The sequence below is a fragment of the Neomoorella sulfitireducens genome, from assembly GCF_024733845.1.
Taxonomy (GTDB): Bacteria; Bacillota; DSM-521; order Neomoorellales; family Neomoorellaceae; genus Neomoorella; species Neomoorella sulfitireducens.
In genome coordinates this window covers 1-52649 of the sequence record NZ_JANRHG010000017.1, presented here as the reverse complement: position 1 = coordinate 52649, position 52649 = coordinate 1, and the positions used below count along the sequence as shown (strand labels likewise).

Sequence of the window (52649 nt, the reverse complement as noted above, 5' to 3'; positions counted from 1 at the left end):
GTATAAAATCCCTTTATACGATACAAATTATACGATACAAAAGTACGAGCTTTTTCAGGGGAGAACTATAATTTGTTTACCCGGCATCTCAAGAAGTGATGTAAGAAACCCCTTAAATTAAAGCTATTCGCAGTCGAAAACATGGTAGAAAAAGGTGGTGTTGGAGCGTAGCCACTTTTTCTTGCAATACGGCTACCGTAGCCCGGGTCATCTCCACGACCTTTCCCATAAAAGTAAATACGATTAATTTAATAATAAGCATTTGATGTTGGTTGGCTAATACCTGCCAATTAGAATGGATTTAGGGGGTTCGCTTCCCTTTAAGGGCAGTTACGAAAGTCTACTTTTACAGCCCACAATGTTCTCGATAATTCTCTTTATAAGTAGATTTATAAGGATGCTGAAGCCAGTATTTAAAGGGCTTATAATTAACTTTAACTTCTCCTTTATCTAATTTAATTGTAACAAATTTATTCCATTCGGGTGGGTCAAAATCAGGATAATCCATTCTTTTAAAATCTAAAAACTTACTGCTTGCTTTTCTTGCTAATGATGCATGCATAATGATTTCCCCTACAGTAAGACGCACTTCACATTCTAAGGCACGCGCTAACTCATGCGGGTTTAAAGCATAAAGATTCGGTAGTTCACTTTCTCTAAATGAACTAAGCCACAATAAACCTAATTGAAGTATTTCCTCCGATTTATACTCACCACAATAGTCTTGCATAATTCTACACAATCCTAACTGTAATTCTTTCCAACCTATCCCGTCTTTTCTCCTTACTGGCGAATAAACGCGAGCCTTTTCCCTTTCCACTTGTTCTCTATCTATCATTGCCTCCCCTGCTGTTAAAGCGTATTCAGTTGCTTTTCTTCCTACATATCTTCCGGTGGCAGCTGCCGTTGCGTATCCTTCAATTCCAGCCACCTGGTTCCCTGCTGCAAATAAACCTTCGAGACTTGTCTTAAGATCCCAATCAGTTACTAGTCCTCCCGCATTTTTAAATGCAGTTTCTCGCGATTGTGGACCGGCAATCCCGGTAGCCTTTACATCCCACCAGGGCTCAAATAACCCTGCAAAATCAGGATGCAAAACATTCGCCTGAAGCATATCTTTATCAGGATCAAACCCGGCATCAGTATATGTTTTATATATAGGAATCTTGGTTTTACCTTCATTACCTACCATTAGCCCAAATATAGCTTTACGTTCGTGTTCCGGCATACTAGGCAAATCGGCATAAAAAGGTAGTTTGTATTCCCCGTTTTTTATACGTGCAGACAAATCCGGGATAAGATGTGGTCCACGAATTTCATAAGGAGCATCACCGCCGTAACAGGGAAGAAAGAACTTCTGACCAGGCGCCGGTCGATAACGCTCAGATACTGTTTTTAAAATCCTGCCATCTCTATCTACCCAGGGAATTTCTTTACCATTTGCATCAACTATCGTACATGCATACCAGGTATTATGTGCATTACCAGTACCATATGCCGGATAACGATAGCCACCTGATGACGGCATACTTTTCTCCATCATCATTAACTCTGCTCCAGCCTTCCATGCTATAGCACATCCATCACCTGCACAATTTGGATCATCATGTGCGGCATTAGATCCTATAAGCTCAGTTGAAAAGTTCCATAGCCTAAGAGGTTTAGCTGTACAAAGGATTGTTGCTTTCGCTTTAAAAATATAGAACTCTCCAGTATGAACATTTACTCCAGTAGCTCCTACAACTCTTCCTCCTTGCTTTCCTCCTTCTGTGAGCAAACTTGTCGCCATAACATGATGATATATTTTAACTCCCAGTCTGACTAATTCTTTACACAATGCAAGTTTGGCATCTGCTCCCTGTACACGTATAATATGTTTGTTTTCATAATCATAAGCAAACATTAACTTTGTTTCTTCATCTCTAAATTCTGCACCAACAAACTTATCATCTATATCTCTAATCTTTACACCCATTTCTTCCAAATCCAGAAGAGCATCATAGCTTTCTTTCATAGTTATATAATATGCATGTCCGGAAATATAAGGATCATAATCTTCTAAAACACTTATCATTTCTTCCGGAGTAATTTTAGAGCATGGATTAGTAAGTGCCAAGTGCCAATGATCAACACCTGGTCCACCGGCACCTGATCTCTTCACAGAAGCTTTGTCAACAACTGCTACCTGAACTCCTCTTTTAGCTGCACTAATAGCAGCATAACAACCTGCTATTCCACCACCAATGATCAGGACATCAGAACTATCTTCATTTTCTTTATCATACTTCACTGGGTAAGGCCATTCAATTGCGTTTTCTTCTATTAGTTTGTTGTAGTAATTCATCTAATTCCTCCTGATTAAAAATTAAATACGTTCTTAAAACTCCCAACCATTGGTACTCTAACCCTTGCAGGCAGGGCTTTTATTTCTTCGGCTAATTTTAGCCCTTGACTCATCAAAATGCCACCAAAGTGAGGCGAAACATCTTCCAATACCCTATTTGAGGTGGTGTTTTGTTTATGCCCCTTTCCTGCCGCTGCCACTCTGATTTCCAGCAGTTTTTTCGGGAAAGACTGCTTTCTTTGGCTCTTTCGAAGCCGAAAAGGTAGTGGCCTTGGCCCAGTTTAGAGAGCTTTTGGCCTTACCTTAAGATTGCTAAGGCTTTGTGGGATGCCGCCCATGATGTTTATGACTTCTATCGCCTACATCAATCCAGGGAGATTGGACCTTTTATTGATCTTAACTCTAAAAACCATACTCATTTTCGTCATATGCCTTCCCTGGAGGTTAATAAATTCGGCATCCCACACTGCCCGGCCGGTCTTCTTATGGTCTACAACGACTTCGATAAAAATCGTTCGCGAATTAAGTGGCGTTGCCCAATGAAAGCTGTCAACAAGCGGGTTAAACGGGAGATTAATTGTCCTCTCCCTTGCTTTCCTTCGCCTTACGGCCGTACGATTTATACTAAGCCCCATGATGACAGGCGCCTCTTTACGCCAACGCCACGCAATTCTTTGACAAGGAAACTATTCAGCCACCTCGTCACCGGCGGCAACACAAAGAGCAGCATCACCCTGGTACGGCAAAACCCCCTCTACGATGGTTTCTTTTTTACGACCGATTGGGGCAGCACCAGGCACACGGAAGGTAGTTACATCAATGCGCTCAACGGGTACTTCTTTTGGAGGATCTAGCTGCGGGATCCATTCATATGGTGCCCTGTAGGCCCTGTAAATCATATTTATCTTCATGTTTTTACCCCAGTATGGACTAATATATTCCCACACAATTTCGTGCTCTGGCGTTACTTCTATAAGTCGCCCGCCCGAACCTTCCGTAATCAAGGTATTGCCGTTGGGCAGCCTCTGGGCGCTGCTGATGAACGGGCTGTAGAAACGGTTAGAATCAACAGGGTGGACAAATCCTGCTTCTACCGGCGTGTACTGCCAGACTATCTTCAGTGTAACCGGGTCAATCTCCAGCACGCGCGAATAATCCCGCAGGGCATTTTTTATACCCTTTGGTGCGCCTGGATTGGGTGCGCCGTATCCGGCCCAGCCGCCATTGTCAAAGACCAGGATGTTGCCTTCACCCGGCAGTCCTCGCGGGATCATGTGGGCGTGATGCTGCCCGATAATCCAGCCGAGCTCCCTCAACTCCTTGCTGGTATTGTAATCAGGACCCAGCTTCCAGACGATTTTTCCCGTCTTTTTCTCTATTATGGCGATAATATTTGTTTCCCGGCCGTCCCAGATTATATTGTCCGGGTGAAAACGCTCATCGCCAGCGTCGTACCACTTGTTGGGGCCAAGAACGGACATGGAGTTGATATGCATCCAGTCACCCATACCACCGCCTGACGGACGCATATTGGGATCACGGCAAAGGATGTTTTTCGCTTCTTCGCTGAAGTCATATTCATCAAAGTGGTCGCTACATATCCATTCCCAGACGATGTCGCCTTCCCACGTCACCTCGATAATGGTATCATCGAGCAGGAGTTTATCCGAGATTTTGGGGTTTTTAAGGTTCTTGTGGCAAAGGATGAGAGTGTTCCCCCCATCAACCCGCGGTTCCATACCCGGTACATAGTACCCCACCGGGTTGCCTTCACGCTGGTAATCATGATGCTGCCTGGCCATCCACTGGGGCTTCTCGCCGGGATCTTCAATATACTCGTACCTGTTAAACCTCCAGACAATATTCCCTTCCCAGTCCATCTGGACCAGATCGATCTGATCCTGCATGCCGTAGGCGTTGTTTCTTTCCCCGGTATGGCCCATTACGTAGCCGCCTGGTAAAAGCTTGTTGGGAAAGCCGTGCAACCCCTTCCACAACTGGACCTCCGCGCCGTTCATGTCAATTACCAGTGCTCCAAGTTCTTTAGCTTGAAAAACGGTGTAGCCGTTCCAGCATTTTTCCGGGTTATAAATGGTAACTCCTGTGGGATAAACACTTGGATAGGTCATAATACTCCTCTCCTTTGTTTTAGGTTATAGTAATGCTTTACCTACTCACGCTCAACCTCTGCGAACATCTGATATTCCCTTGCCACCGTTCTATATTTGAACAATATATTAGGAGAAAGGGGTTCCAATGATTTTAAACGTTCATCTTTTGCCTCGCGAGGGTTAAACAATTTGATTAAGTAAGGATGCTTCTTGCTCCTTGTTACCTCTTCAATAAATTTTGCAGCCAGGGCGACCTCTTCGGGTGTCAGGTAGCTAATGGCTTCCCCTTCCTGACGCATTACCGGTACTATGGTAGTCTGGAATTGATATTCCGGAAATTTTGGTACCAGGGAAATAGTCTTTTCTATATCCCGCAGGTCAACCTCTTCTTCCAATATCGTGCTGTATAAATCCGGTGGGCCAACAACGTTCATAACGACATTATCTGCTAGAGCGTTGTCCAAAATCATTTGCAATATATGGCTGTGCTTGCCGTTTGTGTCCACTTTAAGTTTCATAGCATTTCCTTTTAGATAGCGTAAAACAGACATTAGATCATCAGCATATTTGGAATTGCCCGAAGAAATGTGTATCCCGTCTACCCACTCCCGATGGAGAGTGCCTACGCTAAAATATCCTGCCAGTTTTTCCCCCGAGTTAAGATAGGCCAGCACGGGACCGATCCCCTGGCAAATTTTATTACCGTCAGTAAAGATGGGGAATTCTATCCCTTCAGCACCGCGGTATATGCTTTTCCGGTTGGCAGTATAAAACTGCTGGAACTCCTCTTTTCCTTCCGCCTTTATGTCCTTTTCCACATAAGCGATACCTTTTTCCTTCATGAAATCTTTAACAATCTTGCAACGGGTACACCCCGGAACTGTAAAGATTATGTTATTCATCTGCCCGGCTCCTATTCTTAGCAAGCTTACATCCCAAATATTTCATTAGTTTCAAAACCAACCTGGCATGTTATAACATAATACTCATGGCATAATGATAAAATACCAGCGGTACAGGCTGTACTACTGAAATTGACTACTACCCCCCTTTTTTAAAGAGCAGCAGTGAGAGACCCCTTAAATCAAAACTAACCGCAGTTGAAGATATGAATAGAAAAGTCGATGCTAAAGTGTAGCCACATATGCCTGCAAGGGCAGTTCTATGAATAGGCGGTTATCAGAAATACCCAATAAGTATGATAGGGTACTTTAGTTAGAATAATTATAATTAGTCTGGGTTAATGACTAGGTTTTTGGGGATAAATGGTATTGATTTTTCCCAATCAACACCATAAACGTCAGGTCTTCCATCTAAAAACATTCTTTCATATGGTACCGGAAGCTTATAAAGTTTAGCAGCATTTCCACCTAATATTAAATTAATTATATCCTGAGGATACCAGTCTTTTAGCTTACGAATTTGATGAAGTTGCCAACCCCACCAGTCTATTTGATAACTAGGAATGGCAGGAAATTTTTTCATTGCAGTTGCACAAATAGATGATTCCGGTCCAACAGGGCAGGAAACGATATACTGGGGAACATGTCCATAGTCTCCCCCCCATAGAAGCCGCGTTGGTCCAACATTAGGATCGTCTATTGCAATCTTCATGTATTCTGCCGGCCAGGTTCCTACCTCCAGAAAAACATTTGACTCTCTAAGCAGTGGGAACCCTGCGACTTCCAATGCTCTTCGAATATAATCCTCTTTTCTAATATAAGCTCCTATTGAATGACCACCATGACAAACAACAATAGGTACATCAGGATACTCCGAGGCAATCCTTAATAATAATTTCCAAACATCCCACTCATAATTCCAGGCAAATTCGTGAAAGTCTACAACAACATTATACTTGCGGGCTAGTTCCATGAAAACACGGTATTCTTCCAATCTTTCCTCGAATGAATAGATCTTCTCTCTCCTCCAGTCTCTGGGAACAAATTCGCCAATACCGACGTACTTACCAGTTTTTAGCGCATCCTCCACTTCTTGAGCTGCTGCTTCAAGGCTCCATTTACTCTCTCCACGAGCGGCTTTTATTTTTGTCATTTGATCAGCACAATACGCACGAAATTTGTTTGGATATCTTTCAACCAGTTCAGCTTGTTTTTCATTGGTAGTACCTACAACACTCGGTTTGAGAATCAGCATATCAATTCCATATCGTTCCATATCATAAAGGGTCAAAGGAGAATTATCAAAGTATTCCACTTCACCATCCCTCGGATCAGAAGGCAACCCATTCCAAACTTTTGTCTCACCGCCACCTTTTTTCCTATACAGTGTAGTTATGTGTCCATGAGTATCAACTATAAAACGACCTTCATGAGGCACTTTAAGCACTCCTTTTTTAAAAATATCCTGAATCCGTGATAATCACAACTGGATAGAACTCGCACTAACAAACCAGAACCAGTCCGGCAAGGAGGGTAAAGTATTTTCATCAGACTGTTCAATGATGAATTTCATAGCTACAGTTCGCAGGTGAAGATGAATTCATTTGACATCCAGCCTATTATATTTTTTTCGCGAGGTTTGGGCCACATCCAGATATTTTGCTATTGGGTTATCACGGATTCAGGAACATTATATTTCTCAGTGCTTCCGAAGTATAGCTTCCTGCAAGGGATTTTGCCGGAGCGCGTTTATGATAACTTACTTCTTAGTAAACATAACCTAAGGCTGCCTCTTTGAGTCTACTTGGAGTATTTCTCTGCTAGCTGTTTTATATTTTCAAATATCTGTCTCGCATTCGAATATCCTTTAGCCTCCAGCTGTTTGAGCTTTTCTTCATATAATGGTTCAACAGCTTTGATCAATTTTTCCTTTTCTTCAGGATTAAATTCTATAAAAGTATTTCCTTGTTCTTTAATCCGCTCAACATCTCTAGCTGCTCCTTCATCAAGTGATACTCCACATGCCTGAGCCATTTTAGTGCCAGTTGTATCTATTAAAATATTTTTCAAGTCATCAGGTAGACTATTCCATGTATCTACATTCATAACTGCATAGAAAGGAGTAACCCTTATATTCAACATAGTATGATACTTAGTTACTTCATCAAGTTTTAAAGATTTTACCGGAGCCACCGGAATAAAGGTTCCATCAGCCGACTTTCTTTGCAGGGCAATATACATATCTGGAGGTAATACTTTAATAGGAGAGGCACCAAGTATTTTGGCTGTCTCAACATCACTAGGAGTTGGGCTAAGAATTCTCAGACCTTTAATGTCTTCTAGAGTTCGTACCGGCTTTGCAACAGTATGGAGCTGAACAGGTGCGCTCACCCATTGCCATAATACCTTAACATCCTTAAATTGGTCCCGCCATTCTGGTGTTGTTTCAAAGAGCTTCCATATCAGTAAACTTCCCGCCTCAGAATTGGGAACAATAAATGGCAAATCCAGGAGTTCACCCAACGGGAATTTATCAGGAGTAAATGGCATAGGAACAGCACCTATATCAATTATACCCGCTACTACAGAATCATACGTTTTTTCTGTGGGGCATAGTGCATTGGGATTATAGTAATTTATAACTAACCTACCGTTACTGCGCTTTTTCACTTCTTCAATCCAGGGTTTAAATACATTAACAACAGTTGGGTGACTTTCCATGTAATCAGATTGAAAGTTTAGTTCGTAAACCTGTTGCTTTTGAGCACTTGAATTAGTGTCAGCAGTCTGTTTTTGACCACATCCGCCAAGCATCAGGCTAATCACCAATATACTTATTATACATACCAAATAGGATTTTCTCATTAAAACCCCTCCTATTTTAGGTTTAAATATAAAATAACTCTATTTTGTTGTGACCTCCGTTACCAAGATATTTTTAATAAAAATTATGTCATATACTCCCTCCCTCCCTTATTTTAGGTACGTTCTCGAAAACTCCTAAACGTTGGTACTCAAGCCCTTCAAAGGGCAAGGGCATTTATTTTTTGGCACCTCTTTCGATATTTGGTTTTACCCATACGAAATAGCGTAGCGAGGAGCCTATTTTTTCTCCCCATCCCCTATGGGGTATAGAGAGAAATAGGTACCGAAAATAGGCGACTTAGTTAGTTACCCCTGAAAAACTCAGGACAAAAGCTTTAGCTTCTCAGGAAACATGATAATTATTTTACAAAACAGAAGGAGTTACCATCCTCTGGATCGAATCTTATAAGAGTAAGTAGGAGAAAACAAGAAAACCCAGAAGGAGGAACTCCTATGAATAATATTCGCCACACCACCTCCTTTTCCTTCAGGGTGATCCCATGTTAAGGCTAAAAGATCCTGCAGTTCCTTTGGTTTTTATTACTATTTTGGCCCCCATATTTATTTCTCATATTGGTTCATTCATACGCCTTTTTCCTCTGACAACCTTTTGTTGGTCCTCCCTCGCGACCGGTCTATAGAAGTTTACAAGATTAGAGCTTCCTATACCTCGGATCGCTACTCAGCTATGCATAATAATACCGATCGGATATGCCTGTAACACTGCCCACGTGTTATCCGGTTGGAGACACAAAGCTCACCCTGGCGCACCAAAAATCTTGTCATGGCACTTAATTAAAATTTGCTTGCCAATTATAGGTTAATATTAGTTCCTCCCTGAGTTTGTTTTAAATCTCCTATTGGCTGTTTATTATTGATAAATTGTGGGTTTTTCATTCCTACTCTAAAATATTCGCCGGTTTCCTTTCGCTTCCAACCAATCCTCTGGTTTAGAGGATGTATAAATATTATAGCTCCCGGAACCTTACATGCATCAACACAACATCCGCAATACCAGCATTCATCTGGATATAATACTATAGGCGGTTTACGTTTTTCTCGATTAGGTACTATTACATCTGTACGGCATACTTCTACGCAGTTGTTGCAGCCAATGCAGAGTTCGTAGTTAAACCTTACTGGTTGATTGGGGGTTAAAGGATTAGGAACCATATAGGCCTTATTGTTCATGCTTTCATTCACCTCTACATCATGTCAGGTGCTTCTAAAATAGGCTTATTGGTGTGTTAATTGCTCTAGCACACGGTTCTATGAGGGAGGGTATGCCGCAAGGCGTACTTCTACTCGACCAAACAGACCTGGAGATTATCCTGACTTTCATTATCAGTTATCTTCATATGGAGGGGTTAACCGGTCATTTATAAAAATATATAAAAATGCGTTTTGGTCGAGGAAGGCTGCCCAATTCTTGTTTTTATAGGATAAAAATCTACACTAAAATTTAAAAGCAAATGTCATGCCAATTAAAACATCCTTATAAAAACATATTATAAACAGTAGTCGTTTCAAAAAACGATAATTAATTCTATCAGTTAACTATAAAGCATATCCTTCATGCTGTTATTCTTAGTATCAACCGATACATTATTGTATCATGTTTCTATCATTATTATATCGCTTTAGTACCCCTGAAAAAGTTCAAGAAAAAACCTTAGCGTCTTAGAAAACCGTATATTTTTCTGTTTCTTAACCTATAGGCCCATTATATTTCGTGGGTCTTTCATACCTCGTTATATTGCGGCAGTGGGTGCAAACTTTAGGTATGAAATTAATGAACGTTGTGCTTTCCTGCTGCGGCTGGTTTTCATGTTAAGAAAACTGTTCCCACATTAAGACTATTTTTCAATTCAAGCTCAATGATTTTCTTTTCACAGCCATCAAATAGTATTTCAATAATATATAACCCGCTATTTCTAGGCAAAGCATCGAATTTGAAATCACCGAAGCAGTCCGCTGTCGTGGCAGCGATTTCTTCTTGTCCCTGCCGCAGTATTACCTTCGCACCATCAGCGCATTCGGTTTTTCCTTCTATTTCTACGGCCACGCTACCGCTTATAAAGCATTTGTTATAGAGGTACAGGTTCTTGTAATATACTCCCGGACTTGTATCGTGCCCGGGGTCCAGTACTTCCAGTTTTTCTTCGTTTATCATGTGTTCCATTTCTTCTTTAGTTAATTTCTCAAGCCTCAAGGCGCCGGTTGGACACGCCTGGACGCAGCGGGTCTTTTGCCACCCCTGGTCGATTAAATGGGCACAGAGGGTGCATTTCTGGGGGACTTCTCTTTCTTCGTTCCACAAGATCATGCCGTAGGGACATGCTGCGGTTAGTTCTTTCTTTCCCCTGGCTTTCCCGGGGTCTATCATGACGATGCCGTCCGGCCTTTTATATATCGCGCCGCCGGCTGCTTTGATACAGGGCGCGTCGTCGCAGTGCCGGCAGAGCCGGGCTATATATTTGACGTCGATGTGTGGGTACTGGCCTCTTTCTATCCTGTGAATGTTTATCCATTTATGACCGTGCCGCGGCTGGGGCAGGGTATACCCGGGCCATTCGTTGTCGACATGTTCGTCTTTGCAGGCCATCAGGCAGTTGTGGCAGCCGATGCATTTTGCCAGGTCATATATGAGGTAGTATCTTTTTGTCATGCTATTTCTCTCCTTCCCACTTGCTTACTTCCACCAGGCAGGAGTTGGCTGCCATGCCGTGGGATTTTTTGATGATCATCCGGCTGGGCGTGAGAATGTTGACGCAGCCGCCGCGGTCTGCCGAGTTGCCAGGTTCTCCAAGGGGTTCGTACAGGGCTGATGATTCGTAGGCATGCACGGTGCCGGGGCGTACCCGGGCCGTTACCTGGGCCGCGCAGATTACTTCTCCCCGGTCGTTGTATACCTTTACCAGGTCGTTGTTTTTTATCCCGCGGGCTCCTGCGTCTTCGGGATTTATTCTTATCACCCAGTAGTAGTGCCCGTCTATTTGTACCCGGTGGTCTTCGATTTCGTTTATGAAGCTGCCTTTGCCGTCGCCCATGGTGTGGAAGCTGTAGCGCGGGTGGGGAGATATCAGCTGCAACGGGTATTTCTTATATAATTCGGTTGTGTGTGGCCCTTCCCAGGCCGGGAGGTATTTGCAGATTACCGGTCGTTCCGGGTCGTCCGGGTCGAAGCGTTTAAGACTTGAGCATTCGAATTCGATCTTGCCGGACTGGGTCTGCAGTCCTTTGCCGTACTCCTCGGTATAGTCTGCCGGCAGCGGCGATATCTCCGGGGTGTCTTTGGGCCGGTCTTCGGCATACCACCGGTAGGCTACGGGGTCACGGAGTTCCTCCGGTGGGTTGGGTACAACAAAGTACCCTTTCTTGAGAAATTCTTTCCACGTGATGTATTGCGGCAGGTCGCTGGCGTCGAACATCCTCTTGCACCAGTCGAGTTCCGTCATGCCTTCGGAGTAGGGTATGGCCAGCCCCAGCCGCTTGGCCAGTTCTAAAAATATCTGGTAATCGGATTTGGATTCGCCTAAGGGTTCGATGCACTTGTGCTGCAACACTATCACCCGGTGGTTGCACTGGGTGTAGGAGTGGTTGATATAGCCCCCGCAGTTGGCGAATTCGCCGATATCCCATCGTTCGAAGCTGGTGCAGGCCGGCAGGATGATGTCGGCAAACCTGGCCTCCCCTTCAAACCAGATGGACTGGTTGACGACGAATTCTAGTTCTTCGGAGCGGTAAGCCCTGGCGTAACGGTTAGTGTCTACCATGGTGCCGAAGTGGGAACCGCCGTACTTATAGTACATCTTAACTTTCGGATAACCCGGTGCGGGATACTCATACTTTAAAAACTGGCCTTCAATTGTCTTGGAGTCCGTCGGGTACCCAATACACCTGCCTTCCAGGATGGCTTCGGGAATTTTCAGCCGGGGAACCCTTTGGTATACTGTATTTACGGTCGGCAACTGTGGCATTCGCTGGTACAGGCTCACTGCCATGGCCGTGCCTTCCAGGTCGCCCGAAAGCCCTCCTTCGGCGTAACCCGGGAAATAGAATTTGGTGTTTACGGGCGTACCCTGCTGCAGGCAGCCCATATTGACGCCGGGCTTGCCCAGCCCCTGCATGGCCATCAGGCATACCATGGCCCGCGCCCACTGGGTTCCGGTGGCCGTGCGGCAGGCGCCGCCAAAGCCTATTATCCCGCCGGCCACAAGATAGGTCTTCTTCTTGCCCCATTCCCGCGCCAGCGCCCGCACGTCCCTGGCGGGCACCCCTGTCTCTTCTTCCTGCCATTCCGGCGTCTTGGGAATGCCGTCTTCTTTCCCCAGGATATAGTCCTTCCATTTTTCAAATCCTTCCGTGCGGGTGGCTACATATTCTTGATCGTACAGGTTTTCCGTTATCCAGACATAGGCTATGGCCAGGGCTAAAGCGCTGTCTGTCCCCGGTTTCGGGGCCAGCCATTTGCCTCCCAGCCAGGCCGCTGTATGGTTATAATAGGGGTCGATGTGCACCATCTTGATGCCGAGCTCTTTTAGCCACTGCCGCCGTATCGTCCCTTCGTGGGCTCCATATACGCCGCTCGTGGCTTCCGGGTCGCTGGACCAGAATACTACCATCTCGCAGTTCTTCAGCAGGTCTTCTACCGTGCCGTAAGTTTCCGCCCCGCCCAGGCGCATGGTGTGGCCCCAGTGGTGCACCGCCCCCCAGTACCAGCCTTCCCAGCTGTCGGGATTGTGGGTTATGGGCGTAAATCCAACTGAGTTAAAAAAGCGCAGCCTGGTACTAAGCCAGTAGCCCAGGTTGCCCCAGGTGTGGTGGGAACCGCTGCCGTTCATAATGGCCCCAGGGCCGTACTCGCGTTTTACCCGTTTTATTTCACTGGCGACTATGTCCAGGGCTTCGTCCCAGCTTATCCTTTCATACCCGGATATCCCGCGGTTCTGCGGGTTCCTGTTGCCGTGCGGGTCGAAATCCACCCGCTTCAGGGGGTACAGCAGCCGGTCCGGGGAGTATACCATGGACTTCCATGCCAGGGTATACGGGGATACCGTCGTTTTCCGCGGCGGGGTGAAGTTTTTTCCTCTCGCGGTTATCGTCCAGGGCCGGGCGTCCTTTTCGTCAAATTCTATGGGGGTGATGCGGATGATCTTGCCGTCCTTTACATAGACGAAAACCGGCCCCCCGTTAGTATTGCTGGTATACCGCTTGACGCCCTTGCCCATATCCGTGCCGTATTCCAGCCCCAGGGTGAATAGCTGGTTTAATGTTTCTAAAAACCACATTACCTGGTCGTCGGCTCCCTGGATCGCCAACTGAAAATTTTTCCCGGCATTGATGAAGTCCAGCAGGTTCCTGCCGGGTTTCAATATCCTGGCAGCCACTTCTACGTCTTCAAAGGCCATACAGACGTCCGGGTTGGGATGGATCCCGCTTTTTGAGGTGACGTTGCCGTTTTTAAATATATAATACCTTCCTGCCGTGTTGTCCTTTAGCTTAACCTGCGCCGTTATATCCTTCGTTGCAAGATGCCTTGCGTACGATGGATAGCGCTTTGCTTTAATGCGGATTAGCTTCTCTAACCCATAAAGTGTTGCTGTAAACTTGAGTTCTTTAAAGGACATTTACTTTTACCTCCTACATGCTTAAAAGGTTGACGTCGCAGTCGTAATTTCGTTGTAATCATACACAATAAGCAGCGTTTTATTATGCTATATCTTTAGTGCAAGTTCCTGAATATTTTCGGCTAAATGAGCCAGTGATTCAATTGCTTTGTTAATTTCTTGCGTTGTAGACTTCTGATTATAACTAATATCATCAGCCTGAACAATCAACATATCAATATTATTTATCTCTTTTATTATAATATCAAGTAAATTATTAATATCCTTCACCGATACAGTACTTCTATTGGATAATTTCCTGATTTCCCTGCTCTAGCAGCTTCTATAGCTGCATTTAATCCTAAAATGTTTGTATGATATGCAACTTCTTTAATAAAAGATAATATCTGATTCGATTGTTCAATTTTTCTTAACATTAGTTTACTCGCTTCTCTAAGATTATCCATCTTATTGTGAAGTATCGTGGCATTTTTTAATAACTCTTCGCTGGAAGCTAAAACTTCTTGTGAAGACGATGCTATTGTATGAGCAGCATTTATTAATATTTCTTGATTTTCTAGACTATATGCCAAGCCAAACGCTCCAACAATCTCTTTATGTTCATTAAAAACTGGCGTACTAATATTTTTAAATGGAAACCCCCAGATTTCTTTGGAAATAACATTAGTATATGTTTGTTTATTATTAATAGCTTCCCATAAACCATCGCCCTGTTTTATTGGTTTACCTATGGGAGATTCGTGCTTCATCTTGATTCCTGGTAAATAAAATATAAATTTTTCTTGATCCGATATAGCTATCATGCAATCAAAAGGAAAGGTTGCCCTAAAAGTAGGAACAGCACTTATAATTGCTTCAAGCGTTTTATCCATAAAATAATATTTTATCCCCCCTTAAGCCTTCTTTTAGCCTTGCCTGGAAGCTTTTCTGCGGAAACCTTTAATCTATTTGTTTTTTATTTAATTTAAAATCAACAATATTATGCATGTTATTTAATACCATATTGAGTGACTTTGTTTTTTATATTATTTATTTAACTTCACCTCCTCCGGGGCGACAAAAACTCAAATCCTAGTTTTTCTTGTAATGTTCCAATAAATCCTTTAGGGGCGACATGAATTAAAACAATAGCTATTAATCCCAAAACCAGCATACTTATACCGGCATAGTTATAAAGATATTGTCTCAACAGTACATAAATCACGACACCTGCCAGCGGTCCCTCGATGGTACCTATACCTCCAATAATAACGATAAATACCATCGCTACAGTCCAGTCAATCCCAAATGCAGCATACGGCTGAATAAATACCTGGTAAAGATAAAATATGCTGCCAGCGATGCTTGTTACAAAAGCTCCGATTAAAAAGCAAATAAGTTTTGCTTTAAAAACTTCCACACCCATCGACTCGGCTGCTGTTTCATTATCTCTTATAGCCATCAAGCCCAGCCCTAACCTGGAGCGAAGGATAATATATACAACGGCTACTGAACCGAGCCCGATCACCATAGCCATGTAATACATATGGGTAGTTGTTAATTGATAGGCAGCAGTAATAAAAAATCCCTGTCCATAGCGCACATAGCCCCAATTACTAAAGAAAATCTTCAAGGCCTCGGCTACAAGCCATGTGCCTATTGTAAAATATGCCTCGCGCATCCTGAATATGGGGGCAGATATTATTAGCGCAAATATAAGAGAAATTACCCCACCTATAAGAATGCTGCTCCATAGGGGAGCCCTGTATAATTCAGTAAGGACCGCCAGTGTATAGCCACCGAGTCCAATAAACATTTGCTGGCCTAATGAAACTAGCCCGGCATATCCCGCTAACAGATTCCACATTTGTGCCAGAGCTAAATACATAAATATAAGTAAAAATATAGAAACAGTATAATTAGAGGCCCAGAAGGGTATTGTTAAAAGTACGGCAATTAATCCTGTAATTATAAACCATTTATAGTTACGAATATCATTAATAACGATGGTGACGCACTCCTTTCCCATATTTGGCAAGGCAAGCTAATTCTTTGCAAAAATCCCTTGCGGCCTTACCACTAGCACAAGTAGTAATATAATATACCCAACAAGTAGCTGATAACCTGTGCCAACGAACTCAGCACCTATAAGTTGCGCCAATCCCAGAATAACACCACCGACTAAAACACCTAACAGGCTGTTGAGACCGCCAATTACTATTACACCAAAAGCTATTATTAAATATTGAGTGCCGGTAAAAGGATAGAAGGTAAAAGTCATCCCTACCAGAACTCCTGCAATAGCTGCTGTAACCATAGCAATTCCCATGGCAATACCATAAATTCTTCTTGTATTAATACCTACAAGTTCAGCCGCGCCTTCATCATCAGATGCGGCTCTGATGGCCCGACCCAGATATGTTTTTTGATAAAATTGATTAAATACAAGGATAAGCGCAACAGCAATTATAAAATCCACCAAATAAATGACGGGAACACTTAAGTAGTTAGTAAGAAAAATGCTTTTTGTAGAAAGGCTATTCATCAACATCTTTGCGTCAGGAGTAAAAATTAATAATAAAGCATTCTGTATAATAATGGAGAGCCCAAAGGTAACTAAAAGCGGGGGTTCATTTCCCTTCTTTAAGACCCTGTTTATTAGAGCGCTTTGTACTATAAGCCCAACAAAAAACATGACTGGTATTGCAATAACAAGGGTGACAAAAGGATTTATGCCCAGCCCGCTTATAATAACCAGGCTTAGATAACTAGCGAGAACCATCAAATCACCATGCGCTAAATTAGTGATTCGCATTATACCAAAAATCATGGCCATCCCTATTCCGACCACGGCATATAGCCCGCCAAGTAAAATGCCGTTTAATATGGGTTGCGCAAAATCTTGTACCATACTTTTTCCTCCAGGATTACAATATTAAAGGCCAAAGTAGGCAACCTTTACATCTTCTTCTTCAAGAGCGCTCGATTTACCAGTTAAAACAATTTCCCCCCCACGCATAACATAGCTAAACTCGGAAGCTTTAAGGCTTCTCCTAACGTCCTGTTCTACCAGAACTACCGTAGTACCTTCCCGGTTGATTTCTGATATTTTCTGGTAGATTTCTTTTACTATTAGTGGAGCAAGCCCCAGGGATATCTCATCAAATATAATTAGTTCAGGATCAGACATAAGGGCCCTGCCAATTGCCAGCATTTGCTGCTGGCCACCACTCAAATTGCTCGCAATTTGCTGCGATTTTTCTTTCAAAACGGGAAACAACTCAAACACCTTATTTAATAGCTCTTTATTTTTCCTCCTGGCTTTTGGTGTATATGAACCGATAATAAGATTTTCATATACAGTCATACGTGGAAAAATTCTACGGCCTTCCGGCACCAGAGAAATACCCTCAGCAACTATCTTGTTTGCCATCAATCCGGTAATATCTTTTCCTTTAAATATTATTTTCCCGCTATACGGTTTCAGAAGGCCTGCGATTGCTTTCAATAATGTCGATTTTCCCGCCCCGTTGGAGCCAATAATGGATATTATAGATCTTTCGGGTACCTGAAAAGAAACGTTGCGGATGGCTTGAAAATCACCATAATAAATATCAACATTATCTACTTGCAGAATTATATTAGCCGTTGTCAACCTTCTTCCACTCCTAAATAAACTTCTTGTACCTCTTCAGCAGCCAATACTTCTTTTGGATTGCCACAAATAAGTTTTTTACCTGAGGCAATACATAAAACCCTGTCCGCAGCTTCCATCATTGTCCTTAGAATATGCTCTATCCATATAATAGTGACGCCACTTTCTTTAATATATTTTACAATTCGTAGAACCTCATTAACTTCAGCTTCTGTAAGACCGGCAGCTACCTCATCCAGCAATAAAAGCTGAGGATTGGTTGCTAACGCCCTGGCTACTTCTAATCTTTTGCGATCTAAGAGAGCAAGACTTCCAGCAAATAAATCCTTTTTATGTAATAGCCCGGTTAGTTCCAGTATTTCATATACCTTATATCTAGCCTTTTTCTCGCTCAAAGAGGCACCATACACTCCTCCTACCAGAACATTTTCATAAACAGTCATTTTTTCAAAGGTCCGTGGGACCTGATAGGTCCTGCCTATACCGAGCCTGCATCTCCTGGAAGGGGAAAAATCGGTGATATCAATATCCTTAAAAATCACGCTACCACTTTTAGGCTTATATAATCCGCTTATCCCGTTCAGTAATGTCGTCTTGCCAGAACCATTAGGACCAATGATTCCTAGAATTTCTCCTTCTCTTACTTCGATAGATAGCGAATTTACAGCCAGGAGTTGCCCAAAAGCGATGGTCAAATTTTCAACAATAAGTACGTTTTCCATACACCTTTACACACCTTTTTTCTTGCGCCGAGAGTCCCTAAATGGGAATCCCGGCGCAAGCAAGTATTAACTAATTTGTTATTTGTTTATTGGGAACAGCAACTCTCCTGTTTTCGGGATTTCCGGGTGTTCCTTGTTATAGACAATCTTAAGTTCCCACGGCCATTTCTCACCTTTCACCCACTGGCCGCCAACCACGGGCGTTTCCGCATAATGTTTCTCATTGTACTTGATTGGACCTACCATTGTATCCAACTTTGTCTGGGCAATAGCTTCCCTGATTTTGTTTTTATCCAAAGATTGGGCACGCTTAAGCACATCAACAGCAATCTCTATGCCCGCGTGCTTAAAACCAAGGGGTGCTGTCCACTGTTTTCCGGTTGCCTGGGTCCAGGCATCACATAGTTCTTGAGCCGTTTCCCCTGTAATAGACGATTTAAATGGATGATACGGTGACCACCATACTTCCGTCGTCAAGCCCATAGGTAAATCACCGCCCAGAGCGGCAACGTCAGTGGGAAAGAGGATAGCCCTGCCAATTGTCGCCATCTTGGGAATGAACCCCTGTTGATGAAACTGCCGCCAGGCAGTTGCAAAATCAGGAGCAACCATATTACCTGCAAGTATCTCAACATTCTCTTGCCTAAACTTGTTAATTGAGGCTGTAAAATCTTTCGTGTTGGCGGGAATTTTTCCCGGGTCTACCATCTTATATCCCTTGGCAGATATTTTTTTAGCAACGGACTCGGAAAAAGTCTTGCCGTCTGCATCGTTTGCCCAAAGCCCACCAATAATTTTATTTGTATCTCCTGCTATTTCATCCCACATGCCAACAAAAACATCAGCTACAGCGTCGGTAGTCCAGAAAGCCAAATAACTCCACTGATACGGGCCACCAGTTAACCATGCCTCCACCGGTGCATCAAGGGCAATACAGGGTACCTGATAGCGTTCAGCAATTGCGGAAACCGGATTGACGGTAGCCGGAGTGTGCATAACCAACATAAGGTCTACTTTATCTTCTAAAATTAATTTGGTCGCAACCTCGGCGGCTTTCGTTGGATCACTCTCAGTATCAACAACTTTGATTTTAACCGGGAGCTTTTTGCCTAATTCTTGTATATAAATACCGCCATCCTTATTTACCTCTTCCAACAACCTTTCCTCCACCCAGGGGCTTCCCTCGCCAAAACCTGCAATTGGGCCAGTTGTTGGATTTGGACGTCCAATCAGAATGTAATCCCTCTCAGGTCGGGCTGAAGTTTGTCCTGAATTTGAAGCTCCCGACCCTTTATTCTGTGTACCGCAGCCCCAAAGCAATAGTAAACAACTCAAAACCAACCCGAGCAAAACCACCATTTTTGCTTTAATACCCATTTTCAAACCTCCTTTGCCTAATTTTTCTTATGAATGAAATAAATTGGTTTTTAGAATCATCCCTCCTCTTCAGTATTTTTCGTTTTATAGTTATATAGGGTGGCGGTATACCTGTATAAACGCAAAGCAACCGCCACCATTTAATTCAATAATTATTTTTTAATTCCTAATATCTGTCTGGCCTCATCCGGAGTAGCAATTGATTTCCCCATTTCAGTAACGATTCTCTTGGTCCTTTCTACAAATTCTACGTTCGATTTTGCTAAAACACCTTTTGCATAAAATATATTATCTTCCATGCCCACTCTTACATGGCCACCGAGAGCTAAAGTGGCATAAAGAATTGGCAAATGCGTTCTACCTATCCCAAAGGCGCTCCATGTGCAATCTTTTGGAAGTAAATTCTTCATATAAACCAGGTTTTCTACCGTAGCAGCTATCCCACCTGCCACTCCCATACATAATTGAAAATGAAGCGGGGGTTCTAGAATTCCTTTTTCTAAATAATATAAAGCATTATAAATCATACCCGGATCAAATACCTCAATTTCCGGTTTTACATTGTTTTCCTTCATGACTTTTCCAAGTTTTTCTAGAAAGCTTGGACTGTTAATAAATACCGAAGTATGCATCCAATTCATTGAACCACAGTCATATGAAGCCAATTCTGGTTTTAATTCTATTAAAGGCTTCATTCTTTCCTCATCCGTAAATCCCAGACCACCTGAAGTAGTAAGGTTTAACACAATGTCGCAACGCTCTCTAATGAGTTTAACAGTTTTTTCAAACTTATCATAGTGCATACATGGCTTGCCTTCATCATCTCTAACATGAATATGGGCAACTGAAGCCCCTGCTTTATAGCATGCATAAACTTCATCTGCTATTTCTTCCGGTGTTAAAGGAACATAGGGGGTATCCTTTTTCGTCGGCCAGGCACCGGTGGGAGCCACAGTTAAAATTACTTTATCCATAAGCCTCGCCTTCCCTTATTATAATCTGGCAAGAGACAGGTTTTTAACCCGTCTCTTGCCATGCCGTTCTAAAACTAGAATGTACCATATTTATAAACTCTTGGTGGAACATTATTAATTTCATCCTCGTCAATAAAAGCGACCAGCCTAACGATCGACCCATCCCCTTTGTACCATCTCAAGGGGAAACCGGCGATAGTAACTCGTTTGCCAACAACCATTTCAATATCTCCACCCACATTTTCCCAGCCTACAATCCCGTTGCTTAGAAGTAAATTATGACAGGGTTCCCATTCGGGAAAATCATCTTCCACATTTCTTCCGGTCAATTCCTTATACTCTTTACAAATATCCGGACGCAAGGGACCCGGGCCGTGCGGGCCAATAGCTGTATGCAGCGGGTGGTCGAGGGCTTGCTGGTCAACACCAACGGCTTTTACTCCTTTTTCTACCAGCCATTCGCCTGCTTCCCGGCCCAGGCCCGGTGAGTACAGGAAATACTGCTGGCTGTCGCCCCAATAACGATGCCATCCGGTATGAATTATTACTATATCGCCTTTTTGAATCTTGGGAGTGGCGTTTTCAAGATCTTTGGCGGTAATCAATTCCCATCTTTTCTTTGGAATATCTACTACCACGCCTGTCCCATAATACTTCTCCAGCGGGATCTCATGGGTGAATTCAGTGCCCTCTACAACATGTGCCGGTGAATCAGCATGTGTGGTACAGTGCATTACTGTCGTTATCTTTTGTGATAATACACCTGATTTTGCCATATAATGCACGCGTTCAATCTTTACATCTTCGAAATACGGCCACAGGGGGCATTTGTCACCAAAAGGATGGCTCAAATCAACTAACACGGTTTTTCCCATAATAAAATCTTCCTTTCTTATATTTTAATTGCTTAAGCCTTTGGTGGCCTTAATTAAATACTCCAGTAATCTCTTGCGTGATGATTGCATTTCTTCTGCAGTCCATTCCCGGAAACCTTTACCTGTTTTAAAACCCAGTTCTCCTTTTTTTACCTTATCCTTTAGCAGCATAGATGGTTCTGTTGAACTATCCAGGTACTTGAAAATATAATCATGGATAGAAAGCGTAAGGTCTAAACCTATCATATCGGCGTTTTCTATCGGGCCCAATACCGGCAGCCTGATGCCAAAGCTATATTTAATGGCTTCATCTACAGTTTCCGGATCGGCAATACCCTGCTCAATAATAGCAATTGCTTCCCTCCATAACGCATGTTGTAACCTGTTGGCTACAAACCCGGGTACATCTTTTTTGCAAATAACTGGGTGCTTGCCGGCCTGTACCAGCAAATCAACAGTGTTTTGAACTACAGCATCAGAAACATGAGCTGTTTTTACCACCTCGACAAGAGGAATTAAAAAGGGCGGATTCCAGAAATGGGTACCGATAATTCTCGACTTGTGCTTTGCTCTAGCCCCTATTTCAGTAACGCTCATAACTGACGTGTTGGTAGCCAGGATCGTTTCTTCACTACTTATACAATCCAGTTCGTAAAAGAGATCTTGCTTTAGTTCCATATTCTCCGGTATGCATTCGAAAACTATATAAGCGTCTCTAACAGCCTGTTTTCTATCCCGTGTAATAGTGATATTTCCCAGTGTTTTTTCTAATAAATCCGGTTGCTCGGCCCCGTTTTCTATTAGTATTTTAATATTAGATTTTATACTTTCCAGGGCATAACTCTCTTCTATTGAATCGCGCGCACAAATAGTTACTTTAAAACCTTTTGAGGCAAACAACTGGGATATACCGCTGCCCATCAAACCAGGACCAAAAACGGTAATATTCTTTTGCAAGCCTATTTCACCTCTTTATCAGCCTGCCGTACAACCACCATCTACATATAAAACCTGGCCGGTAACAAAATCCGAAGCCGGTGCAGCAAAGTAAATAACAGCTCCTACTATATCCTGAGTAACTGCAGCTCTTCCCATAGGGATTCTAGAAAGGAAAATTTGTTTTAAACTCTCGTTTTCCAGTACCTCCTGGGTCAGCGGGGTCCAGAAAATAGTTGGAGCTACTGCATTTACGTTAATATTATATTTAGCCCACTCTGTGGCCAATTGTTTTGTCAGCAAATTTACGGCGCCTTTACTGGTCCCGTAAGCTGCATACCCGCCCGGGTGACCAGCAAAAGCCCTTACCGAAGAAATCGTTATTATTTTTCCATGACCCTGCTTAATCATTATTTTGCCAACATGTTTACAGCACAAAAAAGTACCTTTAACATTAATATCCATAACCTGTTCAAACGCATCCAGGGGGAAATCTTCAGCAGGAAAACGTTTCGCTATGCCGGCAGCAGTTACAAGTATATCAATTTTTCCATATTTGTCCATTGTTTTTTCAACCATATTTATAACCTGGTCTTCTCTGGAAACATCGCAGGTTATAGCCAGGGCCTTCCTCCCAGCTTTTTCAATGTTTTTTACAGATTCTTCAAGGGTCTGCATTGTCCTACCGGTAACGACTACATCAGCTCCATACATCGCCAGCGCAGTAGCAATGCTTTCACCCAACGCTCCCGCGCCACCTGTTACTACGGCAACTTTGCCTTCAAGATTAAACATGCTTTTTGTTAAATGTTCATCTATCTTTTTCATAGCCTCCACCTTTCACCTGAATAAAATTAAATTGGTTATGCTTCTGGATAATTGATTACAACTAGCATGCTAGCAGGTTTATTAGTCTCGTTAATAATTTCCCTGCCTTCATTGGGGCCAATGTAAATAGAATCCCATGCACGTAAAACTATCTTTTCTGTTTTACTAATTACTGTAACTTCCCCTTCAAGAACAAAATATATCTTTTCAACTGGAGATTCGTCGTATTCAGCCCCGCCCCCCGGGAGGAAATGCGATAAGCCCATCCAGAATTTTTGTGCCCCGGTTTCTTCTTTTCCATGCAGTTTTAAGGCTACCATATTAAAGTGTTTTGGTGCTTCATAGGGTTTAACATCCTTTAATTCAACCTTTTTCACAGGTTCACCCTCCTTTACGAACTATACTTCCATTATTTTTATTTCCCCTTCTAAAATTAACTTGGGTTCTGTCGCCGCCTGGACATCTTCAATGCTCAATCCCGGTGCAATTTCCTTTAAAACCAAACCGCGATTAGTCACTTCAATGACTGCCATATTTGTTACTATTACATCCACCTCCCTGCAGGCAGTCAAAGGTAAATTGCATTTTTTTAAGACCTTGGGTTTACCGTCTTTAGTGGTGTGTTCCATTGCAACGATAACTTTCCTGGCGCCTACTACTAAATCCATGGCACCCCCCATTCCTGGCACCATCTTCCCCGGAATCATCCAGTTAGCTAAATTTCCTTCCTCATCTACCTGCAATGCCCCCAGCACTGTTGCATCAATGTGCCCGCCACGAATTATGGCAAAAGATAACGCGCTATCAAAACATGCTCCCCCTGGTAATATTGTAACCGGTTGGCCTCCTGCGTTTACTAAATCCTTGTCTTCCTGACCTTCTTGCGGTTTAGGACCTGCACCAACAAAACCGTTTTCAGACTGGAATATAATGTTTATACCCTCAGGTATATAATTGGCAACTAAAGTCGGTAGTCCAATGCCTAGATTAACAACATCTCCATCATGAAGCATCTTAGCAACATTTTTTGCTATTATCTCCCTGAAATTCTCCATAATTATTTCACCTTCTTTCTACCAGCACGGATACTCCCTGGCCCCCGCCGACGCATAAAGTAGCCAGCCCTTTCTGTACATCTCTTTTCTCCATTTCATGCAGTAAGGTCACCAAAATTCTAGCTCCACTGGCCCCGATAGGATGTCCCAGGGCTATTGCGCCGCCGTTGACATTGACTATATCCCGGTTAAGATTAAGCTCTTTGATTACCGCCAGGGATTGCGCCGCAAATGCTTCGTTAGCTTCAATCAATTCAATCTCTGATAGCTGCCATTTGGCTTTAGCTAATACTTTTCTTGTAGCTTCAACAGGGCCGATCCCCATCACAGCCGGATCTACCCCTGCAGAGGCCCCGGCAACAAACCTTGCCATGGGCTTTACACCAAGCTTTTCAGCTTTCTCAGCGGTAGTTAGGACGAGAGCAGCGGCCGCATCATTGATACCAGAGGCATTGCCTGCAGTAACAGTACCATCTTTCTTAAAAGCAGGTTTAAGCTTAGCCAAAACTTCCAGTGTTGTTCCTGGCCGCGGGTGCTCATCAACAGTAAAATTCTTTGTTCCTCCTTTTACCGATACTGTTACAGGAACAATCTCATCAGCAAATCTATTTGTTTGCAATGCAATTTCTGCTTTTCTCTGGCTTTCAGCAGCAAAAGCGTCCTGTTCTTCACGGGTTATACCCCATCTGGCAGCAATATTTTCGGCGGTGATTCCCATATGATATTGGCCAAAAGCACACCACAGCCCGTCTTTTATCATCTCATCAACCAGGGTCCCATCACCCATGCGATACCCAAAACGACCTTTGGGAATCACATAGGGGGCCTGGCTCATGTTTTCTGTTCCCCCGGCTACTACAATCTCAGCGTCACCTGCTGCTATTGCCCGGGCTGCCATGATTACTGCTTCCAGGCCTGACCCGCAAACTTTATTTATTGTTGTTGCCGGTACTTTAACCGGCAACCCTGCTTGATATGCGCATTGACGCGCAACGTTCTGGCCCAAACCGGCTTGCAAAACACACCCCATTAGCACTTCATCAACGTCATCCGGGGATACTTTAGCCCTGTTAAGGGCCTCCTTGATAACAATTGCCCCAAGCTCTGTAGCCGGGGTATTGGCAAGGCTCCCTCCAAAAGTTCCAATAGCTGTTCTTACAGCACTAAGAATTACAATCTCCTTCATAAATTTGCCCCCGTCCTTTAACATAATGATTTGGCAGGCACTATCATATCTACAAATATACCTGGTGTCATAACTTCATCCGGGTCCAGGTCACCCACTTCCACTATTTCTTCTACTTCAGCAATAACAAGTTTTGCGGCCATGGCCATAATTGGGTTAAAGTTTCGTGCAGCCCTGCGGTAAACTAAATTACCATAAGTATCAGCTTTTGCCGCCTTTATTAGGGCAATATCTGCATACAAGGGTAATTCCAGAAGATAACTTTTGCCGTTAATTGTTATTTTGTTTTTATTGCTTTCTACAACAGTGCCTATACCCGTAGGCGTCAACACTCCTCCCAGGCCGGCTCCAGCACACCTTATCCTTTCTGCCAGGGTTCCCTGGGGAATAAGTTCCACTTCAATTTCTCCTGCATTCATTTGCCGGCCTGTTTCAGGATTTGTACCAATATGGGAAGCAATGACTTTTTTAACACGTTTATTGCCAACAAGCTTGCCGACACCTTTATTTACAAAACATGTATCATTAGAAATGATAATTAAATCTTTGATTTCAGTTTCTAAGATACACTCAATTAAATAGTCCGGGCTTCCAACCCCCATAAAACCCCCAATCATAACAACACTGTTGTTTTTAATTCGACTAATAAATTCTTGTTTATTAGCTATCTTGTTCACTATTTATTACCCCTCTTTATGTTCCTGTCTTTTAGCTATGCAAAAACTATACCAGCCAGGAAAAATAGAAAAATTATATCTCCATCTTTTAATTTTGATACTTATTTATATCAAGTTTTATACTTAATGAAAAACACCCCTGCTTTAAATATTATTTTGATTATTTCCTGTATCGTTTTGTGATACATTATTGTATCGTTAAACATAAAAATAGCTCCTTTAATTTTGCTGGTAGAAGGAATATTAATTAACATGAGGAACTCTTAAATAGAATTATTATTGGATGCCACAAGGTTTATCGAGGTGAATTTAAATGAAACATAATCCGGTTATAATCGAACTAAATAAAGAAACCAAAGCAGAACTTGATAATTTGATTAAAACCACTGATATGGATATTAATGACCTGCTGCTTGCTTTAATTCGTGAAAATCAATTTTATAAAACAAGGCTTAATGAGCTGGAAAATGAACTGCATGAACTGCGAATATGCCAGGAAAAATCAATAGAGGCCTTCGCTATAGGGGACGCTATTTCGGATGGAATTTATATGGTAGACAAACAGGGTGTTATAATAGCCATAAACAAAGTTTTTATGGAATTAACAGGGGTAAAAAGTAGAGAAGATATAATAGGCAAGCATGTTAGCATATTAGTAAAAGAAAAGTACATGGATAAAGAAGTTTGCCGCATAGCCCTGGCTAAAAAGAAAAATGTATCTGAGATGTGTGTGTTGATTAGAACCAACAAAAAAGTACTTGTAACTTCTAATCCTTTTTTTAACGAGCAGGGCGAAATTACCAAGGTCTTAACAGTTATGAGGGATATAACAGAGTTGATAAAATTAAAAGAGAAACTCGAGAGCTCCAAGCAAATAACTAAAAGATATTACACAGAACTCGAATATTTACGGAAGCAACAGTATAATATGATAGGACTGATAGGCGACAGTCCCAGTATGCAAAAGGTTAAAGAACTGATATACCAAGTTGCCAAAGTAGATTCCACCGTGCTAATCGTGGGCGAAACAGGGGTCGGCAAAGAGATTGTCGCCAATGAAATCCATAAAAACAGCTCCAGGCGCGATGGTCCTTATATCAAAGTAAACTGTGCCGCCATACCGGAAAACCTGCTTGAATCAGAATTATTCGGCTATGAAAAAGGAGCATTTACAGGCGCTTTGAACAAAGATAAGATAGGTTTTTTTGAAATGGCCAATAAAGGTACTATTCTTCTTGACGAAATCGGGGAATTGCCATTACACCTGCAATCAAAATTACTGCGCGTTTTGCAAGAAAAAGAAATTACCCGGATCGGGGGGACCAGGTCTATAAAATTAAATGTGAGGGTTATAGCGGCAACTAATAGAAATCTTGAAGAAATGGTCAATAAGGGCACCTTCCGGGAGGATTTATATTACCGTCTTAATGTTCTACCTATAGTAATCCCGCCTTTACGTACAAGAAGAGAAGACATTGCCAAGCTGGTATTGCATTTCCTGGAAAAATATAATGAAAAATATGGTGCCGATAAACATATAGACATTTCCGCATTAAACTTGCTTGAACAGTACGACTGGCCAGGTAACGTTAGAGAGCTTGAAAATCTTATTGAAAGATTAATAGTTATTGTCGATGATGATGTAATTTCACAGAAACATATCAAGAATATAATCGAAAGCAAAAAGAATGCCTCTCTATCTTTACAAAAAATGAATTTAACGCTAAAAGAAACGGTAAGAATAGTAGAAAAGGAGATAATCGAAGAAGCACTGAAAAAGTACGGCAGCACCCATAAAGCCGCCCGGGCCCTTGGTGTTAGCCAGCCTACATTGTTACGTAAGGCAAGGATGTTGTCTATCCCGACAAATAAACAAAAATAAATACAGTTATCGCCCATGCCGGGCGCACACTAAAAAAGACCTGGAGGAGTATCCTCCAGGTCCCTTTCTATCTTAGTAATCCATGCCTCCGGGTGGCATGGGCGGTGTCTTTTCTTCCTTTGGAATCTCGGCTACCAGGGCCTCGGTGGTCAGGAGCATGGCGGCAATGCTGGCCGCGTTCTGCAGGGCGCTCCGGGTAACCTTGGCCGGGTCAACGATACCGGCTTTCACCATATCAACATACTGCTCGGTGACGGCGTCAAAGCCAATGCCGGGCTTTTCGTTGCGCACGCGTTCCACGATAACCGAGCCTTCCAGGCCGGCGTTGGCCGCAATCTGGCGCAGGGGTTCTTCCAGGGCCCGCTTGATGATCCGGACACCCACAGCTTCATCGCCCTCGGCCTGGAGCTTTTCTACCGCCGGGATGCAGTGGACCAGGGTGGCGCCGCCGCCGGGGACAATACCTTCCTCAACGGCAGCCCGCGTGGCTGCCAGGGCGTCTTCGACCCGGTGCTTCTTCTCTTTCAGTTCGGTTTCGGTAGCCGCACCGACACGGATGACGGCAACGCCGCCCGCCATCTTGGCCAGGCGTTCCTGCAGCTTCTCGCGGTCGTAATCAGAATCGGTTTCTTCAATCTGCTTCTTAATCTGGGCAACGCGGCCGTCGATGGCTTCTTTCTTGCCGTAACCCTCGACAATGGTGGTCTTTTCCTTGGCAATCTTAACCTTCTTGGCCCGGCCAAGCATGTTAAGGTCGACGTTCTCCAGCTTGACGCCCAGGTCTTCGGAAATGAAAGTACCACCGGTCAGGATGGCGATATCCTCCATCATGGCCTTGCGGCGGTCGCCGAAGCCGGGAGCCTTGACGGCGGCGCAGTTCAGGGTGCCGCGCAGCTTGTTGACCACCAGGGTGGCCAGGGCTTCGCCTTCAACGTCCTCGGCTATAATAACCAGGGGCCTGCCCGTGCGGACCACTTTCTCCAGCAGGGGCAGCAGGTCGTTGATGGCCGAGATTTTCTTTTCATGGATAAGTATATAGGGTTCTTCAAATTCGGCTTCCATGGCCTCGGCGTTGGTTACAAAATACGGCGATACATACCCGCGGTCGAATTCCATACCTTCCACTACTTCTACAGTAGTGGCCGTACCTTTGGATTCTTCCACCGTAATGACGCCGTCTTTACCAACTTTCTCCATGGCGTCGGCAATGAGTTCGCCGATCTCACGCTCATTGGCGGCAATAGAAGCCACATGGGCTATGCTTTCTTTAGATTCTACCGGGATGCTTATTTTCTTAATCTCATCGACTACCGCTTCCACGGCCCGGTCAATACCCTTCTTGATAAAAACAGGGTTGGCGCCGGCGGCCACATTCTTCAGGCCTTCCAGCACAATAGCCTGGGCCAGGACGGTAGCAGTGGTTGTCCCATCACCGGCAACATCGTTGGTCTTGGAGGCTACTTCCCGGCAGAGCTGGGCACCCATATTTTCATAGGGGTCTTTCAGCTCGATTTCTTTAGCAACGGTAACCCCGTCCTTGGTAATGACCGGGGAACCAAACTTACGTTCAATAACTACATTGCGGCCCTTGGGCCCCAGGGTAACTTTCACCGCCTGGGCTACAGCACTGACACCTTTTTCCAGGGCACGCCTGGCTTCTGAATCAAAGGCCAGTTGTTTGGCAGCCATAATTTTTTCTACCTCCTCCAGATGCCTTTATTTTTCCTTAATGGCCAGGATATCGCTGTCGCGGATAATCAGGTATTCCTGGCCCTCGAACTTGACTTCAGTGCCGCTGTACTTGGCAAAAACCACTATATCGCCGACTTTAACTTCCGGCGCTACCCGGGTACCGTTCTCCAGGATCTTGCCCGGCCCTACGGCCACTACTTCCCCTTCCTGGGGCTTTTCCTTGGCAGTATCCGGTAAAACAATACCCCCCTGGGTTTTTTCTTCGCCGGTCAGGACCTTGAGTACAACCCTGTCGGCAAGCGGTTTGAGCATAAAAATCCTCCTTTCACAGTACATGGGAGTTGTTAGCACTCACCTTAGTTTAGTGCTAACAGTCAATTACTAATATACACAAGGGGTTACTCCTTGTCAATAGGAGTAACCCTAAAAAAGAATTTTTTGCCGCCTGAGGTTAACATTGAGAACCAGCCCCAGGGCCAGCATATTGGCCAGCATGGCGCTACCTCCATAACTGAAAAGGGGCAGGGGGATCCCCGTTACCGGCATGATCCCTATGGTCATGCCTATATTAACGAGAATATGAAAGGTAAACATGGAGGCCACGCCGCTTACCAGTAAAGCGCCAAACATGTCCTTGGCCTGGGCGGCAATACGGAGCATACGATAAAGGAGTAAGAAGTAGAGGGCAAGGATACCCACGGTGCGGATGAAGCCCAGCTCTTCACCCACCACCGAGAAGATAAAATCGGTATGGTGTTCCGGGAGGAAATTCAACTGTACCTGGGAACCCTGGCGAAAGCCGACCCCCCACAGGCCGCCGGAACCGATGGCGATCTGGGACTGGATCACATGGTAACCGGCACCGGTACCCCCCCGGCCGTCGTTATAGGGATTAAGGACTACCACCAGCCGTCGTAACTGGTAGTCCTCCAGGGGCAGGGGCAGCCCATAACGAAAATGGGCAAAAAGGGCCAGTCCTACCAGGAGCAGGCCCCCGCCGGCGATTATTAATAACAGCCGGGGATTGGCTCCTCCTACGAATAGCATCCCGAAAAGGATGGCCATTAACACCAGAGCCGTACCCAGGTCGGGCTGTTTTAAAATCAACAGCATAGGCACGGCAACGTAGGCAAAGGGAATGATTAAATCCTGCCAGCGGTTGAGCTTGCCCTGGCGTTTATCCAGCAAGCAGGCCAGGGTAATAACTGTTATGGTTTTGGCAAACTCGGATGGCTGGAAGAGAAAAGGCCCCAGGTTGATCCAGCGCTGGGCGCCCTTGGCCTGGTGCCCAACTAAAAAAACCGTGACCAGTAAAACTAAATTCAGGGTATACAGCAGGTAGTGATAGCGTCTCAATTGCCCGTAATCGGTAAGCAATACTACCGTCAACCCCGCCAGGCCGACTAAAATCCCTACCAGTTGCTTCTTGGCATAATAAAAGGGGTCTGTTGCTACGTTGGCTCCGGCACTGCTGAGGACGGCCAAACTGATTAATAACAGGGCGATAATGCAGCCGACAAAATAATAATCAAGGTTGCGCCAGAGTTTGCGTTCAAGCATCTTTACACCGCCTGGTGCCTTCCGGTAGTGATATATACCCACCCCAACGTCTCGGCGATTTTCGCCGTCGCTAATATTATATAACAGCAAACCCGGGCGGGCTATAATAAAAAAAGAGGTAAAAACATCCCCCGGCAGGAACCCGGGGGACGCTTGCAAACTTTCAGGCTTTAACGCTTGTCTCCGCACCGGTTTTAAAGGTGCGCTTGACCCTCAGGATGGGGATATTGGCCACCAGGGCTACAGAATCGTTTTCGTGACTTAAAGTGACCTCCAACCCCTGGGTGTCGATGTCCAGGTATTCGGATATGACGCTAATCAGGTCGTTTTTCAGGGCTTCCAGCAGGTGCGGGGAAACACCGGCCCGGTCATGGACCAGTACCAGGCGCAGGCGTTCCTTGGCAACCTTTTTACTGGCTGTGGTATCCCGCCCGAAGATACGCAGCAAAAACTCTAGCACCCCGCGTACGCCCCCTTCCTAACCCAGGCCTATCAGCCTGCGGAGCCTGGCCATAATCCCGTTCCCCGCGTCCCAGTTCAAAAAAGGCACTTCTTCTCCTGTAAGACGACGGGCAATATTACGGTAGGCCTGACCGGCCCGGGAATGCTTGTCCAGAACTGCCGGTTCGCCGCGGTTGGTGGAAATAACGATATACTCGTCTTCCGGTACCACGCCGATAAGATCGATAGCCAGGATCTCCAGCATATCCTCGATGTCCATCATGTCGCCCTTGCGTACCATATCAGGCCGCAGGCGATTGATGATCAAGCGCGGTGCTTCCATCTCAGCTGCTTCTAGAAGACCGATAATACGGTCGGCATCCCGGACGGCGGCAACTTCCGGTGTAGTCACAACCAGGGCCTTTTCCGCCCCGGCGATGGCATTTTTAAACCCCATCTCAATCCCGGCCGGACAGTCGATTAAAACAAATTCATATTCCTCACGCAGCTGGGCCATCAGATCGACCATCTGCTGGCGGCTTACGGCGGTTTTGTCCCTGGTCTGGTTGGCCGGTAAAAGGTACAGGTTTTCCAACCTTTTATCCTTAATCAAAGCCTGCTTCAGGCGGCAACGTCCCTCGACGACATCGAGAAGATCGTAGACAATCCGGTTTTCCAGGCCCATAACCACATCCAGGTTTCTTAAGCCAATGTCCGTATCAACCAGGACGACTTTCTTTCCCAGACTGGCCAGGCCGGTGCCAAGATTGGCCGTAGTAGTTGTTTTGCCAACCCCGCCTTTACCGGAAGTGATGACGATCACTTCACCCATTTTGTTCCTCCTCTTCCTCAAACATGGTCCTGTTTAACCATCGTTTTTCGCCGCCGGGCTGGTATTTTTCAATGACGACTGCTTCATCCTGGACGCGGGCAATCTCGGGTTCTCCCGTGATATCCTGGGCTTCATTGTCGGGTGCCCTGGTAATGTAGCCGGCAATCCGCAACTGGGTGGGCTGGAGCCGGAAGGCCATGACCACGGCCTTTTCATCGCCCTCTGCCCCGGCATGAACTACTCCCCTTAAAGTACCCATGACAATGACATGGCCGCTGGCAACTATTTCCCCACCGGGATGAACGTCGCCCATGACTACCACATTTCCGGGGTATTCAAACCTCTGGCCGGAACGTACCGTACGGCAGACCAGAAAAGTATGGTTGTCTGCCCCCGGTTTCTCCCTGGCAGCCGGAAACGTTATCCCCTGCCGGGTGCCTGCCCCGGTGTCACTACCAGTTGAAGATAACACGACCCTTCTCCTCCTTGTTACCGGGCGGCAGAATCCTCCTCGGCCTTTTAATTTTTCTACACCGGCGAGGTAAATCCTGCCGCGACAGGAAAAAAGATGGGGTCTTTTTTCCCCATCTTCTCAGCATATAAAGACGCCACCTGACATTATTCCACGGCAATGCCGTTAAAAGGTTTATTCAAGATTTCCGTGAGACCAAAGTACTGGGCCAGGACTGCCCGGGCTACCGCACCGGCGGAGTCGCCGCCATGCTGGGCGTATTCAATGATAACTGCGACAGCAATTTGCGGGTCGTTATAGGGAGCAAAGGCTACAAAAAGCCCGTAAAAATCGCTATTTTTGTCGTCGCCGGCCAGCCCGGTCTGGGCCGTGCCGGTCTTGGCCGCTACCTGAAGATCCGGTGGGAAATCGCGAAAAAGGAAAGCGGCAGTACCATCGCTACCCCGGGTCACTTCCAGCATGGCCCGCCGTACCTCGGCCATGACATCTTGCGAAACCGTCACCCTCCCGGCAGCTTCGGCCTGGTATTGTTTTTTCAGCGAACCGTCGGTGCCGATAACCTTATCTACCAGGTAGGGGCGCCAGCGGGTACCCCCGTTGGCCAGGGTGGCTATATAATTGGCCAGCTGGATGATGGTATAGCCATTATCGCCCTGGCCGATGGAGGTATTATAAGTATTAAAAGGCTGCCAGGTCGTGTTGAAGTTAAAATTGATCCGGTACTCGGCTCTAACCTGATTTAGCTCCCTTTCTTTCTGCTGCAGCAGCTTGCCTTTTTCCTCAGGAGGGGCCGAAGCCAGCAAGCCGGCATATTTCTTTTCAATGCGTTCTTCCTGGTTTTTTAGCCACCGGTCCCAGTAAGGGGCATTAATCTCTTTTTTCCACGCCGGTGAAGGCAGGATGCCCCGGGCTTCTCCGTGGAGGCCGACAACCCCTGTAGGTTCTCCCAGGCCAAATTGCGCCGCCACAGCATTGATTTTATCGATGCCGGCGAGTTCCCCGGCCCACTGGAAATAGGTATTGCAGGAGACGGCCATGCCGCGATATAAATTAACATTACCGTGGACCGCCCAGCAGGTAATTCCTCCCGGTTTCCAGTAGCGGCCGCCGTCATAAACGGTGTCCTGGGGTTGCACTACACCGGCATCCAGGGCTGCCATGGCCGTAATGGGCTTAAATGTGGAGCCGGGCGGGTAGACACCCTGGATGGCCCGGTTGAAAAGGGGTCTCAGGCGCGGGTCATTATAATAGCCCTGTTTCCTGGCAAAGTTGCCGTTAACAAAGTCGTTGGGATCCAGATCGGGTTTACTGGCCATGGCCAGGATCGCCCCGCTCTTAACATCCAGGACCACCGCCGCCCCGCCGCCGGCTTTGGGGTTCCTCTCCTTTGTAGCCGCTATCACCTGGTCCATAGCTTTTTCCAGGGTCTGCTGGAGCTTTAAGTCGATAGTAAGCTGGACGGTATCGCCCGGTGTGGGCGGCAGGGTTACCAGGTCCCGTACCTTACGATTGGCAGCGTCAACTTCCACCTGTTCGGCGCCCTTTTTACCGCGCAGTCCTATCTCCTGGCCGTCGGCGTTGCTGTATTCCAGGAAGGCTTCAATACCGCTCTTGCCGATTTTATCGTTGATGCCGTAATTTTCTTCTTTCCTGGCTTCCAGTTCCTGCTGGGTTATCTGGCCGACATAACCCAGCAGGTGCCCGGCCAGGGAGCCGTAGGGGTAATAACGCTGGGGTTCCTCGGTAATATTTACCCCCGGCAGGTCCTGGCGGTGCTCCTCGAGCCGGGTTATTGTAGCTATAGCTGCCGGATCGCTGGCCGGAAGCCTCTTTATCTCCGTGGACTGGTAACGGAAAGGGTTCTTCTTGATTAATTCTTTAATAACCTCCGGTGTCAGTTCCGGGTCTGCCAGGAGGGCGGCAAGGTTATTAATAACTGTATCCAGGTCCTGGTTGGGGACGCTGCGGATGGTAACGACATATACGGGCTGGCTGGTGGCCAGGACCTGGCCGTTCCTATCCAGGATATCGCCCCGGCGGGCTTCAATGGGGTTGATCCGGATGCGGTTCTCGGCCGACTGCTTGCTGAATTCCTGGGCGTTGACAACCTGGAGAAAAAACAGGCGGGAGGTTAAGAGGGCAAAAATAAAAATAAGAATTCCCAGATAACCTTTAAGGCGCCTGGAGAGTTTCAGTTTCCAGTTTTCCTTTTCCTGCTCCCCCATGCTGCTCCCCCTTGATAGATGCTGTAACCCAGCACGGCTAGGCTGCTATTATATAAGGCCATGGGCAATACTACGGTTAACATCCCGGCCAGCCAGGGATATTTAAATCCCGCCAGGTAGCTTATAAACAAAAATAAAAATCCCTGGCCAACGGTCGCCACGAAAGTAAGAATACCGGGTGCTAGAATGTTGTCACGATTCAACCAATCTTTACTCAAACCGACCAGGTAACCGGTTGCCATCCTGATCAGGGCATTGAGACCTAAAAATTTGGCCAGGTACAAGTCTTCCAGGAGCCCGCAAAAAAAACCGGCGGCAGCTCCCCCGGGCGCCCCTTTAAGAAAGGCAAAAATAGTTAGAAAAACTGTAAGCAGGTCGGCCTTGACTCCTGCCATTTTAAAGGCTGGCAGCAGGGTTGCTTCCAGGATAAGGGCTGCCAGCCAGAGGAGCATCAACCCCAGGAACTGCATCTGCAATGCCCTCCTTGACCCGCGTAATGACCAGGACTTCTTCCAGCCGGTCAAAATCTACCGACGGTTCAATTATAGCCCGTTTCATAAGCCCGTCAGGCTCGGGTAAAATTTTGACCACCGTTCCCAGGAATAAGCCCCTGGGATAAATACCGCCCAGGCCGGAAGTGACGACCACCTGGTTTTCCATTACCGGGGCGTCGCGGGCAATATGAATCATCTGCAGGTAGCCGCGGTAATCAGGGCTCCCTTCGACAATGCCCGGAGTCCGGTTAACCTGGATCATGCCGCCCAGGGCACCTTCCCGGTCCAAGATAAGCAGGACTTCCGCCGTCCGGGGCGTGACGGCGGTAATCCTGCCGACCACCCCCCGGGAAGTAACCACCACCTGGTCCTTCTGCAGTCCCGCCGCGGTCCCCAGTCCCAGGGTAAGACTCTGGTACCAGTTAGAAGGATTACGGGCGATTACCGGGGCCACGACAAAATCATAGGCATTGCGATTGACTTCCGTAAAATTTAGGAGTTCGCGGAGGCGGAGGTTTTCCTGGCGGTATTCTTCCAGTTGAATATTAGCCGTCCTTAAAGCCGCTACTTCCTCTTTTAAGGCCTGGTTTTCGGCCTGGAGGCGGCTGTAATTTTTGATTACCGCCAGCCAGCCCCCGGCTTTGTTTACCACCAGGGTAATACCCTTTTCCACCGGGGCCAGGGCATCCCGGAGGGCACCTTCTATAACGCTCAAACGTTCCCGCTCCAGGGCCGTCCAGCGCATGACGAAATAGAGGCTAACGGCAGCCAGGACCAGGATGAGAGGGATCATGAGCTTCCGCCGGAGGGGGCCCAAAGCTCTTCCCTCCCTTAACCTACGCGCTGTGACGGCAAGAGCACTCGTTTCAGAACTTCAATATTTTCCAGGACCTTACCCGTACCTACGGCCACGGCCGTCAGGGGATCTTCCGCCATATTCACAGGCATGCCCGTTTCCTGGCTCACCAGGCGGTCCAGGCCCCAGAGCAGGGATCCACCCCCGGCCAGGACGATGCCCCGGTCCATAAGGTCGGCAGCCAGCTCGGGCGGCGTCCTCTCCAGGCAGACCTTAATGGCTTCCAGGATGGCGGCCACCGGTTCCGCCAGGGCTTCCTGGACTTCAGTTGCCGTAATCTCAACTGTCTTGGGCAGGCCGGTTACCAGATCCCGGCCGCGGACGGCATAGGTGCGTTGTCTGCGTTCCTTATCCTCTTCCGTATCGTCGAAAAAGGCCGCTCCCAGTTCAATCTTGATTTCTTCCGCCGTCCGTTCACCAATCATCAGGTTGTAGGTGCGTTTAATATACTGGGTAATGGCCTCATCCATTTCATCGCCGCCGATGCGAATGGAGCGGCTGGTGACAATACCTCCCAGGGAAATAACGGCCACTTCGGTGGTACCGCCGCCGATATCAACAATCATGTTGCCTGTCGGCTCATAAACCGGTAACCCGGCACCGATGGCCGCCGCCATGGGTTCCTCAATGAGATAGGCTTCCTTGGCTCCCGCCTGGAAGGCCGCTTCCCGGACGGCCCGCGCTTCCACGGCCGTAACCCCGGAAGGAACGCCTACCACTACCCGCGGCCGTACCAGAAATCCCTTGGAAATGGACTTTTCAATAAAATACCGCAGCATACTCTGGGTAACATCAAAATCGGCAATGACGCCATCCTTTAAAGGGCGGATGGCAACAATATTACCAGGAGTGCGGCCAATCATCCGCTTGGCTTCTTCGCCAACGGCCAGGACATTCCCCGTTCCCCTCTGGATGGCGACCACCGAGGGTTCTCGCAGGACAATGCCCTTGTTACGGACATGAACCAGGGTGTTGGCCGTACCCAGGTCAATCCCGAGATCCCGGGCAAAAAGCATGCCATTAGCTCCTTCCTTTTAACTCGCACCCATTATAGTACATGATAAAGGCAGGGGCAACAGGTTATAAATAGAAGTCCCACCTGCCAGTTGCCAGTATCATGTAATATTAGTTTGCAGGCTTTACATTATAAAAGATTTCGCTCCTTAAAGCTGGTAAAGCGACCGTCGCCGATAATTAAATGATCCAGCACTTCAATACCTAAGATCTGGCCGGCTTCCACCAGGCGCCGGGTAACCGCCAGGTCGTCCTGGCTGGGGGTAGGATCGCCGCTGGGGTGATTATGAACCAGGATGATGGCAGCCGCGCTGCGCCTGATTGGATCTTTAAACACCTCCCGCGGGTGGGCCGGAGAAGAATTGAGGCTCCCGACAGAGACACTATCGATACCGATGACCTGATTTTTAGTATTTAAGGATATGGTACGGAAATTTTCCCGGTCGAGGTAGCGCATTTCCTCCATGAGGAGGCCGGCTACATCCCACGGGTTCTTAATCGCCGCCCGGGAAAGGTTAAAGGCGGCCAGGCGCCGCCCCAGTTCCAGGGCGGCTTTTAGCTCTGCTGCTTTGGCCAGCCCGATTCCTTTTTCTTTCTGCAACTCTTCCAGGGAGGCAGCGGCCAGGTACTGGAGGCCTTCGGGCCGGGAAAGCAGGCGTTGCGCCACGTCGATGGCCGTCTCGGTCCTGGTGCCCGTGCGGATGAGGATGGCCAGAAGTTCGGCATTGGACAGGGCCTGGGGACCGGAACTCAACAGCCTTTCCCGGGGCCGCAAGTCGGCCGGCATCCCTTTAATGGTCGTTCCTTTCGCTGCTTCCCCGGTCATTCTCTCTCCTCCGAAAATAACTCTATAGCAGGCTGGCATTGTCTCGCTCGCTCCATGGCCCTTGTGGAGCGGCCTACGGCTCAGCCTCAGGCCCGGGCGGGGTTCCCGGCCTATTCGGCATCCTTGCCTTTAGAATCCGGCCTCGCTCCTCAGCTTCGCTTAGGCCGCTTCGCCACTCAGGCCAAGTCGCTCGCTTCCGACAAATGCCAGCCAGTCATTTTCATGTCCTCGCTGGTGGCGACTCATCTCCATGGGAGGCTCCTCCCCACACATCAACACCGAATTCTTCCAGCAGTTCGGCTACTTTCACCAGGGGCAGGCCAACGACGTTAAAATAGTCACCGTTGATGCTTTCCACCAGCAGGGCGCCGCGTCCCTGGATCCCGTAAGCTCCTGCTTTATCTAAAGGTTCTCCTGTAGCTACGTAAGCAGAAATGACGGCCGGTGTTAGATGGCGAAAGGTTACTTCCGTGCCGGCGTGGGTAAATCGTTCCTCGCCGCCCGGTGCGCGTACTACCGCTACCCCGGTATAAACGGTATGGGTACGCCCGCTTAAAAAGGCCAGCATCGCCGTTGCTTCTGCTGCCGAGGCCGGTTTACCCAGGACCTGCCCCTGGCAGACGACAATGGTATCGGCGCCGATTACCAGGCCTTCTCTAAATAAACTGGCCACGGCCTTTGCCTTGGCCAGGGCCAGGCGCTCCACCCTTTGCGCCGGCGGCAGGTCTCTAAAGAAATTTTCGTCCACCCGGCTGGGGCAGACTTCAAAGCTTAACCCTATACGCTGCAGGAGCTCGCGCCGGCGCGGCGAAGAAGAAGCCAGTATCAATCTCTCCACTTCGATGTTCTTCCTTTTTTTCCTTCAATCCTCCGGGATAACCGGGGGCAGTCGTCACCGTCTTTCCAATCGCGTATTCCCTTGCGTGCGGGCTACGGCTCGACCGCTCCTCACCGTCATGCCCGGGGCTCTTGAACCTTATAAAACGGCAGGTTTACCGCGCGCCCTTCATATTCCGGCGCACGGCCAGGTTGAAGGTAAGAAGTTCCAGGTTTACGGAAAGATCGACATTCCGCAGTTCAATATGGTCGGGCACATTAAGGGCCCGGGGGGCAAAGTTTAATATCCCCTGAATGCTTGTTTCCACCAGTAAATTGGCAACGTCCTGGGCATGGTCTGCCGGTACGGCTATGATGGCAATATTAGCCTTCTCCCGTTCGATAATTTCCTTAAGGCGTTCCATGGGGTATATTTCAACCCCGTTTAGCCGGTAGCCGATTTTATGGGGGTCATTATCAAATATTCCCACCACTTTAAAACCGCGCTCCCGGAAGCCGCCATACATAGACAGGGCCGTACCCAGGTTACCGGCGCCGATAATTACCACCGACCAGGTGGTGTTGAGGCCCAGGATCTTAATGATATGCCAGTACAGGTCTTTTACATTATACCCCACACCGCGGGTGCCGAATTCACCGAAATACGCCAGGTCCTTGCGTACCTGGGCCGGGCTGACGCCGACGCCGTCGGCTATTTCCCCGGAAGAGATGGTCGTTACACCCCGCCTGTCTACATGGGCCAGGTAACGGGAATAAACCGAAAGGCGGGTAATGGTAGCCTCGGGTATTTTTAAAGTCTTCACCTTTAACTGCCCTCCTTGATATTTGCTATGGCCTTGTATCCTTGTACGAATAACCTTCAAAAGATATTCGCTGCCGGCAGGTAGAATCCTCTTTTTTAAGCTTCTTGAGCCATTCCCGCGCATCTGCCACCATGTACAGTGATCCTGTTACACAGATGAGATCAGACGGCCCGGCAATATTTAAAGCGCATGCCACGGCTTCGGGGATATCTTCAATAATTTTTATTTGTCCTCCATACCGGCGCGCCAGGTCTGCCAGGGACTGCCAGTTCCCGGCACGGTGATTGTTGGGCCTGGAAATAATAACCACAGACGCCAGCGGGGCCAGCTCGGCTACTACTTTTTCCCGTTCTTTGTCGGCCAGCATGCCGAGTACCAGGATCAGCCGCCGGTAGGAAAACAATTCTGCCAGTGCCCGGCGGAGCGTCCTGGCCCCGTCAACATTATGGGCGCCGTCAATGACTACCATGGGTTCCCGGTGCATGATTTCCAGGCGCCCCGGCCATGATGCCCGGGTCAGGCCGCGGCGGATATGGCCTTCCGTAACCGCAAGGCCGTGGTGGCGCACGGCCGCTTCGACGATGGTAACGGCGGTGGCAGCATTTTCCAGCTGGTGCCTGCCCAGCAGGGGAGTTCTAAGGCCGGTATAAGACCGCAGCAGGCCTTCGAGATCAAACTCGCCCCCCTCCAGGGATACGCGCCGCTCCTGCCAGGTGACTTCCCGGCCTACGCAGTAAAGGGTAGCGCCTTTTTCCCGGCAGGCACGGGTGATCTCTTCCAGGGCCGCAGGATGGTGGGCGGCAGTCACCACCGTACCGCCTTTTTTAATTATACCGGCCTTGACCCTGGCTATTTCAGCTATATTGTTCCCCAGGTACTCCATATGATCCATACCTACATTGGTGATACAGCTTACCAGGGCCGCAGGTATAACATTGGTCGAATCGATAGCCCCTCCTAAACCGACTTCCAGGACGGCCGGGTCAACACCTTCTTCGGCAAAATACTTCAGGGCTACCGCCGTACTTACCTCAAATTCCGTCGGTTGTTCGTAACCCGAAGCCACCATGGCCTCTAAAACCGGCTTAAACCATGTAAGGAGGGCTGCCAGTCGCTCCTCGGGAATGGGCATGCCGTTAACCCGTATCCGTTCGGTATAGGAATGGAGGTGGGGTGAAGTAAAAAGACCTACCCGGTAGCCGGCCTCCTGCAGGATACTGGCAACCATAGCGGCTACCGAACCCTTGCCGTTGGTCCCGCCAATATGGATAAAACGCAGCCGGTCCTGGGGCGAGCCGCAGCGGCGGGTAAGCTCGCGAATCCGCCCCAGGCCCAGGTTAAAGCCGAACTTTGTCAGTTCCCTTAAGAAATCCAGGGCTTCCTGGTAATCCACCCCTTCGCCTCCTAATCCTTAAGGAAGGCCAGGCGCTGGCTCAAAGCCGCAATCTTATTTTTTAATTCTACCGCCTTGTCTTCCTCCTTGGCCACAATGGCTGCCGGGGCCTTGGTGCGGAAATCTTCCCTGGCCAGCTTCTTTTCTACTTTCTCCAGCTCGTCCCGGGTGTTTTTAAGTTCCTTCTCCAGGCGGGCCTGTTCTTTCTCCAGGTCAATCAGGCCGGCCAGGGGCAGGAATACCTGGATGCCGCCGGTGACCGCCGTAGCCGCCCGGGTGGGTGGCTGGGATAAAGCGGCCTTCACCTGCACCGGGCTGGCTGCCGCCAAGACTTCCAGGTAAAGGGAGGCCCGTTGCAATATTTGCCGGTCTTTATCTGCTCCTGCTACGAGGATGACCTCTGCCGTCCGGCCCGGGGGCACGTTCATTTCGCTGCGCAGGTTACGGACAGCCCTGATGACGGCCATTATGAGTTCCATGGCCTCCTCCGCTTCCCTGTCATCCCGCCCCGGCAGGACCCGGGGCCAGGGGCTGATCATAATGCTCTCCCTTTTTCCCGGCAAATGCTGCCATATTTCTTCGGTAATAAAGGGCATGAAGGGATGGAGGAGCTGCAGGCTTTTACCCAGGACTTCTACCACGACCCCCTGGGCCACCTGCCGGGCTTTTTGATCCTTGCCGTACAGGCGGGGTTTGATTAGTTCGATATACCAGTCGCAAAACTCGCCCCAGAAAAAGTCATACAGGCGCCGGGCTACTTCGCCGATTTCATAGGCTTCCAGGCCTTCCGTGACCTCGCCAATCAGCCGGTTCAAACGACTTAAAATCCAGCGGTCGGGCAGGGCCAGCTCTCCCGGCTCGACGGGAACCGATTTGTAATCCTCAAGATTCAGGAGGACAAAGCGAGCCGCATTCCAGATTTTATTGGTAAAATTGCGGGTACCCTCCAGGCGTTCGGGATGAAATCGCAGGTCGTTCCCCGGCGTGTTGCCGGTAACCAGCATGAAGCGCAGGCAGTCGGCACCGTATTTTTCGATAACCTCCATGGGGTCGATGCCGTTTCCCAGGGATTTGCTCATTTTCCGCCCCTGGGCATCCAAAACCAGGCCGTGGATGAGCACCTCCCGGAAGGGTACATCGCCCATGAAAGCCAGGCCCATAAAGAGCATCCTGGCGACCCAGAAAAAGATGATGTCCCGCCCTGTCACCAGGACGGAAGTAGGATAGAAGGTTTGCAGTTCCGGCGTATCTTCCGGCCATCCCAGGGTGGAAAAAGGCCACAGGGCGGAACTGAACCAGGTATCCAGGACATCGGGGTCCTGTTCCAGGGCCGTACTGCCGCAGGCCGAGCATTCCACCGGGTCTTCTACGGTGCAGATCTCTTCCCCGCACTGCTGGCAGTACCAGACGGGGATACGGTGGCCCCACCACAGCTGGCGGGATATACACCAGTCGCGAATATTCTCCAGCCAGTTCAGGTATATCTTCGTGAAGCGTTCCGGCACAAAGCGGACCCTGCCTTCTTTAGCCGCCCTGATGGCCGGTGCCGCCAGGGGGGCCATGCGCACGAACCACTGGGGTGAAACCAGGGGTTCAATAATCGTGCCGCAGCGGTAACAGTGCCCCACGGCATGGCTATAGGCTTCCTCCTTGACCAGAAAGCCTTGATTTTTCAAGTCGTTGACTATTTTCTCACGGCAGGCGTAACGTTCCATACCTGCATAGGGGCCGGCCTCAGACGTCATTACCGCGTCCTTGCCGATGACGGTAACGGCGGGAAGATCATGGCGGGCCGCCACTTCAAAGTCGTTGGGATCATGGGCGGGTGTTATCTTGACGGCCCCGGTGCCGAAAGAGGGATCAACATAGCTGTCGGCAATGAGAGGGATTTCCCGGTTGACCAGGGGGAGAACCAGGGTTTTCCCGATTAAGCCCCGGTACCGCTCATCCTCCGGATTGACGGCTACGGCCGTATCGCCCAGCATGGTTTCCGGTCGGGTGGTGGCCACGGTAATACCGCCGCTGCCGTCTTTAAAGGGATAGCGGATATACCAGAGGCGGCCGTCCTCTTCCTCATGTTCTACCTCGATATCGGAAATGGTGGTCTGGCAGCGGGGGCACCAGTTGATGATATAGCTGCCCCGGTAGATAAGACCCTTTTCATAGAGGCGCACAAAGACCTCGCGCACGGCCCGGGAGCAACCCTCGTCCATGGTAAAACGCTCCCGGCTCCAGTCGCAGGATGTCCCCAGGAGGCGCAGTTGCCTGGTAATGCGGTTGCCGTACTCGTTCTTCCATGCCCAGACGCGTTCCAGGAACTTTTCCCGGCCCAGGTCGTATTTGCTTAAGTTTTCCCTGGCCAGCTCTTCTTCCACCCGGGCCTGGGTGGCTATACCAGCATGATCGGTACCAGGCACCCAGAGGGTGGCATCACCCCGCATGCGGTGCCAGCGCGTAAGGATATCCTGCAGGGTATTATCCAGGGCATGGCCCAGGTGCAGGCTCCCGGTAACGTTGGGCGGGGGCATGACTATGCTGAAGGGTTTCTGCCCTGCCGCCGGCAGGGGACCGCGGAAATAGTCGTTTTCCGTCCAGTACTGATACCATTTTTCTTCTACGGCTTTAGGATTATAGACCTTATCTAACGCAGCCAAAACGCTTGCCTCCTCGGAATCATTACTTACCCTGGCTGGCTTTTGTTTTGAGCGAGCGACTTGGTCCGAGCGAAAACAAAGCCAGCCCACTACAAAAAACCCCCATCCGCCCGGACGGACGAGGGGAGATAAGCCTTAATGGCACTCTCTACGGTATTATCTTACCGATTTCTGGCTCTTGCTGTCAAGTACTGTCTGTTATTCTTCCTTCCTCACCAGGGCTTCCCTGAGGACTTCATCCATATGCTCCACCATGATGAAATTTAGCTTGCGGCGGATATTGGCCGGGATGTCCTCCAGGTTCTTTTCATTCTCCCGGGGAAGGATGATGTTTTTCAGCCCCGCCCGGTGGGCGGCAAGGACCTTTTCCTTGATGCCGCCTACCGGCAGAACCCGGCCGCGAAGGGTAATCTCACCCGTCATGGCAAGATTGCCCTTTACCGGTACGCCGGTGAGGGCTGAGGCCATGGCCGTAGCCATGGTGATTCCCGCAGAGGGCCCGTCCTTGGGGATGGCCCCCTCGGGCACATGGATATGCAGGTCATGTTTCTCATGGAAGTCTGCTTCCAACCCCAGGGCTTCGGCCCGGGAGCGAATATAGCTGAAACCGGCGTAAGCCGATTCTTTCATGACGTCCCCGAGTTTCCCCGTCAGGGTAAGGTTACCCTTGCCTTTCATCAAGGACACTTCTACGTTGAGAACCTCGCCCCCGACCTCCGTCCAGGCCAGGCCGTTGGCCACTCCTACCATCTCATTCTGGAAAGCTTCTGTATGCCGGTAACGGGGGATACCCAGGTACTCCTCAACGTTTCCGGCGGTAATTTTTACCGCCTTCGCTTTGCCGCCGACAATATCCCGGGCCGTTTTGCGGCAGATGGTGGCTATCTGCCGTTCCAGGTTACGCACCCCGGCTTCCCTGGTATATTCCCGCACGATACGGCGGAGGGCATTTTCCGATATCTCCAGTTGCTCTTTTTTCAGGCCGTGTTCTTTGATCTGCTTCGGCACCAGGTGCAGGGCAGCTATTTTAACCTTTTCCTCTTCCGTATAACCCGGGATGCGGATGACCTCCATGCGGTCTAGAAGGGGCCGCGGGATAGAATATTCAACGTTGGCCGTAGTTATAAACATTACCCTGGATAGATCAAAGGGAGCTTCTATAAAATGATCGCTAAACATGTGGTTTTGTTCCGGGTCCAGGACTTCCAATAAGGCGGAAGCCGGGTCGCCGCGAAAGTCGCTGCTCAATTTGTCGATTTCGTCCAGTAAGAAGACAGGGTTCCTGGTCCCAGCCTGTTTCATGCCCTGGATTATCCGGCCGGGCAGGGCGCCTACATAGGTGCGCCGGTGGCCGCGGATTTCGGCCTCATCACGTACCCCTCCTAATGAAATGCGTACGAACTTGCGTTGCAGGGCCCGGGCAATCGATTTCGCCAGGGACGTCTTGCCTACTCCCGGCGGTCCGACAAAGCAGATGATGGGACCCTTCATCTTCCTGGCCAGCTGGCGGATGGCCAGGTATTCCAGGATACGGTCCTTGACTTCCTGCAGGCCGTAGTGATCCTCCTCCAGGATGCGTTCGGCCACCTTTATATCCAGCCGGTCCCGGGTCTGCTTGTTCCACGGTAAACTCAGGAGCCAGTCCAGGTAGTTGCGGACTACGGTCGCTTCGGCGACCATGGGCGGCATTTTTTCCAGGCGCTCTACTTCCTTCAGGGCCCGCTCCCGCACCTCTTTAGGCAGCCTGGCGGCTTCAATTTTCTGACGCAGTTCCTCGACTTCGACCGCCCGCTCATCTTTTTCGCCCAGCTCTTTCTGGATGGCTTTCATCTGCTCCCGCAGGTAATATTCTTTCTGGGTTTTTTCCATTTGCTTGCGGACCCGCAAGTTGATCTTGCGTTCCAGTTCCAGGATTTCCTTCTCTTTGGCCAGGATCTCGCACAGGAGGTTCAGGCGTTCTTTGATATCCACCGCTTCCAGGACGGCCTGCTTATCCGTCAGTTTGAGGTTAAGGTGGGAGGCTACCACATCGGCCAGCCGCCCGGGTTCGTCAAGGCTGACGACGGCCACCACCGTTTCCGGGGGGATTTTTTTGGACATCTTCACATAGGTTTCAAATTCATCAACCAGGCAGCGCATGAGGGCTTCGATCTCGCTGGAAGTCTCAGCAGGCTCCGGTGCTTCCTCGACAACGACTTTAAGGAAGGGATCATGGCTCAGGTATTCCTTGATATTTCCCCGCCTGATACCCTCAACCAGGATGCGGATGGTGCCGCCGGGTAGTTTTAATAACTGCTTGATCTCAGCTATCGTCCCGGTATTATATATGTCATCTTCCCCGGGGTCGTCATCCTGGGCCTCCTTTTGCATGGCCAGGAAAATAACCCGGTCCTTAAGCATTGCCTCCTCAATGGCGCTGACCGAACGCTCCCGCCCGACATCCAGGTGGATTACCGTATAAGGAAAAACAATAACCCCACGCAGGGGCAACAGGGGAAGGATCCGGCTCAAACTTTACACCTCCAAGGTGCTCCCTTGTATATACTATATCCTGTCCGGGTAATTATTCTAGTATATTCTACGGCATTATCGGTCTTATTGCAATAGCTTTAGCAGCTTAAAGGGCGGGATGGTACAGGTGCCGCGCTTAAAACCTGGGGACGGCATTTGTAATCTTCCCGGCTACCGCCGGGCTTCGCCCGGGGCATTAAAGCCAGTTCCAGGACCTCATTGACCGTATGCACGGGGACTACCTCGATGTCGTTAAAAGAAAGAAAGATCTCCTGCCAGTTATCCCTTGGAATAATTACTTTTTTCACCCCGGCAAGGCGGGCCGCCTCTACCTTGGCCACCACGCCCCCTACCGGCCGGACGATCCCCCGGATGGATACCTCTCCGGTCATGGCTACCAGATTGTTAACCGGTATTTCCGTAAAGGCAGAATAAAGGGCCGTTAGCATGCTCACGCCGGCAGAAGGGCCGTCTACCGGAACCCCCCCGGGAAAGTTGATGTGGATGTCATAATCCCGTACGTCTACCGGTAAATTTTTGCGCAGAACGGTCAAAACATTATCCACCGCATTGCGGGCCATACTCCGCCGCCGCATCCGGCGGCCGTCAAAACTCCCGCTTTCCTCTTCCTCGATGACGCCGGTAACGGTAACCTGGCCGCGATGGCTTCCGGTGAAATTGACACAGGCTTCCAGCTCAACCAGCAAGCCCATATTGGGCCCGTAGACGGCGAGGGCATTGACCACGCCTACCTGGGGTTCCTGGGGAACCCGGCCGTCCTGGCGGGGGGTATAATGGCAACTGGTCACTACCCATTCCACATCCTCGCGGGTAATTTCCCGGCGCTTTTCCGTAATGGCCAGGCCGGCCGCCAGCTGCACCATGTTGACGGCTTCGCGGCCGTTGGTGGCATACTGCTTAATTATTTCCACGCCGGCCGGGGCAATGGATAGATTTATCTTCCTGACGGCATTGCGGACAATGGTCCCGATTTCTTCCGCCAGTAAAGGACGGAAAAAAACCTCCATACAGCGCGACCGGATGGCGGCCGGGATTTCCTGGGGCAGGCGGGTCGTCGCTCCAACCAGGCGGAAATCAGCCGGCAGCCCGTTTTTAAAGATGTCATGGATATGACTGGGGATGTTGCTGTCTTCAGAACTGTAATACGCGCTCTCCAGGATCACTTTCCGGTCTTCCAGGACCTTGAGGAGCTTGTTAATCTGGATGGGATGCAATTCGCCGATTTCATCGATAAACAGGATGCCGCCGTGGGCGCGGGTGACGGCACCGGGTTTGGGCTGGGGAATACCAGCGATGCCCAAGGGACCGGCACCCTGGTAGATGGGATCATGGACGGAACCGATCAGGGGATCGGCGATGCCCCGCTCATCAAAACGTGAGGTTGCCCCATCCACTTCCACAAAGCGGGCCGATTCTTGAAAGGGGGAAAGGGGGTTTTTTTTGGCTTCTTCCAGGACCAAACGGGCGGCAGCAGTCTTGCCTACCCCCGGCGGGCCGTAGATAATGACGTGCTGGGGGTTGGGGCCACAGAGGGCGGCCCGGAGAGCTTTAAGGCCCTCCTCCTGGCCGATTATTTCCTCAAAAGTAGTGGGACGCGTCTTTTCCGCCAGGGGCTCCGACAGGGAGATTTCCCGCATCCGCTGGAGTTTCTCCAGTTCTTTACGGGATTCCCTCTCCACCGCCACCCGGTTGCCCTGCTGGTTGCGTAAAAGGTTCCAGAAATAGAGACCGATTACCACGGCAAAGAATACCTGGATAAAGGTCAGAATTCCTCCCAGGCCTTGATTCCATTGGTACACTGTTCTTTACTCCTTTCCGGATAAACCGATTACCTAAAGTTTATCCGGAAAGGAAGATTTTATCCAAAAAGGCGGTGGCTTTGCCGCCACCGCCTTTTTGCATCAGGCCGTTTCTTCTTTTTTCTTCTTCCTTTCTACCGTCAACAACAGGGGCTCTTCCTTGCGCAGGACCACCTCTTTAGTGACGATGCACTTGGTGATGTTGCTCCGCGATGGTATTTCGTACATTACGTCGAGCATTATATCTTCCAGGATGGCCCGCAAGCCCCGGGCACCGGTTTCCCGTTTCATGGCTTCTTTAGCAATAGCCCGCAGGGCGTCTTCTTTAAATTCCAGGGTGACGCCGTCTATTTCAAACAGCTTCTGGTATTGCTTGACCAGGGCATTGCGGGGTTCTGTCAGGACCCGGATCAGGGCTTCTTCATCCAGGGCATCCAGGGTGACGATAACCGGCAGGCGCCCGACAAACTCGGGGATCAAACCGTACTTCAACAAATCCACCGGTTGAACCTGCTTTAAGACGTCGCCTACCTTCACGTCTTTTTTGCTTTGAATCTCGGCCCCAAAGCCCATGGTCTTCTGGGAGATGCGGTTTTTAATGATCTTATCCAGGCCGTCGAAGGCACCACCGCAGATAAAGAGAATATTGGTGGTATCCAGCTGGATGAACTCCTGGTGGGGATGCTTGCGCCCTCCCTGGGGGGGAACGCTGGCGATGGTCCCTTCCAGGATTTTGAGGAGGGCCTGCTGGACACCTTCACCCGACACGTCCCTGGTAATGGACGGGTTTTCCGACTTGCGGGCGATTTTATCTATTTCATCGATATAGACGATACCCTTTTCCGCCTTCTCCACATCATAGTCGGCCGCCTGGATAAGCTTGAGGAGGATGTTCTCCACATCCTCGCCAACATAACCGGCTTCCGTGAGGGAGGTGGCATCGGCAATGGCAAAGGGTACATTCAGGATCCTGGCCAGGGTCTGGGCCAGCAGGGTTTTACCGCTGCCAGTAGGGCCGAGCATGATAATGTTGCTCTTCTGGAGCTCTACATCATCCATTTTCATGCCCAGGTTGATGCGCTTGTAGTGGTTGTAAACGGCTACCGACAGGGCTTTCTTGGCTTTATCCTGGCCGATGACGTACTGGTCGAGGATTTCCCGGATCTCTCTGGGCTTGGGCAGTTCGCCCATTTCCAGGTTCATATCCTCGCTCAGCTCTTCTTCGATTATCTCATTGCACAGTTCAATACACTCATCACAGATATAGACGCCGGGGCCGGCGACCAGTTTTTTAACCTGATCCTGAAGTTTACCGCAGAAGGAACACTTCAGCTGGCCCTTATCGTCTGTATATTTATACATGTTTTAAGTTCACCTCGCTGTCCCTATTTACCGGGCAACTCGCGTTTGGTGATCACCTCATCAATTAAACCGTACTCCTTCGCCTCCTGGGCGGTCATAAAATGATCGCGGTCGGTGTCCCTGGCGATCTGCTCTACCGGCTTGCCGGTAATATCGCTCAAAATACGGTTTAATGTATCCCGGATGGCCAGGATACGCCTGGCATGGATTTCGATATCCACCGCCTGCCCCTGGGTACCCCCCATGGGCTGGTGAATCATGATCTCGCTGTGGGGCAGGGCAAAACGCTTGCCCTTTGCACCGGCAGCCAGGAGGAAGGCGCCCATGCTGGCAGCCAGGCCGACACAAATGGTGGAAACATCGGGCCGGATATACTGCATGGTATCAAAGATAGCCATGCCGGCCGAAATGGAGCCGCCGGGGCTGTTGATATACAGGTGAATATCTTTATCAGGGTCTTCTGCCTCCAGGAAAAGCATCTGGGCAATCACCAGGTTGGCCACATGATCGTCAACGGCGCTTCCCAGGAAGATAATCCTGTCTTTGAGCAAGCGGGAGTAAATGTCGTAGGCCCGTTCACCCCTGTTAGTCTGCTCCACTACTACCGGTACCAGGATTGACACTCCTTACCCACCTCCATAATAGAATTCCATCCAAATAATCTCCTAATCCATTTTACCCTTCTGCTGCCGCGATTTCTCCTGTTTCTTTTTGGACCTCTTCGCCGTCTTCCCGGGAAGGTGCCGCCACACTGTTCTCTACCAGAAAATCAATGGCCTTTTTTATCATTATATCGTATTTTAGCAAGGACAAGTCGCCCAGATTCTGCATTACTTCAGCTTTATCCTGGCGGAAAATCCCGGCCATTTTCTCGATTTCCGCCTCAACCTCTTCTTCCGTAGCAGCAATATTTTCGGCTCTGGCAATTGCTTCCAGGACTAACTCGGTCTTAACATCCCTCTCCGCCCCCGGCCGGAATTCTTTCTCTAAGTCATCCATAGTCTTGCCACTGCTGTTTAAGAACTCCTCCAGGGTTATTTTCCTGGCATGCAGGTTGCGTTCCAATTCACGAATCCGGGACTCAATGCGCCGTTTTACCATGATTTCCGGCAAGTCTACCGTAGCCGCCGCCGTGGCCTTTTCCACAACCGCTTGCCTTACGGCGGCCTCGATCTCCTGCCGCCGTCTTTCTTCTAACCGGCGACGAATATCCTGGCGGAGTTCGGCCAGGGTTTCACACTCGCTGACATCTTTGGCAAATTCATCGTCCAGGGGGGCCAGCTCTTTCCGTTTGATGCCCCGGATGGTGACCTGGAAGACTGCTTCCTTGCCTGCCAGGTCTTCCTGGTAGTAGTCGGCAGGGAAGGAAACGGTAACGGTACGTTCCTCGTTGAGACGGGCCCCCACCAGCTGTTCCTCAAAGCCGGGAACAAAGGTACCCGACCCCAATTCCAGGGGATAATTATTCCCTTCCAAACCCGGATAAGCCTCTCCATCTACCGTTCCTTTAAAATCAATGACGACAATATCCCCTGCCGCTGCCGGTTCTTCTTCGATATTTTTAATGGTAGCATAACGCTCCTGCAAGTTTTTCAGGTAGGCATCGATATCTTCCTCGGTAACCTTTACTTCCGGCCGTTCCACTTCCAGGCCCTTGTAGTTGCCGAGAAGGACTTCCGGTTTAACTTCTACCCTGGCCTTGAAAACTAAAGGCTCGCCCTCTTCTACCTTGACCAGTTCCACTTCGGGGTGATCTATAGGTTCCAGCTGGTGTTCGGTTACCGCTTCTTCATAGGCCTTTGGGATAACAATTTCCGCGGCCTCATTATAAATAGGTTCTTTGCCGATATAGCGCTCCAGGATAAAGCGCGGCGCCTTGCCTTTCCTGAAACCTGGAATGTTAACCTGCTTTACCAGGCGGCGGTAAGCTTGATCCAGGGCTTTCTCTACCCTGGGCGCTTCAACTTCGATTTCCAGAAGAACTTGATGCTTATCTAGCTTCTCGACGGTAGCCTTCATTACTTACTTGCTCCTCCCTGCTCCCACTACTGGACGCCATTCATTATGAACATCCACTTGGCTTAAATATTATCAGCACTTTATTTCGCCGTTCTGCCTACCTTTTCCTGCCACAATGCTAAAAATCAAGCTAGTAGAATAACACCTCGGATAGGTTAATACCCAATCCGAGGTCCCCCCAAGCCAAAAATATGGAGCGGAAGACGGGATTTGAACCCGCGACCCTCGCCTTGGCAAGGCGATGCTCTACCACTGAGCTACTTCCGCCCGTTATACAGGCACTACCACGCTTTCCGTAGCGATATATTAACAGATAGCTCCGGTCCTGTCAAGTTTTCTGCCCGCCGGTCTTTGATAATTTAACGTCGCTACCGGGTTGCTTGACGCCCCCGCCATCAACCAGTTGTAAAAGGTTGTGTACCATTATGTTTACCTGGCCTTCGATTAACCTTAAAAGGTATTTTTTATAGATGGCCGGCATTGGCTTTTCGCGCAGGTAATCCTCCAGGAGGGCTTCCACTACTTCCTGGTTGATTAGTTTATCCCGGCAGTCCATCTGGCAATATCACCCTAGTTGTTTTCATTAATTTACCCCTTCCTGGAAAGGATGATACGCGCGAAGCTAAACGGCACGGCGAACAAAAAAATAAGGAGCATCCTCTATCACCAAAGGCTGCCCCCATCTTAACGCCGGAAATAATAGCCGCATTAAGATACCGGCAGCCTGGCGATCTTAGCTTTAAAAGCCTTAGACCCATGGCTTTGCGCCCCCTCCTTTCGGCAGGGTTTGCCTTTAGCGGTAACATTTTACGCTATTCGACATTTACTCCTTTTTTCCTG

General features: G+C 48.5%; 46 protein-coding genes, 1 tRNA gene and 1 riboswitch. Of the genes, 1 reads left to right on the top strand and 46 read right to left on the bottom strand.

Annotation, left to right across the window (positions count from 1 at the left end):
* Window positions 1-346: 346 nt before the first annotated feature.
* From NWF31_RS13305 to atoD, 24 genes are all read right to left on the bottom strand, one after another.
* Window positions 347-2344 (bottom strand): FAD-dependent oxidoreductase, encoded by a 1998-nt coding sequence (locus NWF31_RS13305; protein WP_258360995.1) that lies wholly within the window; start codon window positions 2342-2344, stop codon window positions 347-349.
* A gap of 14 nt (window positions 2345-2358) precedes the next feature.
* Window positions 2359-2544 (bottom strand): hypothetical protein, encoded by a 186-nt coding sequence (locus NWF31_RS13300; protein ID WP_258360994.1) that lies wholly within the window; start codon window positions 2542-2544, stop codon window positions 2359-2361.
* 486 nt (window positions 2545-3030) lie between these two features.
* On the bottom strand, window positions 3031-4473 hold the full coding sequence (locus tag NWF31_RS13295; RefSeq protein WP_258360993.1) for an aryl-sulfate sulfotransferase: 1443 nt from the start codon (window positions 4471-4473) through the stop codon (window positions 3031-3033).
* 41 nt (window positions 4474-4514) lie between these two features.
* Window positions 4515-5357: a glutaredoxin gene (locus tag NWF31_RS13290; protein ID WP_258360992.1), complete on the bottom strand. Its 843-nt coding sequence runs from the start codon at window positions 5355-5357 to the stop codon at window positions 4515-4517.
* A gap of 328 nt (window positions 5358-5685) precedes the next feature.
* A complete protein-coding gene (locus NWF31_RS13285; protein ID WP_258360991.1) occupies window positions 5686-6795 on the bottom strand; it encodes an amidohydrolase family protein in 1110 nt (369 codons plus the stop codon).
* 362 nt (window positions 6796-7157) lie between these two features.
* A complete protein-coding gene (locus NWF31_RS13280) occupies window positions 7158-8222 on the bottom strand; it encodes a TRAP transporter substrate-binding protein (protein WP_258360990.1) in 1065 nt (354 codons plus the stop codon).
* Between the two features lie 813 nt (window positions 8223-9035).
* A complete protein-coding gene (locus tag NWF31_RS13275; RefSeq protein WP_258360989.1) occupies window positions 9036-9413 on the bottom strand; it encodes a 4Fe-4S dicluster domain-containing protein in 378 nt (125 codons plus the stop codon).
* Between the two features lie 634 nt (window positions 9414-10047).
* Complete coding sequence (locus NWF31_RS13270; RefSeq protein ID WP_258360988.1) at window positions 10048-10890, bottom strand: 4Fe-4S dicluster domain-containing protein; 843 nt, start codon at window positions 10888-10890, stop codon at window positions 10048-10050.
* 1 nt (window position 10891) lies between these two features.
* Window positions 10892-13852, bottom strand: coding sequence for a molybdopterin-dependent oxidoreductase (locus tag NWF31_RS13265; protein ID WP_258360987.1), 2961 nt, complete (start codon window positions 13850-13852; stop codon window positions 10892-10894).
* 87 nt (window positions 13853-13939) lie between these two features.
* Window positions 13940-14122, bottom strand: a complete 183-nt coding sequence (locus NWF31_RS13260; RefSeq protein WP_258360986.1) for a hypothetical protein — start codon at window positions 14120-14122, stop codon at window positions 13940-13942.
* The gene (locus NWF31_RS13255) at window positions 14119-14724 is read right to left on the bottom strand and encodes a methyl-accepting chemotaxis protein (protein WP_277999038.1); all 606 of its coding nucleotides are present in this window, start codon (window positions 14722-14724) and stop codon (window positions 14119-14121) included. The genes NWF31_RS13260 and NWF31_RS13255 overlap by 4 nt, the downstream gene beginning before the upstream one ends.
* 167 nt (window positions 14725-14891) lie before the next feature.
* Window positions 14892-15860: a branched-chain amino acid ABC transporter permease gene (locus tag NWF31_RS13250; protein ID WP_258360998.1), complete on the bottom strand. Its 969-nt coding sequence runs from the start codon at window positions 15858-15860 to the stop codon at window positions 14892-14894.
* A 15-nt stretch (window positions 15861-15875) separates the two neighbouring features.
* Window positions 15876-16742 (bottom strand): branched-chain amino acid ABC transporter permease, encoded by an 867-nt coding sequence (locus NWF31_RS13245; RefSeq protein ID WP_258360985.1) that lies wholly within the window; start codon window positions 16740-16742, stop codon window positions 15876-15878.
* Window positions 16743-16766: 24 nt separating this feature from the next.
* A complete protein-coding gene (locus tag NWF31_RS13240) occupies window positions 16767-17468 on the bottom strand; it encodes an ABC transporter ATP-binding protein (protein ID WP_258360997.1) in 702 nt (233 codons plus the stop codon).
* Between the two features lie 14 nt (window positions 17469-17482).
* A complete protein-coding gene (locus NWF31_RS13235) occupies window positions 17483-18208 on the bottom strand; it encodes an ABC transporter ATP-binding protein (RefSeq protein ID WP_258360984.1) in 726 nt (241 codons plus the stop codon).
* Window positions 18209-18286: 78 nt separating this feature from the next.
* Window positions 18287-19585: an ABC transporter substrate-binding protein gene (locus NWF31_RS13230; RefSeq protein WP_258360983.1), complete on the bottom strand. Its 1299-nt coding sequence runs from the start codon at window positions 19583-19585 to the stop codon at window positions 18287-18289.
* 152 nt (window positions 19586-19737) lie between these two features.
* Window positions 19738-20559 (bottom strand): beta-keto acid cleavage family enzyme, encoded by an 822-nt coding sequence (locus NWF31_RS13225; RefSeq protein WP_258360982.1) that lies wholly within the window; start codon window positions 20557-20559, stop codon window positions 19738-19740.
* A gap of 74 nt (window positions 20560-20633) precedes the next feature.
* The gene (locus NWF31_RS13220; RefSeq protein ID WP_258360981.1) at window positions 20634-21434 is read right to left on the bottom strand and encodes a cyclase family protein; all 801 of its coding nucleotides are present in this window, start codon (window positions 21432-21434) and stop codon (window positions 20634-20636) included.
* Between the two features lie 24 nt (window positions 21435-21458).
* Window positions 21459-22391, bottom strand: a complete 933-nt coding sequence (locus tag NWF31_RS13215) for a 3-hydroxyacyl-CoA dehydrogenase family protein (RefSeq protein WP_258360980.1) — start codon at window positions 22389-22391, stop codon at window positions 21459-21461.
* Window positions 22392-22409: 18 nt separating this feature from the next.
* Entirely contained in the window at window positions 22410-23198 is a 789-nt protein-coding gene (locus NWF31_RS13210; RefSeq protein WP_258360979.1) for an SDR family NAD(P)-dependent oxidoreductase, read from the bottom strand.
* A gap of 35 nt (window positions 23199-23233) precedes the next feature.
* Window positions 23234-23575, bottom strand: coding sequence for a cupin domain-containing protein (locus tag NWF31_RS13205; RefSeq protein ID WP_258360978.1), 342 nt, complete (start codon window positions 23573-23575; stop codon window positions 23234-23236).
* 21 nt (window positions 23576-23596) lie between these two features.
* On the bottom strand, window positions 23597-24253 hold the full coding sequence (locus NWF31_RS13200) for a CoA transferase subunit B (RefSeq protein ID WP_258360977.1): 657 nt from the start codon (window positions 24251-24253) through the stop codon (window positions 23597-23599).
* 7 nt (window positions 24254-24260) lie between these two features.
* Window positions 24261-25439, bottom strand: a complete 1179-nt coding sequence (locus tag NWF31_RS13195; RefSeq protein ID WP_258360976.1) for an acetyl-CoA C-acetyltransferase — start codon at window positions 25437-25439, stop codon at window positions 24261-24263.
* A 17-nt stretch (window positions 25440-25456) separates the two neighbouring features.
* The gene (gene atoD, locus NWF31_RS13190; protein WP_258360975.1) at window positions 25457-26116 is read right to left on the bottom strand and encodes an acetate CoA-transferase subunit alpha; all 660 of its coding nucleotides are present in this window, start codon (window positions 26114-26116) and stop codon (window positions 25457-25459) included.
* 313 nt (window positions 26117-26429) lie between these two features.
* Here atoD and NWF31_RS13185 point away from each other — a divergent pair, with 313 nt between their 5' ends.
* Window positions 26430-27998: a sigma-54 interaction domain-containing protein gene (locus NWF31_RS13185; protein ID WP_258360974.1), complete on the top strand. Its 1569-nt coding sequence runs from the start codon at window positions 26430-26432 to the stop codon at window positions 27996-27998.
* Window positions 27999-28070: 72 nt separating this feature from the next.
* On the opposite strand, the gene groL is transcribed toward NWF31_RS13185, so the two are convergent.
* From groL to NWF31_RS13075, 22 genes are all read right to left on the bottom strand, one after another.
* Entirely contained in the window at window positions 28071-29687 is a 1617-nt protein-coding gene (groL, locus tag NWF31_RS13180; RefSeq protein ID WP_258360973.1) for a chaperonin GroEL, read from the bottom strand.
* A gap of 27 nt (window positions 29688-29714) precedes the next feature.
* On the bottom strand, window positions 29715-30002 hold the full coding sequence (gene groES, locus NWF31_RS13175) for a co-chaperone GroES (protein ID WP_258360972.1): 288 nt from the start codon (window positions 30000-30002) through the stop codon (window positions 29715-29717).
* A gap of 111 nt (window positions 30003-30113) precedes the next feature.
* Window positions 30114-31250, bottom strand: coding sequence for a rod shape-determining protein RodA (gene rodA / locus NWF31_RS13170; protein WP_258360971.1), 1137 nt, complete (start codon window positions 31248-31250; stop codon window positions 30114-30116).
* Between the two features lie 163 nt (window positions 31251-31413).
* On the bottom strand, window positions 31414-31710 hold the full coding sequence (gene minE, locus NWF31_RS13165; RefSeq protein ID WP_258360970.1) for a cell division topological specificity factor MinE: 297 nt from the start codon (window positions 31708-31710) through the stop codon (window positions 31414-31416).
* An 18-nt stretch (window positions 31711-31728) separates the two neighbouring features.
* The gene (gene minD / locus NWF31_RS13160; RefSeq protein WP_258360969.1) at window positions 31729-32523 is read right to left on the bottom strand and encodes a septum site-determining protein MinD; all 795 of its coding nucleotides are present in this window, start codon (window positions 32521-32523) and stop codon (window positions 31729-31731) included.
* Window positions 32516-32995: a septum site-determining protein MinC gene (gene minC, locus NWF31_RS13155; protein ID WP_258360968.1), complete on the bottom strand. Its 480-nt coding sequence runs from the start codon at window positions 32993-32995 to the stop codon at window positions 32516-32518. Before minC ends, minD begins: the two co-directional genes overlap by 8 nt.
* 146 nt (window positions 32996-33141) lie before the next feature.
* The gene (gene mrdA, locus NWF31_RS13150) at window positions 33142-35220 is read right to left on the bottom strand and encodes a penicillin-binding protein 2 (RefSeq protein WP_258360967.1); all 2079 of its coding nucleotides are present in this window, start codon (window positions 35218-35220) and stop codon (window positions 33142-33144) included.
* The gene (gene mreD, locus NWF31_RS13145; RefSeq protein ID WP_258360966.1) at window positions 35187-35690 is read right to left on the bottom strand and encodes a rod shape-determining protein MreD; all 504 of its coding nucleotides are present in this window, start codon (window positions 35688-35690) and stop codon (window positions 35187-35189) included. Before mreD ends, mrdA begins: the two co-directional genes overlap by 34 nt.
* A complete protein-coding gene (gene mreC / locus NWF31_RS13140; RefSeq protein ID WP_258360965.1) occupies window positions 35617-36531 on the bottom strand; it encodes a rod shape-determining protein MreC in 915 nt (304 codons plus the stop codon). The genes mreD and mreC overlap by 74 nt, the downstream gene beginning before the upstream one ends.
* 14 nt (window positions 36532-36545) lie before the next feature.
* The gene (locus NWF31_RS13135; protein WP_258360964.1) at window positions 36546-37586 is read right to left on the bottom strand and encodes a rod shape-determining protein; all 1041 of its coding nucleotides are present in this window, start codon (window positions 37584-37586) and stop codon (window positions 36546-36548) included.
* Window positions 37587-37714: 128 nt separating this feature from the next.
* Window positions 37715-38410, bottom strand: a complete 696-nt coding sequence (gene radC / locus NWF31_RS13130; protein WP_258360963.1) for a RadC family protein — start codon at window positions 38408-38410, stop codon at window positions 37715-37717.
* A gap of 220 nt (window positions 38411-38630) precedes the next feature.
* Entirely contained in the window at window positions 38631-39248 is a 618-nt protein-coding gene (locus NWF31_RS13125) for a Maf family protein (protein ID WP_258360962.1), read from the bottom strand.
* Between the two features lie 154 nt (window positions 39249-39402).
* Entirely contained in the window at window positions 39403-40089 is a 687-nt protein-coding gene (locus NWF31_RS13120) for a redox-sensing transcriptional repressor Rex (protein ID WP_422880287.1), read from the bottom strand.
* Window positions 40076-41443, bottom strand: coding sequence for a bifunctional folylpolyglutamate synthase/dihydrofolate synthase (locus NWF31_RS13115; protein WP_258360960.1), 1368 nt, complete (start codon window positions 41441-41443; stop codon window positions 40076-40078). Before NWF31_RS13115 ends, NWF31_RS13120 begins: the two co-directional genes overlap by 14 nt.
* A gap of 11 nt (window positions 41444-41454) precedes the next feature.
* A complete protein-coding gene (locus NWF31_RS13110) occupies window positions 41455-44097 on the bottom strand; it encodes a valine--tRNA ligase (protein ID WP_258360959.1) in 2643 nt (880 codons plus the stop codon).
* A gap of 198 nt (window positions 44098-44295) precedes the next feature.
* Window positions 44296-46608 carry an endopeptidase La gene (lon, locus tag NWF31_RS13105; protein WP_258360958.1) on the bottom strand — a complete coding sequence of 771 codons (2313 nt, stop codon included), beginning with the start codon at window positions 46606-46608 and terminating at the stop codon, window positions 44296-44298.
* A 98-nt stretch (window positions 46609-46706) separates the two neighbouring features.
* Window positions 46707-48428, bottom strand: a complete 1722-nt coding sequence (gene lonB, locus NWF31_RS13100) for an ATP-dependent protease LonB (protein ID WP_258360957.1) — start codon at window positions 48426-48428, stop codon at window positions 46707-46709.
* Window positions 48429-48530: 102 nt separating this feature from the next.
* A complete protein-coding gene (gene clpX, locus NWF31_RS13095) occupies window positions 48531-49790 on the bottom strand; it encodes an ATP-dependent Clp protease ATP-binding subunit ClpX (RefSeq protein ID WP_258360956.1) in 1260 nt (419 codons plus the stop codon).
* A 23-nt stretch (window positions 49791-49813) separates the two neighbouring features.
* Window positions 49814-50413 carry an ATP-dependent Clp endopeptidase proteolytic subunit ClpP gene (gene clpP, locus NWF31_RS13090; RefSeq protein WP_422880286.1) on the bottom strand — a complete coding sequence of 200 codons (600 nt, stop codon included), beginning with the start codon at window positions 50411-50413 and terminating at the stop codon, window positions 49814-49816.
* 52 nt (window positions 50414-50465) lie between these two features.
* Entirely contained in the window at window positions 50466-51809 is a 1344-nt protein-coding gene (gene tig / locus NWF31_RS13085; protein WP_258360955.1) for a trigger factor, read from the bottom strand.
* A 192-nt stretch (window positions 51810-52001) separates the two neighbouring features.
* Window positions 52002-52076: transfer RNA gene (locus NWF31_RS13080), tRNA-Gly, on the bottom strand.
* A 61-nt stretch (window positions 52077-52137) separates the two neighbouring features.
* Window positions 52138-52365, bottom strand: coding sequence for a hypothetical protein (locus tag NWF31_RS13075; protein WP_258360954.1), 228 nt, complete (start codon window positions 52363-52365; stop codon window positions 52138-52140).
* A gap of 159 nt (window positions 52366-52524) precedes the next feature.
* Window positions 52525-52611, bottom strand: a riboswitch (cyclic di-GMP riboswitch).
* Between the last annotated feature and the right edge of the window lie 38 nt (window positions 52612-52649).

Excerpts from the sequence above, each read along its gene's own strand:
- NWF31_RS13295 (WP_258360993.1), bottom strand. The coding sequence starts at position 4,473 with ATGACCTATCCAAGTGTTTATCCCACAGGAGTTACCATTTATAACCCG.
- NWF31_RS13220 (WP_258360981.1), bottom strand. The coding sequence starts at position 21,434 with ATGGGAAAAACCGTGTTAGTTGATTTGAGCCATCCTTTTGGTGACAAA.
- NWF31_RS13185 (WP_258360974.1), top strand. The coding sequence starts at position 26,430 with ATGAAACATAATCCGGTTATAATCGAACTAAATAAAGAAACCAAAGCA.
- NWF31_RS13270 (WP_258360988.1), bottom strand. The coding sequence starts at position 10,890 with ATGACAAAAAGATACTACCTCATATATGACCTGGCAAAATGCATCGGC.
- groES (WP_258360972.1), bottom strand. The coding sequence starts at position 30,002 with ATGCTCAAACCGCTTGCCGACAGGGTTGTACTCAAGGTCCTGACCGGC.
- NWF31_RS13250 (WP_258360998.1), bottom strand. The coding sequence starts at position 15,860 with ATGGGAAAGGAGTGCGTCACCATCGTTATTAATGATATTCGTAACTAT.
- NWF31_RS13200 (WP_258360977.1), bottom strand. The coding sequence starts at position 24,253 with ATGGAGAATTTCAGGGAGATAATAGCAAAAAATGTTGCTAAGATGCTT.
- NWF31_RS13305 (WP_258360995.1), bottom strand. The coding sequence starts at position 2,344 with ATGAATTACTACAACAAACTAATAGAAGAAAACGCAATTGAATGGCCT.
- minD (WP_258360969.1), bottom strand. The coding sequence starts at position 32,523 with ATGGGTGAAGTGATCGTCATCACTTCCGGTAAAGGCGGGGTTGGCAAA.
- NWF31_RS13195 (WP_258360976.1), bottom strand. The coding sequence starts at position 25,439 with ATGAAGGAGATTGTAATTCTTAGTGCTGTAAGAACAGCTATTGGAACT.
- rodA (WP_258360971.1), bottom strand. The coding sequence starts at position 31,250 with ATGCTTGAACGCAAACTCTGGCGCAACCTTGATTATTATTTTGTCGGC.
- tig (WP_258360955.1), bottom strand. The coding sequence starts at position 51,809 with ATGAAGGCTACCGTCGAGAAGCTAGATAAGCATCAAGTTCTTCTGGAA.
- NWF31_RS13225 (WP_258360982.1), bottom strand. The coding sequence starts at position 20,559 with ATGGATAAAGTAATTTTAACTGTGGCTCCCACCGGTGCCTGGCCGACG.
- NWF31_RS13075 (WP_258360954.1), bottom strand. The coding sequence starts at position 52,365 with ATGGACTGCCGGGATAAACTAATCAACCAGGAAGTAGTGGAAGCCCTC.
- NWF31_RS13235 (WP_258360984.1), bottom strand. The coding sequence starts at position 18,208 with ATGGAAAACGTACTTATTGTTGAAAATTTGACCATCGCTTTTGGGCAA.
- radC (WP_258360963.1), bottom strand. The coding sequence starts at position 38,410 with ATGACCGGGGAAGCAGCGAAAGGAACGACCATTAAAGGGATGCCGGCC.
- NWF31_RS13230 (WP_258360983.1), bottom strand. The coding sequence starts at position 19,585 with ATGGGTATTAAAGCAAAAATGGTGGTTTTGCTCGGGTTGGTTTTGAGT.
- groL (WP_258360973.1), bottom strand. The coding sequence starts at position 29,687 with ATGGCTGCCAAACAACTGGCCTTTGATTCAGAAGCCAGGCGTGCCCTG.
- mreD (WP_258360966.1), bottom strand. The coding sequence starts at position 35,690 with ATGCAGTTCCTGGGGTTGATGCTCCTCTGGCTGGCAGCCCTTATCCTG.
- NWF31_RS13265 (WP_258360987.1), bottom strand. The coding sequence starts at position 13,852 with ATGTCCTTTAAAGAACTCAAGTTTACAGCAACACTTTATGGGTTAGAG.
- NWF31_RS13275 (WP_258360989.1), bottom strand. The coding sequence starts at position 9,413 with ATGAACAATAAGGCCTATATGGTTCCTAATCCTTTAACCCCCAATCAA.
- NWF31_RS13135 (WP_258360964.1), bottom strand. The coding sequence starts at position 37,586 with ATGCTTTTTGCCCGGGATCTCGGGATTGACCTGGGTACGGCCAACACC.
- NWF31_RS13290 (WP_258360992.1), bottom strand. The coding sequence starts at position 5,357 with ATGAATAACATAATCTTTACAGTTCCGGGGTGTACCCGTTGCAAGATT.
- clpX (WP_258360956.1), bottom strand. The coding sequence starts at position 49,790 with ATGTATAAATATACAGACGATAAGGGCCAGCTGAAGTGTTCCTTCTGC.
- NWF31_RS13210 (WP_258360979.1), bottom strand. The coding sequence starts at position 23,198 with ATGAAAAAGATAGATGAACATTTAACAAAAAGCATGTTTAATCTTGAA.
- NWF31_RS13255 (WP_277999038.1), bottom strand. The coding sequence starts at position 14,724 with ATGGATAAAACGCTTGAAGCAATTATAAGTGCTGTTCCTACTTTTAGG.
- NWF31_RS13280 (WP_258360990.1), bottom strand. The coding sequence starts at position 8,222 with ATGAGAAAATCCTATTTGGTATGTATAATAAGTATATTGGTGATTAGC.
- mrdA (WP_258360967.1), bottom strand. The coding sequence starts at position 35,220 with ATGGGGGAGCAGGAAAAGGAAAACTGGAAACTGAAACTCTCCAGGCGC.
- NWF31_RS13245 (WP_258360985.1), bottom strand. The coding sequence starts at position 16,742 with ATGGTACAAGATTTTGCGCAACCCATATTAAACGGCATTTTACTTGGC.